The organism is Micromonospora sp. NPDC048898, from assembly GCF_043198035.1.
In the GTDB taxonomy this organism is placed as follows: domain Bacteria; phylum Actinomycetota; class Actinomycetes; order Mycobacteriales; family Micromonosporaceae; genus Micromonospora.
On record NZ_JBICUF010000005.1, the window covers coordinates 1 to 56,474 of the forward strand.

51 protein-coding genes and 1 pseudogene (1 of these 52 running past the window's edge) are annotated in these 56,474 nt (G+C 71.6%); 25 read left to right on the forward strand and 27 right to left on the reverse strand.

Annotation, left to right across the window (positions count from 1 at the left end; translation table 11 throughout):
* Positions 1-137: 137 nt before the first annotated feature.
* From ACGFIQ_RS15655 to ACGFIQ_RS15680, 6 genes are all read right to left on the reverse strand, one after another.
* Positions 138-1,700, reverse strand: a complete 1,563-nt coding sequence (locus ACGFIQ_RS15655; RefSeq protein WP_393244053.1) for a fused MFS/spermidine synthase — start codon at positions 1,698-1,700, stop codon at positions 138-140.
* 36 nt (positions 1,701-1,736) lie between these two features.
* Positions 1,737-2,753 (reverse strand): coiled-coil domain-containing protein, encoded by a 1,017-nt coding sequence (locus ACGFIQ_RS15660; RefSeq protein WP_393244055.1) that lies wholly within the window; start codon positions 2,751-2,753, stop codon positions 1,737-1,739.
* A gap of 216 nt (positions 2,754-2,969) precedes the next feature.
* Positions 2,970-3,779, reverse strand: a complete 810-nt coding sequence (locus ACGFIQ_RS15665) for an inositol monophosphatase family protein (RefSeq protein WP_393244057.1) — start codon at positions 3,777-3,779, stop codon at positions 2,970-2,972.
* Positions 3,772-4,224: a response regulator gene (locus tag ACGFIQ_RS15670; protein ID WP_007465485.1), complete on the reverse strand. Its 453-nt coding sequence runs from the start codon at positions 4,222-4,224 to the stop codon at positions 3,772-3,774. The genes ACGFIQ_RS15665 and ACGFIQ_RS15670 overlap by 8 nt, the downstream gene beginning before the upstream one ends.
* Positions 4,221-5,954, reverse strand: a complete 1,734-nt coding sequence (locus ACGFIQ_RS15675) for an ATP-binding protein (protein ID WP_393244059.1) — start codon at positions 5,952-5,954, stop codon at positions 4,221-4,223. The genes ACGFIQ_RS15670 and ACGFIQ_RS15675 overlap by 4 nt, the downstream gene beginning before the upstream one ends.
* Entirely contained in the window at positions 5,951-7,150 is a 1,200-nt protein-coding gene (locus ACGFIQ_RS15680) for a PP2C family protein-serine/threonine phosphatase (protein ID WP_393244061.1), read from the reverse strand. Before ACGFIQ_RS15680 ends, ACGFIQ_RS15675 begins: the two co-directional genes overlap by 4 nt.
* A gap of 270 nt (positions 7,151-7,420) precedes the next feature.
* On the opposite strand from ACGFIQ_RS15680, the gene ACGFIQ_RS15685 reads away from it, so the two are divergent.
* Entirely contained in the window at positions 7,421-9,841 is a 2,421-nt protein-coding gene (locus ACGFIQ_RS15685; RefSeq protein ID WP_393244063.1) for a M28 family peptidase, read from the forward strand.
* Between the two features lie 317 nt (positions 9,842-10,158).
* Here ACGFIQ_RS15685 and ACGFIQ_RS15690 read toward each other — a convergent pair whose 3' ends face one another.
* Together ACGFIQ_RS15690 and ACGFIQ_RS15695 are read right to left on the reverse strand one after the other, a co-directional pair.
* Positions 10,159-10,641: an SRPBCC family protein gene (locus ACGFIQ_RS15690; protein ID WP_393244065.1), complete on the reverse strand. Its 483-nt coding sequence runs from the start codon at positions 10,639-10,641 to the stop codon at positions 10,159-10,161.
* A complete protein-coding gene (locus tag ACGFIQ_RS15695) occupies positions 10,638-10,958 on the reverse strand; it encodes an ArsR/SmtB family transcription factor (protein WP_393244067.1) in 321 nt (106 codons plus the stop codon). Before ACGFIQ_RS15695 ends, ACGFIQ_RS15690 begins: the two co-directional genes overlap by 4 nt.
* Before the next feature lie 143 nt (positions 10,959-11,101).
* Between ACGFIQ_RS15695 and ACGFIQ_RS15700 the strand changes: the two genes are divergently transcribed.
* Entirely contained in the window at positions 11,102-11,593 is a 492-nt protein-coding gene (locus ACGFIQ_RS15700; protein ID WP_393244069.1) for a hypothetical protein, read from the forward strand.
* A gap of 70 nt (positions 11,594-11,663) precedes the next feature.
* On the opposite strand, the gene ACGFIQ_RS15705 is transcribed toward ACGFIQ_RS15700, so the two are convergent.
* Positions 11,664-13,112: an ATP-binding protein gene (locus ACGFIQ_RS15705; protein WP_393244071.1), complete on the reverse strand. Its 1,449-nt coding sequence runs from the start codon at positions 13,110-13,112 to the stop codon at positions 11,664-11,666.
* 83 nt (positions 13,113-13,195) lie between these two features.
* On the opposite strand from ACGFIQ_RS15705, the gene ACGFIQ_RS15710 reads away from it, so the two are divergent.
* Together ACGFIQ_RS15710 and ACGFIQ_RS15715 are read left to right on the forward strand one after the other, a co-directional pair.
* Positions 13,196-13,594 carry a hypothetical protein gene (locus ACGFIQ_RS15710; protein WP_393244073.1) on the forward strand — a complete coding sequence of 133 codons (399 nt, stop codon included), beginning with the start codon at positions 13,196-13,198 and terminating at the stop codon, positions 13,592-13,594.
* Positions 13,595-13,712: 118 nt separating this feature from the next.
* Positions 13,713-14,426 (forward strand): hypothetical protein, encoded by a 714-nt coding sequence (locus ACGFIQ_RS15715; RefSeq protein ID WP_393244075.1) that lies wholly within the window; start codon positions 13,713-13,715, stop codon positions 14,424-14,426.
* 428 nt (positions 14,427-14,854) lie between these two features.
* Here ACGFIQ_RS15715 and ACGFIQ_RS15720 read toward each other — a convergent pair whose 3' ends face one another.
* Positions 14,855-15,154 carry a flavin reductase gene (locus ACGFIQ_RS15720; RefSeq protein ID WP_393244077.1) on the reverse strand — a complete coding sequence of 100 codons (300 nt, stop codon included), beginning with the start codon at positions 15,152-15,154 and terminating at the stop codon, positions 14,855-14,857.
* Positions 15,154-15,450 (reverse strand): hypothetical protein, encoded by a 297-nt coding sequence (locus ACGFIQ_RS15725; protein WP_393244079.1) that lies wholly within the window; start codon positions 15,448-15,450, stop codon positions 15,154-15,156. Before ACGFIQ_RS15725 ends, ACGFIQ_RS15720 begins: the two co-directional genes overlap by 1 nt.
* Before the next feature lie 281 nt (positions 15,451-15,731).
* Between ACGFIQ_RS15725 and ACGFIQ_RS15730 the strand changes: the two genes are divergently transcribed.
* Both ACGFIQ_RS15730 and ACGFIQ_RS15735 read left to right on the forward strand, forming a co-directional pair.
* Positions 15,732-16,901, forward strand: a complete 1,170-nt coding sequence (locus tag ACGFIQ_RS15730; protein WP_393244081.1) for a multiprotein-bridging factor 1 family protein — start codon at positions 15,732-15,734, stop codon at positions 16,899-16,901.
* A gap of 23 nt (positions 16,902-16,924) precedes the next feature.
* Positions 16,925-17,167, forward strand: a pseudogene (locus ACGFIQ_RS15735) (XRE family transcriptional regulator); the annotation flags it as partial.
* On the opposite strand, the gene ACGFIQ_RS15740 reads toward ACGFIQ_RS15735, so the two are convergent.
* Complete coding sequence (locus ACGFIQ_RS15740) at positions 17,168-17,734, reverse strand: NUDIX hydrolase (RefSeq protein WP_393244083.1); 567 nt, start codon at positions 17,732-17,734, stop codon at positions 17,168-17,170.
* Positions 17,735-17,850: 116 nt separating this feature from the next.
* Here ACGFIQ_RS15740 and ACGFIQ_RS15745 point away from each other — a divergent pair, with 116 nt between their 5' ends.
* From ACGFIQ_RS15745 to ACGFIQ_RS15765, 5 genes are all read left to right on the forward strand, one after another.
* Entirely contained in the window at positions 17,851-18,276 is a 426-nt protein-coding gene (locus ACGFIQ_RS15745; RefSeq protein ID WP_393244085.1) for a MerR family transcriptional regulator, read from the forward strand.
* Between the two features lie 77 nt (positions 18,277-18,353).
* Positions 18,354-19,799, forward strand: coding sequence for an MFS transporter (locus ACGFIQ_RS15750; protein ID WP_393244087.1), 1,446 nt, complete (start codon positions 18,354-18,356; stop codon positions 19,797-19,799).
* 60 nt (positions 19,800-19,859) lie between these two features.
* On the forward strand, positions 19,860-20,777 hold the full coding sequence (locus ACGFIQ_RS15755) for a TIGR03619 family F420-dependent LLM class oxidoreductase (RefSeq protein WP_393244088.1): 918 nt from the start codon (positions 19,860-19,862) through the stop codon (positions 20,775-20,777).
* Positions 20,778-21,053: 276 nt separating this feature from the next.
* A complete protein-coding gene (locus tag ACGFIQ_RS15760; RefSeq protein WP_393244090.1) occupies positions 21,054-21,263 on the forward strand; it encodes a hypothetical protein in 210 nt (69 codons plus the stop codon).
* A gap of 916 nt (positions 21,264-22,179) precedes the next feature.
* Complete coding sequence (locus ACGFIQ_RS15765; RefSeq protein WP_393244092.1) at positions 22,180-22,629, forward strand: hypothetical protein; 450 nt, start codon at positions 22,180-22,182, stop codon at positions 22,627-22,629.
* Positions 22,630-22,857: 228 nt separating this feature from the next.
* Here ACGFIQ_RS15765 and ACGFIQ_RS15770 read toward each other — a convergent pair whose 3' ends face one another.
* From ACGFIQ_RS15770 to ACGFIQ_RS15780, 3 genes are all read right to left on the reverse strand, one after another.
* Positions 22,858-23,112: a Smr/MutS family protein gene (locus ACGFIQ_RS15770; protein ID WP_393244094.1), complete on the reverse strand. Its 255-nt coding sequence runs from the start codon at positions 23,110-23,112 to the stop codon at positions 22,858-22,860.
* Positions 23,113-23,245: 133 nt separating this feature from the next.
* Entirely contained in the window at positions 23,246-23,614 is a 369-nt protein-coding gene (locus tag ACGFIQ_RS15775; RefSeq protein WP_357068371.1) for a tetratricopeptide repeat protein, read from the reverse strand.
* Positions 23,615-23,713: 99 nt separating this feature from the next.
* A complete protein-coding gene (locus tag ACGFIQ_RS15780; RefSeq protein ID WP_393244096.1) occupies positions 23,714-24,484 on the reverse strand; it encodes an ROK family protein in 771 nt (256 codons plus the stop codon).
* A gap of 62 nt (positions 24,485-24,546) precedes the next feature.
* Between ACGFIQ_RS15780 and ACGFIQ_RS15785 the strand changes: the two genes are divergently transcribed.
* From ACGFIQ_RS15785 to ACGFIQ_RS15795, 3 genes are all read left to right on the forward strand, one after another.
* Positions 24,547-26,184 carry an ABC-F family ATP-binding cassette domain-containing protein gene (locus ACGFIQ_RS15785; protein ID WP_393244098.1) on the forward strand — a complete coding sequence of 546 codons (1,638 nt, stop codon included), beginning with the start codon at positions 24,547-24,549 and terminating at the stop codon, positions 26,182-26,184.
* A 38-nt stretch (positions 26,185-26,222) separates the two neighbouring features.
* Complete coding sequence (locus ACGFIQ_RS15790; protein WP_357068365.1) at positions 26,223-26,531, forward strand: hypothetical protein; 309 nt, start codon at positions 26,223-26,225, stop codon at positions 26,529-26,531.
* A 313-nt stretch (positions 26,532-26,844) separates the two neighbouring features.
* Entirely contained in the window at positions 26,845-27,570 is a 726-nt protein-coding gene (locus ACGFIQ_RS15795; protein ID WP_393244101.1) for a methyltransferase domain-containing protein, read from the forward strand.
* A gap of 112 nt (positions 27,571-27,682) precedes the next feature.
* Here ACGFIQ_RS15795 and ACGFIQ_RS15800 read toward each other — a convergent pair whose 3' ends face one another.
* The gene (locus ACGFIQ_RS15800) at positions 27,683-29,188 is read right to left on the reverse strand and encodes an amino acid permease (protein ID WP_393244102.1); all 1,506 of its coding nucleotides are present in this window, start codon (positions 29,186-29,188) and stop codon (positions 27,683-27,685) included.
* A gap of 200 nt (positions 29,189-29,388) precedes the next feature.
* Here ACGFIQ_RS15800 and ACGFIQ_RS15805 point away from each other — a divergent pair, with 200 nt between their 5' ends.
* Positions 29,389-31,044: a family 10 glycosylhydrolase gene (locus tag ACGFIQ_RS15805; RefSeq protein WP_393244104.1), complete on the forward strand. Its 1,656-nt coding sequence runs from the start codon at positions 29,389-29,391 to the stop codon at positions 31,042-31,044.
* Between the two features lie 181 nt (positions 31,045-31,225).
* Positions 31,226-31,762 (forward strand): phospholipase, encoded by a 537-nt coding sequence (locus ACGFIQ_RS15810; protein WP_393244106.1) that lies wholly within the window; start codon positions 31,226-31,228, stop codon positions 31,760-31,762.
* Between the two features lie 129 nt (positions 31,763-31,891).
* Here the strand turns inward: ACGFIQ_RS15810 and ACGFIQ_RS15815 are convergent, their stop codons facing one another.
* Both ACGFIQ_RS15815 and ACGFIQ_RS15820 read right to left on the reverse strand, forming a co-directional pair.
* A complete protein-coding gene (locus ACGFIQ_RS15815) occupies positions 31,892-34,732 on the reverse strand; it encodes an ATP-binding protein (RefSeq protein WP_393244108.1) in 2,841 nt (946 codons plus the stop codon).
* Positions 34,733-34,884: 152 nt separating this feature from the next.
* The gene (locus ACGFIQ_RS15820; RefSeq protein WP_357068353.1) at positions 34,885-35,097 is read right to left on the reverse strand and encodes a zinc ribbon domain-containing protein; all 213 of its coding nucleotides are present in this window, start codon (positions 35,095-35,097) and stop codon (positions 34,885-34,887) included.
* A 36-nt stretch (positions 35,098-35,133) separates the two neighbouring features.
* Between ACGFIQ_RS15820 and ACGFIQ_RS15825 the strand changes: the two genes are divergently transcribed.
* From ACGFIQ_RS15825 to ACGFIQ_RS15835, 3 genes are all read left to right on the forward strand, one after another.
* Positions 35,134-36,618, forward strand: a complete 1,485-nt coding sequence (locus ACGFIQ_RS15825; RefSeq protein ID WP_393244110.1) for a lytic murein transglycosylase — start codon at positions 35,134-35,136, stop codon at positions 36,616-36,618.
* 72 nt (positions 36,619-36,690) lie between these two features.
* Positions 36,691-37,707 carry a GNAT family N-acetyltransferase gene (locus ACGFIQ_RS15830; protein ID WP_393244706.1) on the forward strand — a complete coding sequence of 339 codons (1,017 nt, stop codon included), beginning with the start codon at positions 36,691-36,693 and terminating at the stop codon, positions 37,705-37,707.
* Between the two features lie 93 nt (positions 37,708-37,800).
* Entirely contained in the window at positions 37,801-41,079 is a 3,279-nt protein-coding gene (locus ACGFIQ_RS15835) for a lamin tail domain-containing protein (protein WP_393244112.1), read from the forward strand.
* Positions 41,080-41,147: 68 nt separating this feature from the next.
* On the opposite strand, the gene ACGFIQ_RS15840 is transcribed toward ACGFIQ_RS15835, so the two are convergent.
* Both ACGFIQ_RS15840 and ACGFIQ_RS15845 read right to left on the reverse strand, forming a co-directional pair.
* Positions 41,148-41,723: a helix-turn-helix transcriptional regulator gene (locus ACGFIQ_RS15840; protein ID WP_393244114.1), complete on the reverse strand. Its 576-nt coding sequence runs from the start codon at positions 41,721-41,723 to the stop codon at positions 41,148-41,150.
* Between the two features lie 486 nt (positions 41,724-42,209).
* The gene (locus ACGFIQ_RS15845; RefSeq protein ID WP_393244116.1) at positions 42,210-42,557 is read right to left on the reverse strand and encodes a MerR family transcriptional regulator; all 348 of its coding nucleotides are present in this window, start codon (positions 42,555-42,557) and stop codon (positions 42,210-42,212) included.
* Positions 42,558-42,614: 57 nt separating this feature from the next.
* Between ACGFIQ_RS15845 and ACGFIQ_RS15850 the strand changes: the two genes are divergently transcribed.
* A complete protein-coding gene (locus tag ACGFIQ_RS15850; protein WP_393244118.1) occupies positions 42,615-43,190 on the forward strand; it encodes an NADPH-dependent FMN reductase in 576 nt (191 codons plus the stop codon).
* An 8-nt stretch (positions 43,191-43,198) separates the two neighbouring features.
* Entirely contained in the window at positions 43,199-44,725 is a 1,527-nt protein-coding gene (locus ACGFIQ_RS15855) for a DHA2 family efflux MFS transporter permease subunit (protein ID WP_393244120.1), read from the forward strand.
* On the opposite strand, the gene hemB is transcribed toward ACGFIQ_RS15855, so the two are convergent.
* The 5 genes from hemB to ACGFIQ_RS15880 are packed head-to-tail and all read right to left on the reverse strand — an operon-like array spanning position 44,676 to position 50,388.
* Positions 44,676-45,659 carry a porphobilinogen synthase gene (gene hemB, locus ACGFIQ_RS15860; RefSeq protein ID WP_393244122.1) on the reverse strand — a complete coding sequence of 328 codons (984 nt, stop codon included), beginning with the start codon at positions 45,657-45,659 and terminating at the stop codon, positions 44,676-44,678. The two genes, ACGFIQ_RS15855 and hemB, sit on opposite strands and share 50 nt — an antisense overlap.
* Positions 45,660-45,681: 22 nt before the next feature.
* Complete coding sequence (locus ACGFIQ_RS15865; RefSeq protein ID WP_357068337.1) at positions 45,682-47,262, reverse strand: uroporphyrinogen-III synthase; 1,581 nt, start codon at positions 47,260-47,262, stop codon at positions 45,682-45,684.
* A complete protein-coding gene (hemC, locus tag ACGFIQ_RS15870) occupies positions 47,259-48,227 on the reverse strand; it encodes a hydroxymethylbilane synthase (RefSeq protein ID WP_393244124.1) in 969 nt (322 codons plus the stop codon). Before hemC ends, ACGFIQ_RS15865 begins: the two co-directional genes overlap by 4 nt.
* Complete coding sequence (locus ACGFIQ_RS15875; RefSeq protein ID WP_393244126.1) at positions 48,224-49,621, reverse strand: glutamyl-tRNA reductase; 1,398 nt, start codon at positions 49,619-49,621, stop codon at positions 48,224-48,226. The genes hemC and ACGFIQ_RS15875 overlap by 4 nt, the downstream gene beginning before the upstream one ends.
* Positions 49,618-50,388: a redox-sensing transcriptional repressor Rex gene (locus ACGFIQ_RS15880; RefSeq protein ID WP_393244128.1), complete on the reverse strand. Its 771-nt coding sequence runs from the start codon at positions 50,386-50,388 to the stop codon at positions 49,618-49,620. Before ACGFIQ_RS15880 ends, ACGFIQ_RS15875 begins: the two co-directional genes overlap by 4 nt.
* A gap of 370 nt (positions 50,389-50,758) precedes the next feature.
* Between ACGFIQ_RS15880 and ACGFIQ_RS15885 the strand changes: the two genes are divergently transcribed.
* Both ACGFIQ_RS15885 and ACGFIQ_RS15890 read left to right on the forward strand, forming a co-directional pair.
* Positions 50,759-52,060: a sensor histidine kinase gene (locus tag ACGFIQ_RS15885; RefSeq protein ID WP_393244130.1), complete on the forward strand. Its 1,302-nt coding sequence runs from the start codon at positions 50,759-50,761 to the stop codon at positions 52,058-52,060.
* Positions 52,061-52,118: 58 nt separating this feature from the next.
* Entirely contained in the window at positions 52,119-52,769 is a 651-nt protein-coding gene (locus tag ACGFIQ_RS15890; RefSeq protein WP_357558032.1) for a response regulator transcription factor, read from the forward strand.
* Here ACGFIQ_RS15890 and ACGFIQ_RS15895 read toward each other — a convergent pair.
* Both ACGFIQ_RS15895 and ACGFIQ_RS15900 read right to left on the reverse strand, forming a co-directional pair.
* Positions 52,750-53,412 (reverse strand): HAD family hydrolase, encoded by a 663-nt coding sequence (locus ACGFIQ_RS15895; protein ID WP_393244132.1) that lies wholly within the window; start codon positions 53,410-53,412, stop codon positions 52,750-52,752. The two genes, ACGFIQ_RS15890 and ACGFIQ_RS15895, sit on opposite strands and share 20 nt — an antisense overlap.
* Before the next feature lie 20 nt (positions 53,413-53,432).
* Positions 53,433-53,687 carry a glutaredoxin family protein gene (locus ACGFIQ_RS15900; RefSeq protein WP_357068457.1) on the reverse strand — a complete coding sequence of 85 codons (255 nt, stop codon included), beginning with the start codon at positions 53,685-53,687 and terminating at the stop codon, positions 53,433-53,435.
* A 717-nt stretch (positions 53,688-54,404) separates the two neighbouring features.
* Between ACGFIQ_RS15900 and ACGFIQ_RS15905 the strand changes: the two genes are divergently transcribed.
* Positions 54,405-55,361: an ECF subfamily RNA polymerase sigma factor, BldN family gene (locus ACGFIQ_RS15905; protein ID WP_393244134.1), complete on the forward strand. Its 957-nt coding sequence runs from the start codon at positions 54,405-54,407 to the stop codon at positions 55,359-55,361.
* A gap of 281 nt (positions 55,362-55,642) precedes the next feature.
* Positions 55,643-56,474: the 5' portion of a DUF5667 domain-containing protein gene (locus ACGFIQ_RS15910; protein WP_393244708.1), read on the forward strand. It continues 41 nt past the right edge of the window; 832 of the gene's 873 nt are visible here — the first part of the coding sequence; it begins with the start codon at positions 55,643-55,645; its stop codon lies off the right edge, out of view.

Here is a 56,474-nt window from a genome sequence, read left to right on the forward strand (position 1 = left end):
CCGCGCCCGGGCCGCGCGGGGGTGCCCGCCCCCCGCCGCCGCGGTGCGGCGACCCCGGTCACGTCCCAGCCCGCCCCCCCCCGCCCGGGGCCCCCCCCCCCCCCCCCCCCCCCCCCCCCCCCCCCCCCCACGCCCCCCTAGGCGGTGGCCAGCAGTTGGTCCACCGGGGCGTAGTCGTCGGTCAACACCAGCGCCCCGCCGACGAAGTCCGTCAGCTCGGTGCCGGAGAGCAGGCTGACCTTCGGGTCCACCTCGGCCAGTCGGGCCCGCACGGCCTCCAGCGGCAGCGGCGCTTCGGAGCCGACGATGAGGAAGTTGGCGCCCTGCTCCTCGGCGAGCGCCTCCGGCGGCGCGATCAACGCGACGTGCCGGAACTCGGCGGCCACCGTGGCCAGCTCGGCGCGGATGAACCGCAGCGGCGGGTAGTCGATGACGTTCTGCACGTACACGCCGCCGGGGCGGGTCACCCGCCGGATCTCGGCGACCATCTCCCGGGTCGCCAGGTGCCAGGGCACCACCAGGTGACCGAACGCGTCACCGACCACCAGGTCACGGCTGTCCGTCGGCTCGCCGGCGACGAGCAGCCGGGCGTCGCCCACCACCGCCCGCAGCTCCGGCCCGGTCCGTACGCCCAACTCCCGCTCACCCAGCTCGACCAGCCCGCCGTCGATCTCGAACACCAGGTTGTCGGTGCCCGGCCGGGTGGCGGTCAGGTAGCGCGGCACGGTGAATCCGCCGCCGCCCAGGTGCAGCGCGTCCAGCCGCTGACCGGCCGGCGCGGCGACGTCCGCGACGGCGCCGATCCACTTCGTGTACGCGTACTCCAGGTGTTTCGGGTCCGCGAGGTCCACGTACGAGTGGTGGGCCGAGTTGAGCAGCAGCGTCCGGCCGGTGGGCCGGTTCGGGTCGGTGGTGACCCGGGCGCAGTGGTACGCCGTCTCGATGTCGCACGGGTTCGGTGCCACGGTGGCGAGGCCCGCCCCGACCAGGCCGAGCACGGCCAGCGCGGCCCGGGTCCGGGCTGGACCGGGCAGCTCGGCGGGCTCCTGCCGGCGCAGATACCAGCCGAGGCCGATGCCGACCAGCCCGAGCGCGATCGCCAGGGTCAGCAGGATGACAGTGCTGCGCAGGGCGGCGACCAGCACGAAGCCGGTGAGCAGGGTCGCGGTGATGCCGCCCAGGGTGCCGATGCCGGAGAGTCGACCGACCACCTGGCCGGTGCGGCGCAGGTCGGCCAGTTGAAGCTTCACGACCAACGGGGTGACCGCGGCCAACAGCGCGGCCGGTACGAACACGGCAAGCGAGACCAGGAGCAGGATGCCGCTGGCCGCGCCACCGCGCAGCACCTCTCCGGCGTACCGGACGACGGGCAGGGTGACGGCGGTGGCGATGCCGGCCAGCACCAGCGCCGGGGCCAGCAGGCCGCGCGGGTTGCGCCGGTCGGCCAGCCAGCCGCCGGTCCACGCCCCGTAGGCGATCGCGGCCAGCGCGACACCGATCACCGAGCTGGTCACCTGGAGGGTCACCCCGACGTACGGGCCGACCAGGCGCAGCGCGACGGTCTCCAGCACCAGCACGGCACCGCTGGAGAAGAAGACCAGGAAGGCGGCCAGGCCGTTGGGCAGCGCCCGGCCGGTGACCGGCTCGGACGGGGCCGCGGCGGCCGGCGGGGCCGCGACGTCGGGCGTTGGGGAACTCATCGTCGCGATGGTACGCAGCGAAGCTGGCGTTCAGGGTCAGTACAGCGATAGATGAACGTGGTTCGTGTGCGACGCGGCGGGACTGCCGCTGCCGCTGTACGACCGCCACCCGGTGCCGGGATGCCAGATCTGCCGGTACCAGATCACGTAGAGCACGCCCAGTCGTTCGGCGTTGCGCACGTGCCAGGCGGCCAGGCTGTCGCCGTACGCCTTGTCGCCGCCTGTGGCGTTGCGATCCTCGAAGCCGTTCGTGGCGGCCGCGAAGTCGCAGGCACGCCCCTTCGGGTGCTCGCCGCCACCACCGCTGCGCTTGCAGGAGACGTGCCGCTTGTAGCCGGCCGCCTGGGTCTGCTTGAGCGCGTTGAGGGTGCGCGGGGTGATGCAGCCGGAGGTGGTCGGGTCCTTCACCGAGCACGACTCCGATGGCCAGGATCCGTCGGAGTTGCGCGGCGCCGGCTTCGCCGAGGCGGAGCTGCCACCGCTGAAACCGTTGCTGCTGCCCGAGCTGACCTCGGCGAGTGCCGCCTCGGCCTCCTTCTTCTTCTTCGCCATCACGGCGAGCTGCTTCTGCTGCTCGCGGACCTCCGCGTCGATGGCGACCTTCGCCTGTTGCGCCTGCTGCCGGGCGTCGACGAGGTCACGCAGCCGCTTGCTGTCCCGCTGGGCCATCAGGTCGAGGTCGCTTGCACGTTCCAGGAACGCCTGCGGCGTGGCGGTGTTGAGCAGCATCGACGCCGGGCCGAGCCGACCGATCCGGTAGGACTGTGCGGCCACCTCGCCGACCTGGGCGGTGAGCCCACCCATGCGGCCCTCGATCGCCGTCAACTCGCCGGTCAACGCCGTCTGGCGGCGCTTGGAGTTGTCGAGCTTGGCCTTGGCCTCGATGTGCCCCTTGGCGGTCAGCTCCAACGCGTCCTGCAGCTTCTTGCTGCCGCCCTCGCCGGGCTCGGCGTACGCCGGCACGGCGGCACCGCCGATCACCAGCGCGACGGCGGCGAGCAGGGCGAACAGAGCGCGGCGACCGAGCCGCGGGCGGAGCCTGGTCCTGGGCACGAAAGCGTCCTTCCGTCGACCGCCGGCCCCCGGTGAGCAACTGCACGGCGGCGTCCCCGCCGGCGCCGGTCGGCGGCCTGCTGGCGGAGACCGCCGGTCACGATACCGGACTGTGGGCCGCTGACCAGCCCCCTGACCGCCGGCATGCCCAGATGTCGACGGAGCGTCCCGGCACCGTCGCGCAGTGCGCGGATCAGCCCTCGCGCAGCGCGCGGATCAGGGGCCGAGGAGGGCGTCGCGCACCTCGGCCCAGACCTCCTCGTTGGCGGCGACGAGCAGACCACGGCCGTCGTCGGCGGGGTGGTAGTCGACGCCGTCGAACCGGCGGGCGACGCCACCGGCCGCGCGGACCAGCACGGTGCCCGGGGCATGGTCCCACGGCAGGGTGCGCCAGAAGAGGACGAACTGCTGCTCACCGGTGAGGATGTCCAGATACTCCCGGCCGGCGCAGTGCTGGCCGGGCAACAGCTCACCGAGCTGTCGACCGCCGGCGCGGACCCGGTCGCGGGTCTCCGGCGGCAGGAACTGGGTCATCGCCGCGCCACGCAGCTCGCCGCGCGGCGGCACCGAGATGGTGCCGTCCACCGGCTGGCCGTCGAGCAGGGTGCCGTCGTCCGCCCAGCCGGCCGCGAGGGTGTCGGCGAGCGGGTCGAGGATCCAGCCGGCCGTCGGCCGACCATCGGTCAGCAGCGACACCATCAGGGCGAACGGCCGACGACCGGCGGCGAAGTTGGCGGTGCCGTCGACCGGGTCGACCAGCCAGACGTCACCGGCGTCGCGCAGGTGCCGCAACAATCCCGGATCGTCGGCGACGCCCTCCTCACCGACCACCGTCGAACCCGGCCGCAGCCGGCGCAACCCCGCCGACAGCAACTCCTCGGCCCGGCGGTCGGCGACGGTGACCACCTCACCGGGTGCCTTCTCCGACACGTCGGCGTCGTCGAGCTTGCGGAACAGTGGCACGACGACCTGGTCGGCGGCCTCCCGCAGCAGGTCGCCAACGTCGTCGAGCAGGGTGTCAGCCACGCGGCGGCAGCTTGACCACGCTGACGAAGAACTCGTCGATCTGGCGGACCACCGAGATGAAGCGCTCGAAGTCCACCGGCTTGGTCACGTAGGCGTTGGCGTGCAGCTGGTAGCTGCGCAGGATGTCCTCGTCTGCCTGCGAGGTGGTGAGCACCACCACCGGGATCCGACGCAGTTCCGGATCGTTCTTGATCTCTTCCAGCACCTCCCGGCCGTCGCGCCGGGGCAGGTTGAGGTCGAGCAGGATCAGGTCGGGTGCGACGGCGTCCGCGTACTGGCCCTCCCGCCGCAGGTAGGCGAGCGCCTCGGCGCCGTCGGAGACGACTGTCAGCCGGTTACGCAGCTTGTGCTCCTCGAACGCCTCCTGGGTCATCAGCACGTCACCCGGGTCGTCCTCGACGAGCAGGACCTCGATCGGGCTCTTGCCATCCGCCGGCGCGGTCATCCCACCGTCTCCCTCATGTCACCCGTTCTACCGCCTTCCGGCGACCCGTCGGCCCGGTCCGGCCGGTCCGACCCGTCGGACTGCTCGGTCGGCGCTGCCGGAGCCTCGTTCGAGGGCGTGGCGTCGCCCGCCGGCAGGGCCTCCGGCTGCTCCGGGGAGTCGGCGGCGGCAGCCGCCTCCAGGTCCGCCGGAAGCGCCGGCAGCGTGAACCGGATCGCGGTGCCCTCCGGCACGTCGGTGTCCACCCAGACCCGGCCGCCGTGATATTCGACGATCTTCTTGACGATGGCCAACCCGATGCCGGTGCCCGGGTACGCGTCCTTCGAGTGCAGCCGCTGGAAGATCACGAAGATCTTGTCGGCGAACTCCGGCTCGATCCCGATGCCGTTGTCCTGACAGGTGATCTCCCACTCGGCGTCCACCAGCCGGGCCGAGACGTGCACCTTGGGCGGCACGTCCGCCCGGCGGAACTTGATCGAGTTGCTGACCAGGTTGGCCAGCAGGTTGGTGAGCAGCGGTTCCTCACCCGAGATCACCGGCAGGTCGGTCCAGGTCAGCTCGGCGTCGGCGTACTGCCGGGCGGCCTCGGTCTGGCCGGCCACGTCACCCATCACCTTGTTGAGGTCGACCTCGACGAAGCCGGTGGTGAGCCGACCGATCCGGGAGAACGCGAGCAGGTCGTTGATCAGGCGCTGCATCCGCTGCGCGCCGTCCACCGCGAAGGCGATGTACTGGTCGGCCCGCTCGTCGAGCTGCCCGGCGTAGCGGCGCTGGAGCAACTGGCAGAAGCTGGCCACCTTGCGCAGCGGCTCCTGCAGGTCGTGCGAGGCCACGTACGCGAACTGCTCCAGGTCGCGGTTGGACCGGGTCAACTCCTCGGCCTGCTTCTGTAGCTGGCTGTTGACCCACTCGATCCGCTCGCGGGCGGCCCGCACCTCGGCCAGGTCGGCGGCGATCTTCTGGCGCATCGCGTCCACGTCGTCGCCGAGCTGGATGAACTCCGGCGGGCCGGTGGTGGCGATGCGGTGCTGGTAGTCGCCCTCGGCGACCTCCCGTACCTGCGTGGCCAGGCCGGTCAGTGGCCGGACCACCATCCGGTCCAGTGAGAGCAGCAGCACCCCGCCGGCCACGACCACCACCAGGGCGGCCACGATCAGCAGGACGACAAGCACGTTACTGCTGGTACGCACGTCGTCGGCGGCCCGCTCCCGGGCGGCCAGGATCTCCTGCTGAAGGTCGTTCACCGCCGACCGCACCTGGTCGAACTGCTGCCGGGCCCGCTCGGTGACCAACGCCTGCCCCGCGCTGGTGCCACCCTGCTCGGTGGTGGCGATGACCGGCTCCGCCACCGACTGCCGCCACTGCCCGGTGCGCTCCTCGACGGCCTGCAACTCCTGGCCGATCTGCGGATAGTCGCGCAGCAGCGCCCGCATCGCGGCGATGACGCTCTTTTCCTGCGCGAGCCCCTCCTTGTAGGGGCCCAGGTCGGCTGGATCACCGCTGACCGCGTACCCACGGATCGCCGTCTCCTGGTCGAGCAGCGCGTTGAGCAGCTCCTGCGACTGCACCCGCAGTGGGCCGGTCTCGTTGAGCACGGCGTCGATCTGGGTGCGGTTGCGGGCGGCCATGGTCGCCTCAGCGGCGGCCAGGGCGATCAGCAGCAGCCCCACGACGGTGAGCAGCGTGATGACCCGGCGGCGCAGGCTCCAGCCGCCGATCACCGGCCTCACCGGCCACCACCCCGGCTCACCAGCAACATGGCCACGTCGTCGGCGAGCGGGCCACCGTTGATCTGCTCGGCCCGGCCGACCAGCCAGGCCGGCAGGGCCGGCAGCGACACCTCGCGGTTGGCCGGCTCGTCCAGCAGCCCGCTCAGGCCCGGCACGTCGAGTCGCTCGTTACCGGCGCCCACCCTCCCCTCGATGAGCCCGTCGGTGTACATCAGCAGGGACCAGTCATCGGTGTCGAACTCCAGGTCGTAGGCGATCGGCCGGCGGGGTCGTACGCCCAGCAGCAGGCCGCCGGGCGCGGGCACCGGGACGACCCGGCCGCCGGAGAGCAGCAGCGGCGGCGGGTGCCCGGCGAGTCGGACTGTGGCACGGTTGGCGTCCAGGTCCAGCCTGGTCGTGGCCACCGTCGCGAAGATCTCCTGAAGGCGGCGCTCACTCATCAGCACCTGCTCCAGCGCGGGCAGCACCTCGTCGTCCGGCACACCGGCGAGCACCAGGGCCCGCCAGGCCACCCGCAGCTCGACGCCGAGCGCGGCCTCGTCCACCCCGTGCCCACAGACGTCGCCGACGATCAGGTCGAGACGGTCCGGACGGGTCTGCACCACGTCGTAGAAGTCCCCGCCGATCAGCGCGGCGTGCCGGCCCGGCCGGTAGAAGGTGTGCACCGCCACCTGGTCGGTCGTCATCAGCGGCTGGGGCAGCAGGCCACGTTCGAGTCGGGCCGACTCGGCCTGGCGCAGCTCGACCTCGCGCAGCCGGCGGGCGTTCTCGTCGGCGCGCTTGCGCTCCACGGCGTAGCGCAGCGCCCGGGTCAGCAGCACCCCGTCGACCTGGCCCTTGACCAGGTAGTCCTGTGCGCCCTCGGCGACCGCCACGACGCCCAGGTGCTCGTCCGAGCGGCCGGTCAGCACGCAGACCGCGGCACCGCTGGACATCTCCAGCACCTGGCGCAGCCCGTCCAGCCCCTGTGCGTCGGGCAGGCCCAGGTCGAGCAGGACGCAGTCGACGTCGGCGATCCGCTGCCGGGCCTCGCGCAGGCTGGTGGCGACCAACAGGTCGATCATCGAGTTGGTCTCGGCGAGGAGCTCTCCGACCAGGAAGGCGTCGCCCTCGTCGTCCTCCACCAGCAGCACCCGCAACCGCTCGCCGGGCGGCAGGTCGGCGTGCCGCGCCAGGCCACCGTGCGGGTACGGCACAACTGGGGACCCGGTCAAGCCGGACCCCCGGTGCGGCCGGGTCACCGCCGCGAGACGCGGGAGTTCGCTGGTGATGTCGGGCTCCTTCCGAGTGCCCTGCTGATCCTGTATTAGACAACGGTCGCACACAACACGATGCCCACGGCACGGGCGGGGATGGGGCGGATCACTGCCCGCCCAGGGACAGGCAGCCGATCGGCCGTCCCGCCCCGGGCCCCCGAAAGGCAGGATGGTGCCACCCCCAGGCCCCACCACCCCCGAGGAGTTTCCGTGGGCGCACCTCCCACCCCGGCCACGACGGGCACGCCGGCCCGCGCGAGTCGGGGCGTACCCCCGGCGGACCGTGCACTGACCCGGCCGCACCGGCGGCTCGTGGCCGCCGCGGCGGCGCTCGTGGCGCTGGCCGCCGTCGGCGCCGGCAGCCTGCTCGACCTGCGCACGCCGACGCCGAAGCCGGCGGACGCCCCGGCGGGTGAGTTCAGCGCCGGCCGAGCGTACGAGCACGTCCAGGTGATCGCCGCCCGGCCGCACGCCGCCGGCAGCCCGGCCAACGACCAGGTCCGCGCGCACCTCGAACAGCAGTTGCGCGGGTTGGGCCTGGAGACCGAGGTGCAGGACACCGTGGCTCCGGAGGCCGGTCAACTCAGCGGGGCGGCGGGCGGGGCGACCCTGGCCCGGGTCCGCAACGTGGTGGCCCGGCTGCCCGGTACCCAGTCGACCGGCCGGGTCTTCCTGGTCGCCCACTACGACTCGGTGCAGACCGGGCCGGGCGGCAACGACGACGCGGCCGGCACCTCGGCAATCCTGGAGGTGGCCCGCGCGCTGACCACCGGCCCGCAGCCCCGCAACGACATCGTCTTCGTGTTGACCGACGCCGAGGAGGCGTGCCTCTGCGGGGCGTCCGCGTTCGCCGCCAGCCACCCGCTGGCCGCCGACGGCGGGGTGGTGCTCAACCTGGAGGCGCGCGGCTCCACCGGGCCGGTGATCATGTTCGAGACGTCCCGGAACAACGCGAAACTCGTGGACGTCTTCGGCCGGGCCGCCCCGCACCCGGTCGGCACCTCGTTCGCGGTGGAGATCTACCGGGCGCTGCCCAACGACACCGACTTCACCGCGTTCCTGGACCAGAGGTTCGTCGGGCTGAACTCGGCGTACATCGACGGCGGCGCGATCTACCACACCCCGTTGGACACACCGGCGGCCATGGACCGGGGCAGCCTCCAACAGCACGGGGACAACGCGCTGGGGCTGGCCCGGGAGTTCGGCCGGACCGACCTGGCCGACCTGCGCTCCGGGCACGACGCGACCTACTTCCCGGTCCCCGGTGGGCTGGTCCGCTACCCGGGCTGGCTCATCCTGCCGCTGGCCCTGCTCGCGGTGGCGGCGGTGGCCGCGCTGGGCTGGCTGACCCGCCGCAGCGGCCGGGCCGGCACCGGCCGGCTGGTCGCCGGCTTCGCGCTGGCCCTGGTGCCGATCGTCGCCGCGCCGGCCGCCGCCCAACTGCTCTGGCTGGCGATCACCACGATCCGACCGGGGTACGCGGAACTGCTCGACCCGTACCGTCCGATCTGGTACCGGTTGGCCGTCCTGGCGCTCGCCGCCGCAATCGTGTTCGCCTGGTACGCGCTGCTGCGCCGCCGGATCGGCCCGGCCGCGCTGGCCGTGGGCGGGCTGGCCTGGCTGGCCCTGCTCGGGGTGCTGCTCGCCGTGGCGGTGCCCGGCGGGGCGTACCTCACCACCCTGCCGGCGCTGGCCGGCGCCCTCGGTGGGCTGGTCGCGCTGCGGACCCGGCAGACCGGTCCGTGGCCGGTGGTGGCGGTGACCGCCGCCGCGGCGGTCGGCGTGGTCATCCTGTTGCCCACTGTGGTGCTGCTCTTCCCCGCGCTGGGGATGGCGATGGGCGGGGTGGCCGCGCTTGTCGCGGTGCTGCTCGGCCTGACGGCCCTGCCGGTGGTCGATCTGCTGCACCCGCAGGCTGGGGGCCAGCGCGGCCTGCGGGCGTTGCGGGCCCGCCGGCTCGGCCTGCTGCCGGCCGGGGCCGCCGCAGTGGCGGCGGTGGTGCTCGCCGGGGTCGGGCTGGGCGTCGACCGGTTCGACGCCGACCATCCCGCGCCCACCCACCTGATGTACGCGATGGACGCCGGCACCGGCCAGGCCCGCTGGCTCAGCCACGAGAGTGACCCGCAGTCGTGGACGGACGGTTACGTGGACGGAAAAGCCGACGTCGGCGACGACTTCCCCGGGCTCGGCGACGGTGAGCTGCGGGCCGGGCCGGCGCAGCCGGCGAACCTGCCGGCGCCGAAGCTGGACGTGGTGGCCGACACCACGTCCGGTGGAGAACGCACCCTGCGGCTGCGGCTCACCCCACAGCGGGCCCCCCGGATCGCCACCCTGCACGTCGACACGTCGACGGCCACCGTGCTGCGGGCCGAGGTGGCCGGGCGGCCGGTGCCGGTGGAGCCCCGCGCGGGCAGGTGGGGCTTCGGGCTGGTGTTCCACGCCCCGCCCACCGAGGGCATCGAGGTCACGTTGACCCTGCGGCCGATCGCCGGGCAGGTGTCGTTGCGGGCCATGGACGCCAGCGACGGGTTGGACGCGCTGCCCGGCTTCCGCCCCCGGCCGCCGGGCGTCGGCGTGGTCGGGTCACACAGCTCCGAGATGCTGGCGGTCGCCCGCACGTACCCCTTCTGACGGGTCGGCCGGCTGCGCTCGGCCGGCCGGCCCACCCAAGATCGTGCTCGATCCAGGAAAGAGGGCCCTCGACCACGAGCGAGGGGACTACAACCAGGATCGAGCACGATCACGCGAAAGGATGGGTCATTGACGACAGCGGATTCGTCGGCCGGACCACCGGCTATCCGACCCATCCGTCTGGATACCGCCACATCGGCGAAGTGGAGTGGATCAAGCGATGGTCGGCGGGCCGAGCCACATCCCTGCCGACTCGGCCCGCTTCCGTTGCTTGCTGCATTTCCCTGCCACACTCCTGCGGCGGCTGGGTCGCACCGTTAGCTTTCGCCACCGAAGAGGGAGTGGTAGCGGCTGAGGTAGAGGGGCCATCCGGTATCGCTGTCGACCCCGTCTCGGACCGACTCCCAGCCGGGGCCGTGCCGGTCGAGGTGGCGGTGCTCCAGCTCGATCCGGGTCTGGGCTGAAGTCTCGGCGACGAAGACGACTTCGACCTCGCTGGTGAGGTCCGGGTCGGTCTCGACCTGCCAGGTCGGTCCGATGTCCCAACTGAAGAGGACCCGGGTCGGCGGCTCGTACGCCAGGATGCGCGCCCATCGGCATTCGCTGCCGTCGGCACCCTGGTCGTAGATGTGCCCGCCGACCCTGGGCTCGAACACGGTCCCGACGATCGGGGCCTGGAGCAGGTTGTGCTCGCGCGGCTTGAAGTCGCCGAACCGCTCGGTGAACACGGTGAAGGCCCGCTCGATCGGCGCGTTGACGACGATCTGTCGGCGGACCACCGCCGTGGCTGCTTGCGTCATGAACTCTCCTCGGTCGATTCAACGACGTCCTGATAACCGTCCAACGCCCGGCGCCAGAAGGTGTCGAGCTGGTCCCGTAGGGCAGTCAGCCCAACTGGGCTGAGCCGGTAGACCCGGCGGGTCCCCACCGACTGGTCGACGACCAGGCCGGCGCTCTTGAGCACCTTGAGGTGCTGCGACACGGCAGGCCGGCTGATCGGCAGCTCGTCTGCCAGTTCCCCGACGGCGCGCGGACGCTCAGCCAGCCGCTGAACGATCGCGAGCCGGCTGGGGTCGCCCAGCGCCTCCCAGCCCGGATGCACTCCGTAAGTGGCCACGAACGTAAGCTACGACTTACCGATGCCGTCGTCAAGGCGAATCGTTGGACGGCTTTCCCTCAGGCCGGTGGCGCCTCAGCCATCTCGTCAACGGATGCACTCGCCGTCCACAGCCAAGGGTCACGCCTGCCACGATCAAGCCCATGCTGCGATCTGTCGAAGTAACAGCGGTCCTGACCCTCGCTGGCGCCCCCTTCCACAACCTGCACTGGAAGAGCAACGTGGAACTCAGCCTGGACTGCTTCATCTGCCAGAGAACCGGCCGCACCACCGGCTTGAAGCACGGCGCAGAACACGGCACCTGCTCCGGTGACAGCAAGACCGGCCGGCACCCGGCGGCCGCACGGATCTCCGCGTTCGACAGCACCTCCGAACGGGAACGGACGATCCTGCGGGCAGTGGTGGACTATTGGTGGGCGCCATTCCACGACGCCAAACGGGACCGGCCCTCGCTCGCACTGACCGGCGACCCCTGGGTCCGACTACACCTGGGCTATCTCTGCCCGGACCAGGTCCAGTCAGGCACCTTCTCCACCCAGACCAACCTGGTCCGCCCGCAGACCCACACCTGCGCGCACTGCGCGGCGCCCATCGCACACAGCCACGACGCGCCTCGCATCCAGCTCCTCACCTAGGGCGCCGGTTTCGGCCCCCCAGGCTCCGCGGTGACGTCGCGGCGGCCGGTCCCGTCCGCTTGGGGCGGCATCAGACCGACCACGCCCGCACGATGTCGTCGGGCCCCCAGACAAGGTCCACGGCCCCAGCCGGAAGGTTGACCCCAGAGCGACTGACGACGACCAGCCCGCTGGCCCCGGGCTGAAAACCCGGAATCATCGGGGCGTGGCGGCGCAGGTCGTCGAGATGGTGCCGGTCGAAGGGGCCGTCCTGCCACTTGATCGAGCCAGCGAACGCGATGCGGGAGGCGATCGGGGCGCGGTCGGCTCCGACAAGGTCGATCTCCGGGTTGGACTGCCGGTTCCACCAGCCGCCGACCTCCCAGGTGTCGGTCCAGGGCAACTCGCCGGCGCCAGCGGAGATGGCCAGCGCATCGCGGATGATCGGCTCGACGGCGGTGCCCCGCCAGGCGGACCACCGACTGTCGAGGGTGGCGCGAGCGGCAGCTGTCCGATCACGCAGAACCAGTTGCTGCACATCTCGCAAAATGGCCAGGTACAGGCGCAGGTTGCTGTCGGCGATTCGATACTGGGCCAGTTTGCTGGGCTTTGTGGAGAGCGGCTTGTCGACAGCCAGGATCCGTTTCTCCTCGACGAGCCGGTGCAGCAGCGGCGACAGGGTGCCGGAGCTGACCGGGCCACCCCGGTCCCCGGCGGCGGCGGCGATGTTGCTGAACGTGCGGCTACCTGTCCCGCCGACCGCTTCCAAGATGCGCCGGGCAGTGTCCGGAGCGGGAAACTCCGACGCCAGGGACTGTTCAGGGACGGTGAACAAGGCTGACGTCTTGTTGGCGATTTCCTGATTCAGGAAATCGGCGGGTGGCGTTCCCGGCAGCCATTCCAGGACGATACCGGGTAGCCCACCGGTGATCAGGTACGCATCGATCGCGTCCGCGCCGCCCAACCCGGTCACGGCGGCGGTTTCGGCAGGATTGAACGGGCCGAGGACCATGTTCGTGGCCCTTCCGTAGAACGGCCGGTCGTACTCGGTGAATCGCCGCATCATGTGCAGATCACTGCCGAGCAGCAGCAGGAGCACTGGCTTGCTGGAGATGAGCCGGTCCCAGGCGACCTGAAGGTGCCCGTCGAACGTCGCGTCCTGCTCGGAGATCCAGGGCAGTTCGTCCAGGACGACCACACTCGGCGTATCGGGTAGGACACCCGCCAGGACCCGCAGCATGTCTCCCCAGCCACCGGCCGGCGGCTGGGACGGCAGAAGATCACGACCGCCAGCGGTGAGCAGCGACGAGTCGCGCAGGGCACCGAGAAAATAGCCGACCGCTTCGATGCTCGACGCGCCCTTGACCGCGGTGTAGAAGCAGTACGGCAGGTCGACCCGGTCGCACAACTCCTGCACCAGCCGCGACTTGCCCACCTGCCGTCGGCCACGGACGGCGACAGATCGCCCCTCGCCGGTGCGCTTCACTTGATCAAGCTGCCGGCCGAGCAGGTCGAGTTCCGCACGACGCCCGACGAACATCGGCGCTCCCGAAGCTAGATTGAATCTTACTTCGAAGCAGTCTACCTAGATTCGGCGTCGCCCAGAGGCGCTAACTTCCTGCGGTGAGCTACGACATGGTCGTTCAGCGGTTCGAACAGGGCGATGCCGTCCCAATGCCGGGTGTTGCCTTCCTGGCCGCCTTCGCGCCCAGGGCCGACCATCGGGAGCCGCAGTACAACTACTGGCACATCGACGCCGACGACGGCGGCACTGCGGACGTCTACGCCGCCCTTGCCGACGACACGCTACGCAGCCTGATGATCAGCCGGTTCTCTGGCGGCGCCATTCTCGACATGCTCGTTACGTTCGTCGGCCTCGCCGATGCCGTTGTGCTTCCACCTGGCTGCCCCGCTCTGCTCGCACACGAAGGTCAGCGGGGCCACCTACCCGAGGATCTTCGCGCCGACGCCGTGGTCGTTCAGTCCGGGGCGGACGTGGAGCGCGTCCTTCGGAACTGCTAGGCGATGTGCAGCGCACAGGACTGGACACGAGACGTGCTGCCCTCGCATCCCACCATGTCCTTCACAAGATCCGTTAGGCCGGTTGATGACGGAGTGGGCCGGCGGAGACGATGCCGATATGGACGCATGGGCAGACGGCGACCTGGATGGCGAGTTCGAGCGGCAGCTTGACGACCTCCTGGCCGAGCTGAACTCAGACTGGGTGGAGCCCGAACTGCCGCCGAGGTTCGCGAGTAACGAGGCTTTCCGTCGATACCACCGGAGGGGCGGCAAACGCTGGCAGCTTGCCTGCGTCCTTCGAGAACGCCCTGACCTGGCGGCCACCCTGGCCGACCGAGTCCTGGCCACCGTGGTCTGCGACGAAGACGTGGCCGCCAATCGCCAACTCATCGAGCCGATGTTGGCGGCGGTGGGCCGCCGCAGGGTCCAGGAGTACCTCATCTCGATCGTCACCTCTGGATCACTGCTGCAACGCGTCTGCGCGGTCCGCGCCTGGTATTGGTCGCAGGCCGTGCTCGTGTACGAGTCACCTGAGGCCGTGACCAGCGGGCAGCCCACGACGAGTAGCCAAGCCCAGGATGATGAGGTTGCCGACCTGCGCGCGTGGTACCGCGCAGCCTGCCTCACCGCCTTCGTCGACTGCGACCACAACCCCACACGCGAATGGCTCGCCCGAGGCTTCATCCTGGACGAGTCCTTCTATCCGTCGAATCTGCACCGCCGGGTGGCTGCGGCCCGCGCTATCGCCGAAACCGACCCGACCCGGTTCAAGGAACTCATCGCCGCGACCACGGACGGAACGAACCTCGCTGCCAGCCATTCGGCCCGCTGATGGTCGCTGAACTCGGCGTCACTCTACGTCCTGAAACAACCACGCCTGCCGTAACCCGACTGCCAGCCCGGAAGCCGCCGTCCCGGTTGCAGCCCGGTTAGTCGCCCTACTCGACCGACGTCGGCCTTCCCTCGCTGCGTCGCCCAGAGCGCCCGAGCGCCCCGCCGGAGGCAGGCCATGGTCGTCGCTCGCACCAGCGAAGCTCCGGGTCTGCCACCACTCCTGGCGGCCCGGGACTTCTTCGTATGTCGCGCCGCCGGCGGGCCTGCAACCGCTCGGGGTCGGCCCGTGCGCTTGCGCTAAGGACACGGAGTCCCCGAGCGGCGACCAATTCGGATCGGATTGGCCCTGGTCGGCGGAGCGGGCGGCCCCGCCCTCCTCGGGGGCGGGGCCGATTGCTGTCGCATCGTGAGTGGCCGTGGTGGCGGTCACCGGGTCCAGGACACGAACCGCTCGTGCAGCTCCGCGGCCGGGGTGTCCGGCATCTCGACGAGGGCGGCGTCCAGCAGCGACGCCAGGTACATGGACAGGCTGACCCGGTTCTCGCCGTACGTCTCGGCGAGACGAACGCGCGCGGGGTCGCAGGGCCACGGGGTCTCGCAGGTCCGGCAGTCCCACGTCGGCCGGCTGGGCAGATGCTCACCCTCCAGGCGGTCGGCGAGCGCTCTGGCCGACCGCTGCGCCAGGTCGGCGCGGGCCGCCCGGACCGTCGTGGGTTCCTCGCCCATCACTGGGCCGCTCCAACGTAGCGGGCGTAGATGGTGATCCGACCGTCGACGGTGCGGGCTCCCACCTCGAACGCGCCGGCCGGCCGCCACGCCAGCACGGCACCCTCGCGGATGCGCGTGCAGTGCGCGCGGGCGTTGGCGCCCTCGGCGACGACACCCCACTCACCGGGCCGGGCACGCAGCTCGTCGGCCATCCGCCGGACCCGCTCCACCGGGCTCATCCCGTCGCGGGTGGCCGGTCGACGAGTCACCGGCGGCGGAGTCTCCCACCGAATGATGGCCTGGCTCTGGCTCACCGCATGTCCCCGCAGGTGCGAGGGGCCGCGCCCGGCGGCAGCGTGGGCGGGTCGGCCCACTCAGGTTCGGGGTGGGTGCCACCGGGCTCGCCCTGGTCGAGCTGCACTGGCCGGCGGCGCCAGCGGAACGGTCGGATCATCACGACAACCTCCACGCGGCATCCTCGTTACTGCTCGTATCCGTGCGTTCTACCCTGCGGCGGTACCCTCAGTGGAGTCGATGGGTTGCGGGTTGTCGGGGAGCATCAGCAACCCGGCAACCCCCGGCGGAAGGCAGAGACATGCCATCGTTCGGCGCTCAGATGCGAGCAGCACGGGAGGCCCGAGGCCTCAGCCTGGCCGGCCTCGCCGAGCTGCTTCCCGCCGACAAGGGTCACCTGTCCCGGATCGAGAATGGCCACCGTCGGCCCGGTGAAGACCTGGCCCGTCGAGTCGACGAAGTCCTTGGCACCCGCGGCGAGCTGATCACGTGCGCTGCCCTGGACGTGTCCGCCGCCTTGGATGCCCGACCTTGGGAAACCGCCGAGCTACTGCACCGGATGCGCGCCAACGACACCTCTCCCGCCACCATTGAAACCTTGCAGGCGACCGTCACAGAGCTGTGCTGCCAGTACGGGTGGCGAGATGCCCGGGAACTCCGCGCCGAAGGCCAGGGCTGGATCCGCGAGGTTGTCCGGCTGCTACACCGCCCGACCGGGCTACGGCAGCACCAAGAGCTACTGGTCTGCGCCGGATGGCTGGCGCTTCTGGTCGGCTGCGTCGAGTACGACCTCGGGATGCGGGCCGGCGCGGAAGCCACTCGCACGGCCGCCCGTCAGCTCGGCGACGAAGCCGGCCACACCGGCATCACCGGCTGGTCGTGGGAGATGGCCGCATGGTTTGCCCTCACCCAGTCACGCCACGGCGCGGTGCTGGCCGCCTCCCGTGCCGGACAACGGGCCGCCGGACGGCAAGGGGTGACGGTGCAACTGATCGCCCAGGAAGCTAAAGCGCTGGCTCGACTCGGTGACGCTCCCGCAGTACGCGAGGCGCTAGACCGTGGCCTCCAGTTACTCGACGCCCTGCCGGCACCGGACCGGCCCGACAACCACTTCGAAGTCGATCCCGACAAGTGGCTGTTCTACGCCATGGACGCCTACCGGCTCGCCGGCGACGACGCCCTGGCAGAGCACTACGCCACTGAAGTCATCCGCACCGGCACCAGTCCCAACGGCGTCGAGCGGTCACCGATGCGGGTAGCCGAGGCCCGCCTCACCCTCGCCGCCACCGCCGTGCGTTCCGGCGACCTGGAACGCGCGGTCGACTCGGGACTGGCGGCATTCACTGCGGCTCGGCGGTCCCTGCCATCCCTGCTGCTTGTCGCCGGTGAGGTCGACGCCGAGTTGCACCGCCGGTATCCACGGGAACACGCCACCCAAGACTTCCGGGAAGCGTTGAACGCGCTCAGGTAGGACTCTCCCCGTAGGACGCGAGACGGCCCGCCAGGGTGCGATCCTTCAACCTCACTCTCCTCGCCTCCATCCACGCCCACTGCGGCGAGCCCGATCGCGCCAGCGCCATCGGGGTCAAAGCGCTCACGCTGACCTCTCAGCTGCGGTCGGCCCGAGCCGTTCGGTACCTACGCGACCTGCAAACCGACCTCACCGCGCACCGCCGCAGGCCAGCCGTCCGACACTTCATCAACCGCGTCGACGTGACCCTCAGTCAACGCCGCTGACTACAGCTCACCCCCGGCTTTGCGCGCGACCAACTCCAACACCGCGATCACTGTGCCGGATCCCACGATCTCACCGCGGGACACGAGGTCCCGAGCTTCCGCAAGCGGCATCCAGGCCACCCGCTCGGCCTCGTTGATGTCCACCGGCGAACCAACATGTACCGCGTCGCGCGCAAGGAACAGCAGATTCTCCGCGTCCGCGGTCGCCACCCACGGCTGGAACGACAGCATCGGTTCCACCGCACCTGGACGCCATCCGGTCTCCTCCTCAACCTCCCGGACCGCGCATCTCGCCGGCTGCTCACCGTCGTCGACGTAACCCCCAGGCAGCTCCCACACCCACCTGTCGAACACGAACCGGTGCCGCCGCATCAGCAGCAGGCGCTCCTGCTCGTCAAGCACCGCAACCATGGCTGACCGGGGTGCCCGGATCACGTACTGCTCGAAACGGACCCCATCCGGCAGTTCCACGTCGGCAATGCTCAACCGCGCCCGCCGGCTGCCGTCCACCACCCGCTCACCGTGAATCGTCCATCGCGTCGACTCGGTAACCTGCTCCTCCGTCACATGCCCATTATCCGACCGCTGGCGAGGAGCCACGATCGTGAACACCGGCGCAATGATTGACCTTGACGCCAGTGTCAATGTTCTAGCATCGCCTTGGGCATGAGGGGATGATCGAGATGCGCATCGGAGAGCTGGCCGACAGTTGCGGCGTCAGCACCAGGTCCGTGCGGTACTACGAGCAACAGGGCCTGATTGCTCCACGTCGTGCCTCCAACGGATATCGGGAGTACGACGAATTGGCGGTGGTCAGAGTCCGAAACATTCGTGAGCTTCTTGAATCCGGCCTGACCGTCGAGGACATCCGGCTCTCGATCGAGAAGGGCTGCCTCGACCAGCCATTGAGCACCCTGCCCAGGTGTCCCGACGCCGTCAGGATCGCCGCCGACCGGCTCGGAGCCCTCGACCGGCGGATCGCCACGTTGCAGGACCTGCGCAGGCGGCTCGCCAGGCAGATCCTGGAGACCGAGACGGCGATGGCCTGCGACGGGACCCTCGTGGCCGACGAGCGGGTTCTCGCCAGCGCCACCTCCAACAGCCACTGAATCCCTGTACGACGGGCGGACCGGCGATCCGGACCGCCCGCTCGACGCTGCCCGGAACACCCCGTCAGGAGCCTGTCTTGACCATCGAACACGACGTTGAGACCGAGAACGATGCGGGCCTGTCGTCCCGGCACTGGCTGACTCTGACGGTCCTCGCTGGAGCGCTCGCGCTCGACATCGGCAGCATGAACGTCATCAACGCCGCGTTGCCGGGCATGCAGCGGCAGTTCGCGCTCGACAGCTCCGTCCTGCAATGGATCCTGACCGCGTACGCCGTCACGTTCGCCGGGTTCCTGCTGCTCGGCGGTCGCCTCGCCGACGTGTTCGGCCGCCGTCTGGTGTTCGGTCTCGGGGTCGCGCTGTTCACGGCGGCGGCGCTGGCTGGCGCCCTGGCCCCCAACGTCGAGGTGCTCATCGTCGGTCGCGCATTGCAGGGGCTGGGAGCGGCTCTGTCCGGCCCCGCCGCCATCGCGCTGCTGTCCGATGTCTTCCCTGTGGGGCCGGCCCGCAACCGGGCCTTCAGCATGTACGCGGCGGTCGGTGCCGCCAGCGGCAGCGGTGGTTTCGTGCTCGGCGGCGTGCTGACCGACCTGTTCGGCTGGCGGGCGGTGTTCGCGTTCTCCGTTGTCCTCGGCCTCCTGGTGCTGCTGCCCCTGCGGGCGGCCCTGCCGGCTACGCCCCGCAACCCGCATCCCCTCGACGTGCCGGGTGCGGTCCTGGTCACGGCGGGCCTGCTGTTGGCGGTCTTCGGTGTCAGCCGGGGCGGCTCGGCTGGCTGGGACGACGCCGGGGCGGCCGGCTCGGTCGCCTGCGCCGTCCTGCTGCTGGTCGGCTTCGTCGTCTGGGAGCGGCGTACGGCCGACCCGCTGCTGCCGCTGTCCGTGCTCCGGCCCGCTCCCGTGCGGTCTGCGACTCTCTCGGCGTTCCTGCTCTACACCGCAGCGCTGGGTCTGCAGTTCTTCGCCCCGCTCTACCTGCAGCAGATGCTGGGATACTCGCCGTTCCAGTCGGGTATCGCGGTGATGCCGTTCTCGCTGAGCGTCTTCCTCGTGGCCAACTTCTTCACCGGTCGCCTGCTGTCCCGCTTCGGCCAGAAGATCATGCTCGCCAGCGGGCTGGTGTTGATCGGTCTGGGCATCCTGGCCTGGGCGTGGACCCCATTGGACGGCAACTACTGGCGGCACATGCTGCCCGGCCTGATCGTCATCGGGATCGGCGTCGGCTCGGTGTTCCCCACCATGACCGCCGCGTCCCTGACCGGAGTCCCGGCGGAGCGGCACGGCGTGGCGGGCGCTGTGAACGTCACCGCCCAGCAGGTCGGCGCCAGCGTCGGTGTGGCGGCCCTGGTCGTCGTCGCAGCGACGACCACGGTCAGCGCCGACGGGCAGGCCGGTGTCCTGCATGGCTACCACGTCGCCTACGTGGTGGCGGCGGTCGCCTGTGTGCTCGGTGCCGTGCTGGTGAGCCTGGTCCCGTCCTGGGAGCGGGGCGCCTCGGCCGATGCCGAGTCCACAGCGGTCTGACCGGGCGGCGGACCGCGGTACCGCTGCTTCCTATGTCGCCATCATCCTCAGGAGACGGGTATGAGATTCGGACTCTCCCTCGAGCCGCAGGCGTGGCCGCGTGCCGGGGGTGACGCCATGCTCCGGGCAGCGCGTGATGCCGAGCGGATCGGTCTGGATTATGTCCTCATGTCCAACCACGTGCTGGAGAACCCGCACGGTGCTGGCCACGATCCGGTGGTCCTTCTGGCGGCGATCGCCGGCGCGACGACCCACATCGGTATCGCGACGAGTGTGCTGGTCCTGCCCTACTACCGGCCCGTGGTGCTGGCCAACCAGATCGCGACGCTGGACGTCATGTCGGCGGGTCGCCTGGTGGTCGCCGTCGGCACCGGATGGAATCCGCAGGAGTTCGACGCACTCGGGGTGCCGATCCGGCTCCGGGGCCAGCGGACCGACGAGTGCCTCGAAATCATGAAGGCCCTCTGGTCCGGCACCACCGGGGACCTGGATGACAGGTTCGCCGGCCTCCGCGAAGCGATCATCGGCGTCCCACCGCACCGACCCGGCGGGCCGCCGATCTGGGTGGGCGGACACAGCGACGCGGCGATCCGGCGTGCGCTGCGGTTCGGCGACGGCTGGCACGGCTCCGGCATCAACCACGAGGACGCACGCCTCTTCCGGCGCCGGATCGAGGAGCTTGCCGACGGTACGGGGCGCGATCCGGCGACGATCGAGATCAACACGGTCGGGTTCCTGGTGCCGCGGGGAATTCCGGCGGTCCGGCCAGTGCCGGGCCGGCTGCTCGGCGGCACCGACGCCACCACCGAAGCGATCGTCGAGGACCTGCGCCAGCTCGCCGACGCGGGTGTGACGATGTGCTCGTTGTGGATGCCCATTGACGGCGGCCTGGTGGGCGAGGCGTTGGAGTGGCTGGCCAGCGAGGTTCTTCCCCATGTGGAGCCGACGAGCTGGTCCGGTCCACGCCACCGAGCATGAAAGGCCGACGCCCGCGTGGGACGCCTGACCTCACGGCGAGGCCCCTACTTCCAGCGGTATTGATCTAGCCTAGGGGCGTAGGCAACCAAACCGGGCAACCGAGCGTCTGAGCTGCTGCTAGACCTGACATGGATGGTCAACGATGGTCACTGGTGGCTCTCCTTGGACGGCCCGGAAACGGCATGATCTTGGCGCGATTCGCGTCGGGCAGGGACGGACCCGAGCCTACGAGTTCGGGGCAACCTGGGGCTCGATCCCCTCGCTATGGTGAGCGACATGCATCTCCGGTACACCCGTAGCGGATCAGCCCGAGTCGGCGGCAACGTAGCGCTCGGAGCCGGTCTGCTGATCGCCCTGCTCATGGTCAGTCCGGAGAGCCCTCAAACCGGCGGCTACGTCCTGGCCAGCCTGCTCGTGCTGACGGGTGTGGGATTACGAGTCGAAGCAGCCCTCATCGCCTTGCACGAACAGCGCGGCGACCGATGATCCAGGGGATTTGAACCCCTGACCCCCTCTTACCGAACGTTACCGCCACGGATTTGTCATTGATCATCGGAAGTAGCCACTGACCTGCATAAACCTGGTCTGGGACTTGTCAATGCCTGTCACCCGTGGTCACCACTTTGCAGGGCTTTTCGGGGGGTGGACGGGGGCCATCCCAGCGTCCGGGTCTTCCGGCGGCGGGCAGCTATCGGAAGTTGGTGACCCGCAGGGGGGCACTCGGCGACCGATCCGCACCGAAGTGATCATGGTTGCGAGCGTCCGTACCGGCGCCGCTCACGCCGCCCGACTTCCTCCGCGGCCCCTGTGGCTCGTCGAAGGCGGCCCGGGGCAAGAGCGCCACGGGCGGCATATGCGCGTTGCAGTCCCATCCGACTACATCGCTGCCGGACTCGATACACCTCGGGCGGCTCTGAACCCGCAAGCGGCCCGCCCGCCGCAGGACGGTCACCAAGAGTGACGATCCTGCACGCAGCCGGAGTACCTCGCGGCAGATGAGCATGTCTCGCGTGCTTGTCAACGTCATTACTCCGGAAGGTGACCTGCCGACATCTCCCAGGCTGGTCCCGGTCGATTTTCGGGTTACCCGCTTCACCGTGGCGGCAAGCTCAGCCCGTTGCCGGCCCGGCCCGCCGGGCTGCCGGCGAGCCGGTCGCTCAGCCGACCATCGAGCAGGACCCGGAGCCCAGGACGTCGCGACGTCGACGCCGGCATGTTGCCCCGTACGAGCCGGCGACGCCCGGTAATCCAGCCGCACACCTCGGCCGTTCTTGCGTCGGATGGGGGCACGGCATTGCCTGCATTTCGGATAGGAGCCGCGCGGCCCTTCTGCCCTTTAAGAGACGTACGTCGAAAGATAGACTCAGGCGGATATGTTGGTTGCTGCACCGGAGGAGGTTTCGTGCGCGCGAGAACACTTTTCACCGCCGTGGTCGTCGCCGCGGCGCTGGCCGTCACCCCGGCGTCGGCCAGCTCGGCGACTCCCGCCGACCCGCTGGCACCGACCGGCTGCGTGCCTACCGATGCGACCGGTCGGCCGATCCAGCTCGGGCAGGCCGACAACGGGCGCACCATCTGCCTGCAACGGTGGCAACGGCTGTACGTCACACTCGCCGTAGACCCGGTGCGATACCCCAACCCGTACAACTGGTGGACCCCAGTCCAAGCCAGCGGCGACGTCTTGGTCGCCCTGCCGCTGCCGGCGCCTCCGCCGCCCGGCACGACCGCTGCCGCATACCGGGCTGTCCAGCCCGGCCGCGGCGGCCTGGCCTCGTACCGGGACGTCTGCCCGCCGGAGATACCGTGCGGCGCACCGATGCTGCCATGGCGGGTGACTGTAGACGTGAACTGATCCCGGGACGGCCCGCCCTGCGGGTCATCACTGGGATGATGTCGGAAAGGATCGGCCCCACCTACTGCCGGCCAGCGAGGATCGCACCCGCCGGGCCATCGACAAGGCACTCGGTGAGGACCAGGGCGGCAACGATGCTCCGCCAGCCTGGACGGCCTGGACACGGCATGATCATGGCTCAACGGCCCTCGCAGCGGCCTGCTACGCAGGTCAGGAGCAACGCCGCCGCTATTTCCAGCGGAAGTGGACGAAGAGGCGGCCGAAGTTCTTCGAGTCCTTTTCCACCCGGTGGTAGAGCTGCTTGACGTCCTTCTGGTCGAGGAACCGCAGCACCCGCTTCTTGAGCTGGCCCGACCCCTTGCCGGGGATGATCTCGACGAGGGTGGCCTTCTTCGCCGCCGCCTCGTCCATGATCCCGCGCAACGCGCGGTCGATGTCCTGCCCCTTGTTGAAGATCTCGTGCAGGTCCAGCTTGAGCTTCATGCCGCGGCCCCCGCCCGGTCAGGTCCCATGCCCGCCATCCTAGGGCCCGGCGGCCCACCCGCCAGACGAGGAAGAGCCCGCAGACCGGACGACGAAGGGGCGGCCCCGAAGGACCGCCCCCGCACGTCCACGCTCAGCGTGTGCCGCCCACCCGGGTTTCCACCCGCTCCAGCGCGATCCGGTAGTCGTCGTTCGTCGCGTACATCGCGGCGGCGATCCGCAGGTGCCGCAGCGCGTCGGTGTGTCGGTTCAGCCGTTCCAGCGTCCGACCGAGCACGTGGTGCGCGTAGTGGTCGCTCGGATCCCGGTCGACCAACTCGCGCAGGTGCTCCTCGGCCCGGTTGAGCTGGGCCGACTGGAAGTACGCCCGGGCCAGCAACTGCCGGACCGCCGCGTTGCCGGGTTCGGCGGCGACGATCGGCTCCAGCAGTCGGGCCGCTCCGCTCGGGTCACCGGTTTCGAAGAACATGGTCGCCCGCCGGTAGTCCGCCAGAAGATCCATCTGCCCACCTCCTCGGGTCGCACCGTCACCTGTTCCGACGCTGGCACAACACCGGAGTTTTGGCGACTGTTCCCGGGGTCGAGATCCGGCGAGATCAGGTCAGGTGCGGGCGTCCCGGCGTCCGGCGAAAAGCTCCCAGGCACGGACACCGCCGACAATCCCGGCCGTGTTCGGCACCACCACCACGTCGTCGCCCATCCGGGCCAACTGCTCGGGCCGGATCAGCCGGGAGTTGCCCCCGCCCAGATAGAGCCGGTCCCAGCGGAACACCGGGCGGAGCCCGTCCACCACCTGCCGGATCCGCCGGGACCAGAACGCGTCGCCGAGCCGCCGCCGTTCCGGCTCACCCACGTACGTGTCGTAGGTGGTGCCCCAGCGCACCGGCGCGTGCGACAGCTCCAGGTGCGGCGCGAGCACCCCACCGTCGTAGAGCGCGCTGCCCAGCCCCGTCCCCAGGGTCAGCACCAGCTCGCAGCCGGTGCCGGCGACCACCCCGGCGCCGTGCACCTCGGCGTCGTTGAGCACCAGCGCCGGCACCCCGAACGCGTCGGCAAGCGCGCCGCGCGCATCCCAGCCGGACCACTCGGCGAGCAACTCCGGGTCGACCCGGGTGCGCGGGCCGCTGCGGGTCACGTAGTGCGGTGTGGCCACCACCACCCCGTGCCGGATCATCCCCGGTACGCCGACTGTCAGCCGGTCCGCCGTCGGCAGGCGCCCGCCCAGATTCAGCAGGGTCCGCACGAAGAGCGCAGGCGGCAACGGGTACGGGGTCGGCACCCGCAACGGTCGGGCCCGCATCGTCCCCGCCTCGTCGAGCACGGACGCCTTGATGCCCCCGCCGCCACAGTCGATCGCCAGTGTGGTCACCACGCCGTTGAGTCTGCCCGCTGCCGTCGGCTCGTATGCCAGCAGCCGGATAGGCTGCCGTCCTGATGAGCGCCACGATGATCGTCAAGGACCTGGCCGCCGGGCACGGCGACCGCCCACTCTTCTCCGGGCTGGACCTGGTGGTCGCCCCCGGTGACGTGATCGGCCTGGTCGGGCCGAACGGGGCCGGCAAGTCGACGCTGCTGCGTACCCTCGCCGGGTTGTTGCCGGTCGAGGCCGGCAGCGTGCGACTCAGCCCACCCACCGCGAGCGTCGGGCACCTGCCGCAGGAGCCGGAACGGCGGCCGGGCGAGACCGTGCGGGACTTCCTGGCCCGCCGGACCGGGGTGACCGCCGCGCAGGCGGCGTTGGACGCGGCGACCGAGGCGCTGACCGCCGGGGCGGTGGGCGCCGACGACGCGTACGCCGACGCGCTGGAGCGCTGGCTCGCCCTCGGTGGCGCGGACCTGGACGAACGCGCCGAGCAGGTGAGCGCGGACCTGGGGCTCGCGGTCGACCTGGACCACCCGACGACCGGTTTGTCCGGCGGTCAGGCGGCCCGTGGCGGGCTGGCCTCGCTGCTGCTCAGCCGCTACGACGTGTTCCTGCTCGACGAGCCGACGAACGACCTGGACCTGGCCGGTCTGGAGCGGTTGGAGGAGTTCGTGACCGGGTTGCGGGCCGGCACGGTGCTGGTCAGCCACGACCGGGAGTTCCTCCTGCGCACGGTGACCCGGGTGGTGGAGCTGGACCTGCCCCAGCAGCAGGTGCACCACTACGGCGGCGGCTACGCGGCCTATCTGGAGGAGCGCGAGGTCGCGCGCCGGCACGCCCGGGCGGACTTCGAGGAGTACGCCGACACCAAGGCCGGGCTGGAGGCACGCGCCCGCACCCAGCGCGGGTGGATGGAGAAGGGCGTGAAGAACGCCCGCCGCAAGGCCACCGACAACGACAAGATCGGCCGGAAGTTCCGCAGCGAGGCGAGCGAGAAGCAGGCCGCCAAGGCCAAGCAGACCGAACGGCTGATCGAGCGCCTCGACGTCGTCGAGGAGCCCCGCAAGGAGTGGGAGCTGCGGATGGAGATCGCCGCCGCGCCCCGCGCCGGCGCCGTCGTGGCCACGCTGCGCTCCGCGGTGGTACGCCGAGGCGGGTTCACCCTCGGCCCGATCGACCTTCAGATCGACTGGGCGGACCGGGTCGCGGTGACCGGGGCGAACGGCTCGGGCAAGTCCACCCTGCTGGCCGCGCTGCTCGGGCGGCTCCCGCTGGACGCCGGCACCGCCTCGCTCGGGCCCGGGGTGGTGGTCGGCGAGGTGGACCAGGCCCGAGGGCTGTTCCTCGGCGACGCGCCGCTGATCGACGCGTTCCACGCGGCCGTACCCCACCTGTCGCCGGCGGACGCGCGGACCCTGCTGGCCAAGTTCGGGCTGCGGGCGGCGCACGTGCCGCGCCCGGCAGCCACCCTGTCTCCCGGTGAGCGGACCCGGGCGGCGCTGGCGCTGCTCCAGGGCCGCGGGGTCAACCTGCTGGTGCTCGACGAGCCCACCAACCACCTGGACCTGCCCGCCATCGAGCAGCTCGAATCGGCACTGGCCAGCTACCCCGGAACGCTGCTGCTCGTCACCCACGACCGACGGATGCTGGCCGCCATCGAGACCAACCGCCGACTGCGGGTCGACGGCGGACGGATCGCCGAAGATTGATCCGTGCCAGCGGGGCGGCCCGGGGTGAGAATGACCTCATGCTCAAGTGGGAGTACGCCCTGCTGGTCCGCCGCCGCCAGGCCGCGACCAACGACCTCGGCTGGGAGGTCGTCTTCGTCTGGTACGGCCCGGACGGCTCGATGGTCGACGTGACACCGTATGGCGACACCTCGCTGGCCCACCTGAACCGGGCTGGTGACCAGGGCTGGGAGTTGGTCGCGATGAGCGAGGACCCGTCCCTGCCCGGCCACCACGAGTTGCACCGCTATCACCTGAAGCGGCCGAAGGCCGCCGCCCCGCAACCCCGCCAGCGGATGCGCGGCAGCCGCCGTACCCTCTCGGGCTGACCCGGCGCGGTCCGGCGCCCGACGCGGTCCGGCGCCCGACGCGGCCCCGGTGCCCGACGCGGCCCGGTGCCCGACGCGGCCCGGTGCCCGACGCGGCCCGGTGCCCGACGCGGCCCGGCTCGTGACGGCGGTGTCTCCTTCGAGCGTGATGCCCCTGAGTCATCTTGATGCCTGTGTGGCATCAAGATGATTGCCGTCCTGCCCCGCATCCTGCGACACGCCCATGAGCCGCCGCGCCGGAGCAGGCGACGACGCGGACGAGCGGGGCATACCGGGCGCGATTGCGGGTAACGCGCGGCGGGAGGTGGCCCGAATGGTCGCTTTGGCACAGACTCCACCCTCGGCCGACCGGCTGCGGGCGATCGACGAATCCCTCACCCAGGCATGGGCGGACCAGGCTCGGCACGACGACCGGCTGCGGGGCCTGGCGGTCGAGGTGCGGTTCGACCGGGGGGTGGCCCATCTCAGCGGAGACGTGGCCGAGCCGGCCGAGCTGCGGTTGGTGCGTGACCTGGTGGGCCGGCTGGCCGGCGTCTACGGCGTCTGGTGCCGGGTCGGCATCGGCGGGCGGGCACCGGTGGTCGTGGACCTCGGGTGTGGTCCGACCAAGCAGTGGTCGGGCAACCTGGGGCTGGACATCTATCCGGCGCCCGGGGTGAACGCGGTCGCGGACCTGTCCGGCTCGCTGCCGCTGGCCGACAACTCGGTGGACGTCCTCTTCGCGGTGCACATCCTGGAGCACCTGATCGACTTCCTGCCGCTGGTGGACGAGTGCCACCGCGTACTCCGTCCGGGTGGCGTGCTGCACGTGATGAGCCCCTGGTGGGGGCACGTGAACGCGGTGGCCGACCCGACGCACGTCCGGCTGATGGACGTGCAGACGTTCAAGGGGATCTGCCAGCTCCGGCCGCCGGGCGCCCCGCGGTGGTACCCACTGCACGCCGGCTGCGACGGCGCCTCGATCTTCGCCGACCTGACCCCCCTCCCCCCAGACGCCGACCCAGCCCCCCAGTCCCACCTAGCCCGCTTCTTCGACTAACCCCCCACCCCCACCCAACCCCGCGTTGATCATGGGGTTATTGCGGCGACACGCCGACATCCATGGCAATAACTTCATGATCAACGTGGGATGGGGGGTGGGTGGGGGAGGGTCAGCTGTCGGTGGTTGGCGCAGGGCGGGGGGTTGGGGTGGTCGCTGGTTCGTGTTGGGCCAGGCGGTTGCGGCGGTAGCCGTAGCCGAAGTAGATGATCGCGCCGAGCAGCATCCAGGCCAGGAACCGCAGCCAGGTCTCCACCGACAGGTTGAGCATCAGGTAGAAGCAGGCCAGCGCCGAGACGATCGGCAGCACCGGGGAGAACGGCACCCGGAACGGGCGCTCCAGGTCGGGGCGCTTGCGGCGCAGGATCGGCACCGCGATCGACACCAGCACGAACGCGCAGAGCGCGCCGATGCTGACCAGGTCGGCGAGCGCGGACAGCGGCAGGAAGCCGGCCAGCAACGCGACCGCCACCGTCATGATCGCCGAGATCCGGTACGGGGTGCCCCAGCGCGGGTGCACCGCCGCGATCGACGGTGGGATCAGCCCGTCCCGGGCGATGGCGAAGCCGATCCGGCCCATCGCCACCAGGTCGACCAGGATGACGCTGGTCAGGCCGGCGACTGCGGCGATGGACACCAGCACCGCCGCCCAGCCCGCGCCGACCGCCTCGAACGCCGACGCGATCGGGGCACCCCTGTCGATCTCGGTGTACGGCACCATCCCGACCACCACCAGCGAGACGCCGACGTAGAGCAGGGTGGAGATCAGCAACGTGCCGAGCAGACCCAGGGTGAGGTCCCGCTTGGGCTTCTTCGTCTCCTCACCCAGGTTCGCGACGGCCTCGAAGCCGGTGTACGCGAAGAACACCACAGCGGCGGCGCTGAGCACCCCGACGAAGCCGAAGACCGACGGTTCCAGCCCGAAGAGCGCCTGCGTGACAGGTTGCTTGATGCCGTCGTCGCCGCCGCCCGCGGGCTCGGCCGCCGGGATGAACGGGCTGAGGTTGGTGGCCTTGACGAAGAACAGACCGGCCACCACCACGAACACGCAGATGGCGACCTTGACCAGCACCAGCAGGTTGGTGATCCGGGAGGATTCCCGGATGCCGACGATCCCCACGGCGCCGAGGATCAGCACGATGGCGAGGGCACCGATGTTGACGGTGCTGCCCTCCTCGCCGAACCAGCGGGTCGGCAGGTCGAGCAGTTCGGCCAGGTAGCCGGACCAGCCTCGGGCCACCACGGCAGCGCCGAGCGCGAACTCCAACAGCAGGTCCCAGCCGATGATCCAGGCGACGATCTCGCCCATCGTCGCGTACGCGTAGGTGTAGGCACTGCCGGCCGTCGGCACGCTGGAGGCCAACTCGGCGTAGCAGAGCGCGGCGAGCAGGGCGACCACGCCGGCGATGGCGAAGGAGATCACCACGCCCGGTCCGGCACTGTCCCGGGCCTCGATGCCGGTGAGCGTGAAGATGCCGGTGCCGATCACGATGCCGATGCCGAACCCGGTGAGGTCGACCGCGCCAAGCCGTCTCTTCAGCCCGAGCGTGCCGTCACTGCCGTCCGCCTCACCCTGGGCCATCACGTCCTTGATTGGTTTTGTGCGCAGCACGGACACCCGGTCACCTCTCCCGCCGTGCGACCACCTCCGTGGCGGTCGGTGACCGCCGTTGCTACCCAGCGGCGCGATTGGTCAACCACGAACCCTTGCGGCGCTGGCCAGATTGTGAAAATTTCCTACCAGCAACGCGGACATCCAAGGCGATTCTTGCCGCGCGCCGCGAACCATCCGGGAGCCCCAACGAAGGGACACACCGCATGAGAGCCACCCGACTCGGAGTCGCTGGGCTGGTCGCAGCCCTGCTCGGCACGTCTGTCACCGCCACCCCCGCGAGCGCCGCGACAGATGCCGCCGCTCCCACCACCACCTGCGTCACCGACCCGGCCACGCCGAAGCGGCAGTTCCGGGCCATGTGGATCTCGTCGGTGGTCAACATCGACTGGCCCAGTAAGGCGTCCCAGAGCAGCCCGGACCAGGTCGCCACGCAGCAGGCCGAATATCGGGAGCTGCTCGACCTCGCCGAGCGGCTGCACCACAACGCCGTCGTGGTGCAGATTCGACCCACCGCCGACGCGCTCTGGCCCTCACCGCACGAGCCCTGGTCGGAGTACCTGACCGGCGTGCGTGGCCAGGACCCCGGCTGGGACCCCCTGGCCTTCCTCGTCACCGAGTCGCACAGGCGCAACCTCGAGTTCCACGCCTGGTTCAACCCGTACCGCGTCTCCATGCCGGCGCCCGGCGGTGCCGGCGCCGACCCGACCCAGCTCGCCCCCGGCCACCCGGCCCGGCAGCACCCCGACTGGACCTTCGCCTACCCGCCGGCCGGCGTGGCCGGCAGCCGGCTCTACTACAACCCGGGCATTCCCGAGGTCCGCGAGTTCGTCCAGACCGCGATGATGGACGCGGTCAGGCGGTACGACATCGACGGTGTGCACTTCGACGACTACTTCTACCCGTATCCCAGCGGCACCTACCAGGTGCCCGACGATGCCACCTTCGCCGCGTACGACCGGGGCTTCACCGACCGGGCCGACTGGCGGCGGGACAACATCAACCTGCTGATCCAGGAGATGAGCGCGAAGATCAAGGCGGCGAAGCCGTGGGTGAAGTTCGGCGTCAGCCCGTTCGGCATCTGGCGCAACAAGACCGCCGACCCGCTCGGCTCGGACACCACCGGCAGCCAGTCGTACGACATCATCTCCGCGGACACCCGCAAGTGGGTCAAGCAGGAGTGGATCGACTACGTGGTGCCGCAGCTCTACTGGTACATCGGCCAGTACCCGGCCGCCGACTACGCGCGCCTGGTGCCGTGGTGGGCCGAGACGGTGCGCGGCACCCGCGTACAGCTCTACATCGGTCAGGCCGACTACAAGAGCGGCGACCCGGCGTACGGGCCGTACTGGCAGAACCCGCGGGAGTTGTCCGACCACCTGACGCTCAACCGGTCGTACCCGGAGGTGCAGGGCAACGTGCACTTCTCGGCCGTCCAGGTGCGGGCCAACCGGCTCGGTGCCACCGACATCTACGCGGCCGAGCACTACTCGCGCCCGGCTCTGGTGCCGGCCATGCCGCACCTGCCGGCCAGGCCGCTGCTCTTCCCGGTGGTCACCGGGGCGGCCCGACAGGCTGACGGGGTACGCCTCACCTGGCGCCAGCCCGCCGACGGCATCGGCCCACTCGGCACCGCCACCTCGTACGCGATCTACCGGTTCGACGGCACCACGCTGCCCGGCCGGTGCGCCACGGTCGACGCCGCGCACCTGGTCGACACCGTCCGGGCCACGCCCGGCGGCACCCAGTCCTGGGTGGACACCTCGGCCGAGCCCGGCCAGCGCTACACCTACCAGCTGACCGCCCTGGACCGGTCGGCCAACGAGAGCCCGGCCAGCCCACCGGCGTTCGTCAGGCACTGACCCGCTCTCGTCGAATGCCCCGGGTGCCCCTGGCAACCGGGGCATTCGTCTGTTTCGACGCATGTCACCAATAGTTTGCGAGGCGCATTCCCGCTGGTCGATCCCTTGATCGAAACTTGTCGACATCCGGTGACCCGCCGGTAACTTCCGTCCCACCCGCTCACCCCCGCGGAGGTAACCCGTGCCCCGACGTCTCGCCACCCTGCTCGCCTCGGGCGCGCTGGCGCTGCTCGCCACCCTCGCCATCGCCTCCCCCGCCACCGCCGCCGTCACCCCCGCCCAACGGCTCTCCGTGCTGTCCAGTTGGACGCAGACAAGCGCGTCCAGCTACAACTCGTGGAACAGCGCCCGGGTCAACCGGGCACCCTGGGCCGAGTACAACTTCACCTGGTCCACCGACTACTGCTCGTCCAGCCCGGACAACCCGCTCGGCTTCACCTTCAACCTGGGCTGCTACCGGCACGACTTCGGCTACCGCAACTACAAGGCGGTCGGCCAGTTCTCCGCCAACAAGTCCCGCCTCGACAGCGCCTTCTACGAGGACCTGAAGCGCGTCTGCGCCACGTACAACTCGGTCGTCCGGCCGGCCTGCTACAGCCTGGCCTGGACCTACTACCAGGCCGTCAGCATCTTCGGTTCGGTAGCGGCCGTCCAGCAGGCCGACATCGACCGCGCCGCCCGAATGAAGGCCCAAGCCGAAGCCCAAGCCCGCACCTAACTCCCTCTCCCCCTCCCCTCGCCCCCTCCCCTCGCCCGTTGATCATGGGGTTATTGCCCGTCCACCGGCGTGTCGCAGCTATAACCTCATGATCAACCCGCGATGGGGGTGGGGTGGGGTGGGGGTGGGTTAGGCGCGTTCGGTGCGGGTTGCCGGGTGGCGGTCGGGGTCCACCGGGCGGCGGGGGGTGGGCTGGGACAGGCCGGTGCTGAAGCGTGTCGAATCCGCTGCCAGGTCGGGATGTTCCACGTCCAGTGCCAGCGCCGCCGCCTCGTCCAACCCCAACTCGGCACCCTCGCCGTACGCGTCGTCGAAGACCGTGTCGCCCAGCGCCGCGCGCAGCTCCGCCTGCTGTTCGGCCCAGTAGCCGCCGAAGATGCCCGGGGTCGCGCGCATGCTCGCCCGGGTTGCCTGCGCCGCTCCGAACAGGCGCGCCGCGATCAGCTGGTCCCCGCCGATCGCACAGCGCACCGCGACCGCGTTCAACGTGTCGCAGGCGCGGCCGTGGTAACCGTGACCCATCCGCGAACGCAGCGCCACCAGCAGGTGCTCGTGTGCCGCGATCACGTCGCCCCGGGCCAGCGCGACCATGCCGAGCAGCATGTCCACCGACCGCCGACCCCGTTCCACCGGGCGGGCCGCCTCCACCGGACGCACCGCACCCAGCAGGTCGGCCGCCTCCTCCAGGGCACCGCGCCGCCAGAGCAGCTCGGCCAGACTGAACACCGCCAACAGCGCCTCGCCGACCACGTCTTGCCCGTGCGCCCAGTCGATGACCTCCCGGCACACCCGCTCGGCCTCGACGAACTGCCCCATGTCCACGAGCGGCGCGGCCCTGCCGGCGAGCACCCGGGCCAGCAGCCCGGCATCACCGGCCTGTCGGGCGGCGGCCTCGGCCCGCTGGGAGTAGCGCAGCTCCTCGGCGAACTCACCGTCCGCGCCGGCATGCAGCGAGTGCATGTGGTAGACCGCCGCCAGCTCCGCCTCCGGGATCCGTTCACCCGTCTCGGCGATCCGCCCGTACAGCCGGAACAGCCACAGCCGCCCCTCCCGGGCCAGGCCCCGCTCAAGCCACCACTGGTCCAGGCCGCCGGCCAGACCAAGACCGGCACGGGCGCTGCCGCCGGTGGCGCACCACCGCAACGCGGCGCGGACCTCCCCGGCCAGTGGGTCGAGGGCGTACAGCGACAGGGTCACCGGACGGCCGTCCTGGCCCAGGTGTGCCCGGTCCACCGCATGAGCCGACCAGGCCACGTGCCGGTCCCGGGCGGCCTGCGCCTCACCCGCCTCGGCCAGCCGCCGCGCCGCGTACGCCCGGATGGGGTCGAGCATCCGGTAGGTGCTGCCGGTGGCTCGCGGCTCGGCCAACACCATCGACTTGTCCACGAGCACCGAGAGCGGATCCAGCGGGTCGTCACCCAGCAGCCACTCCACAGTCGCCAGGTCCACCGGCCCGGCGAAGACCGACAGCCACCGCAGCAGGCGGGCGGCCCGGGGCCCCAGCGTCCGGTACGACCAGGTGACGGTGGCCTGCATGGTCAGGTGCCGCTCGGTGGCCGAGCGCTGCACCGCCCTGCTCGCCGGAGTGGGCGGCGACGCCCCGGACGCCGCGGCGACCAGGTCCACGGTGTCCTGCTGGTTGCCGGACCAACCGCGCTCCACCGGCGGCGGATCCGGGTCCTGGCGACCGGCGTCCAAGGTGCCGAGGACGTCGTCCAGGCGCTCCGCGAGCTGGCCGACGGAGAGCACCCGCAGCCGGGCGGCGGCCAACTCGATGGCGAGCGGCAACCCGTCCAGCCGCTGCACCACCCGGCGAAGGTCGGCCGACTCGGCTGGGTCCGGTCGTCGGCCGCCGCGCGCCGCCGCCGTACGGTCCAGCAGCAGCGCCACCGCGTCGCTCTCCGTGCCGTCCGCCCGTGGGTCGACCGAGAGCGGCGGGATCCGCCACACCACCTCGCCCGGCAGGCTGAACGACTCACGGCTGGTCGCCAGCACCCGCACGCCACTCCCGCCGGACAGCAACCGCGCGATCACCTCCGCGCAGGCGGCCGGCTGGGTGTCACAGGTGTCCAGGACGACAAGCATGCGGCGGGCCGCCGCGTACTCGACGAGGGTGTCCAGCATCGGCCGGCCCGGCTCGGGTCGCAGGCCGAGCACCGCGGCGATCGCGAACGCCACCAGACCCGGGTCGGTCACCGCGGCGATGTCGACGAACCAAACCCCATCCGGGTACGCCTCGACGACCCCGCTGGCCAACTCCACCGCGAGCCGGGTCTTGCCCGCCCCGCCCGCGCCCAGCACCGTGATCAGGCGATGCTGCTTGACCAGCAGGCCCAACTCGACGCGCTCGGCCTGCCGGCCGACGAACGACGTCACCTGGGTCGGCAGGTTGTGCGCCACCGCGTCCGCGGTGCGGGGCCGGGGGAACTGCCGCTCCAGGCCCGGCGCGACCAGTTGGAAGAGTCGTTCCCGGTCGTCGAAGCCACGCAACCGGTGCAGGCCCAGGTCGAGCAGGGTCGCTCCGGGCGGCAACGGCTCGGCCCGACGCGCGGTGGACGCCGAGCAGAGCACCTGCCCGCCGTGTGCGGCGGCGGCCACCCGGGCGGCCCGATGCACCTCCGGGCTGGCGTAGTCGCCGTCGCGCGGCTCGGCGTAACCGGTGTGCAGGCCCATGCGTACCCGGGGTGCGGCTTCGGCGGTGGGCCAGTCGTGGTTGGACAGCGCCCGCTGGGCGGTCAGGCAGGCGGTCAGCGCCGAGGCCGCGTCCTCGAAGGCGAGGAAGAACGAGTCGCCCTCGGTCAGCAACTCCGCGCCACCCGTGCTGGCCAGCGTCCGGCGCAGCAGCCGTCGGTGCTCGGCGAGCACCGGCCGGTAGTCCGGGCCGAGCAACTGGGCCAGCCGGGTCGAGCCCTCGATATCGGTGAACACGAAGGTCACCCAACCGCTCGGGAGCTGGATCCGTGGCGACATGCGTGGAACCTCCGCCCGTAACGTCGGGTTCATGCTGCCTGAGTCCGAGCGGTAACGCATCGTGAGAACGGCCGGGCAGATGCCGCCTCAAAGTGCCACTCGAACCCGCTCACGGCAAGACCAGCCCACCAGGTGGCGGAGAATGGGTCCGATCAGCAGCCGCAGGCGCCGCCGCAACACCCGCCACCGGCGGACGTCGGGGCGCTGCCGGCCCCACCCCGGCCGGTGACCGCGACCGCGGAGAGCAGCTTGACCGTGTCGGCGTGTCCCTCTGGGCAGGTGGCCGGGTCAGCGGCCGCCGCCATCGAACGGTTGACCTCGAAAGTGTCGCCGCAGGCGCGGCAGCGGAACTCGTACCGGGGCATGTACCCAGGGTACGTGGATCTGACGTTCGGCGGAGGATGGGTGATACTCGAAGGGTGGTGGACGGCGAGGACGACACGCGTGTGCAACCGTTACGACCGGCCGCGCCGCTGGAGGGGCCACTTGAGGGCTCCGGGGCCGCGCCCGACCCGGTGCGCGCGGTGCCCCGCCCCCGCCGGCCGTGGCTGAGCGGCCGGATCGGGGGTACGCCGACCACACCCCCCACCAAGGCCAGCCCCGCCGACCCCACCGAGTCCAACCCGACCGCGAGCGCCACCGGGTCCAACCCGAACGCGACCGTCACCGGGTCCAACCCGAACGTGAGCGTCACCGCTCCGGGCGCGAAGCCGTCGGCCGCTTCCGATCCGGTCGCCGACGGCAAGGCCGACACACAGGTGGAGCCCCCCAAGTCCGAAGGCGCGAAACCCGACGCGCCAACCGACGGCGCAAAGACCGAGGTGCCGGCCGACGGCGCGAAAACCGTCGCCGTGGTTGGCGCCGGGGATCCGGCGAAGACCAGTGTGGACGAGTTGCCCGTGGTGGCGGTGCCCGGCCCTGTCCGGCGACGGCGGGTGCCGTTCGCGCACGCGGTACGGCTGCCACCGCGCCAGGCGGCGGCCTCCGCCGCCCGTGCGACCCGAGCCTGGGCTCGCCGGCCGAGTGGTCGGCTCACGCTGCCCGGTCTCTTCCTGCTGGCGCTCGTGGGCGCGACCGCCGCGGCGGGCGCCCTGCTCGTGCCGGCCACGATCCGCGCACCCCGTCCGGTCGCGGCCGACGCTTCCGGCACGCCCACCGTGCCGCCGGGGGCGCCGTCCGGCCTGCCCACCGGGCTGGTCCCGACCGGCCCCGGCCTGCCCGGAGGCGGGTTGCCCAGCGGCGGACTACCGAGTGGCGGGCTGCCCAGCGGCGGGTTGCCCAGCGGGCCCGCCATCGGGCCGGGGGTCGGCGGGCGTCCGTCGGACGCCCTGGCCGGCTGGGCGCAGCAGATCGCCGGCAAGGTGGGCATTCCGGCCGTCGCCATGCAGGCGTACGGCTACGCCGAGCTGATGCTCGCCCAGACCAACCGCAGCTGCGCGCTGAGCTGGACCACGCTGGCCGCGATCGGTCAGGTCGAGTCGGGGCACGGCTCGGCCAACGGTGCCCGGCTGGGGCAGGACGGCAAGGCGTTGCCGAAGATCATCGGGTTGCCGTTGGACGGTAACGGCGGCCGGATGCGGATCATCGACACCGACCGTGGGGTGCTCGACGGGGACCTGACCCTCGACCGGGCGATCGGTCCGATGCAGTTCATCCCGACCACCTGGCAGGAGATCGGCGCGGACGCCGACAACGACGGGGTCAAGGATCCGCACGACCTGGACGACGCCGCGCTGGCGGCGGGCAACTACCTCTGCAAGGGAGGTCGCAACCTGAGCATCCCCGGCGACTGGTGGAACGCGATCCTCTCCTACAACGACGTACGGCGGTACGCCCAGGACGTCTACGACACCGCCAACCGGTACGGACGGGCCAGTCGCCTGTGAAGTGATCGTCTCGATACGTTGGAGAACTGGACACTTCCCCCCGGCCTCTGTTAGCGGCAAGCTAGACAGGTGATGGTGCGCGAGTGGGACCCCAGGACCGCGTCGTCCGCCGAGATCGCGTCGCTGCTGGTCACGCTGAACGCGGTGCTGGCGGCCGATCTTCCGCAGGACCCGCCGTGGCGGGAGACCTCACTGCGGGAATACCTCGCCGAGGTGATGCCCGGCGAACGGCGGATCTCGTGGATCGCCCAGGCCGAGCCGACCGGCCCCGGTGACCCGGGCGCGGTACTCGGCCAGGTCCACGTGCTGCTCCTCGGTGACATCGGTGTGCTCGAGGTGGTGGTGCACCCGTCGGTGCGACGCGGCGGCCTCGGTCGTGACCTGGTGTTGCGTGCCGCCCGCCGGGTCTACCAGGAGGGTTTCCAGTCGATCGGGGTCGAGGTGGTCGGCGACACCCCCGCGGTCGGGTTCTTCGAGTCGCTCGGCTTCAGCCGGGAGTACGTGGAGACGCGCAGCGTGCTCGACCTGACCGCTGTCGACTGGGCCGAGCTGGCCGAGATGGCCACCGGCGTCGCTGCGGGCTACCACCTGGAGTTCTTCCCCGGCGGGCCACCGGACGACCTGATCGAGGCGTACGCGCGGGCGAAGGCCGAGGTCCGCGACGTCGACGATGGTGAGCTGCGCCCCAGCTCCTACGATCCGGAGCGGCTGCGCGACAGCATCGACACCCTGCACCGGCGAGGCATGAAACCGTACATCGTGCTCGCTCGGCACGAGCAGAGCGGCGAGGTGGCCGGTCTGACCGAGGTGGTGGTCCCCGCACAGCACCCGACCCGTGCCGACCAGTACGACACGATCGTCGCGCAGGACCACCGGGGCTACGGCATCGACCGGGCGATCAAGGCCCGGATGCTGCTGGAGCTGCGCTCCGCCGAGCCGGAGCTGATCGAGGTGCAGACCTGGAACGCGCAGGCCAACGAGTCGATGCTGAAGGTCAACGCGGAGTTGGGCTACCGTCCCGACCGGGACTGGTGCGAATACAGCGTCGACGTCGCCGAGCTGGTGCACCGACTCGATCCGCCGCGCTGAGGGAATTCACGCAACTGTCCACTAGGGGATGGACGGTGGACAGTCGGGCACCTTAACGTGCGTTGACTCTCATCCACCCATCGTGGAGGCCCTATGCGCCCGCGCCGCTCAATCGCCGCGCTCGCGACCGCCACCGCCGCCGTGACGGCGGCGGCGCTCGGCGTCGCACCCATCGCGGCCAGCGCCGCGCCCACCGACCTGTTCATCTCGGAGTACGTCGAGGGCTCGTCGAACAACAAGGCGATCGAGCTGTTCAACGGCACCGGTGCCCCGGTCGACCTCACCGCCGGCGGTTACCAGCTCCAGCTCTTTTTCAACGGCTCCACCACGGCCACCACGATCGCGCTGGCCGGGACGGTGGCCGCCGGAGACGCGTTCGTGTTCGCCAGCGCCTCGGCCGGGGCCGCCATCCTCGCCCAGGCCGACCAGACCACCGGGGCCAGCCTCTTCAACGGCGACGACGCGATCGTGTTGCGCCGGGGCACCGCCGTGCTCGACTCGATCGGGCAGGTGGGCGTCGATCCGGGCACCGAGTGGGGTGCCGGTGCCACAGGCACCGCGGACAACACCCTGCGCCGGTTGTCGACGGTCACCACCGGCGACACCGATCCGACCGACGCGTTCGACCCCGCCACGCAGTGGGCCGGTTTCCCGGTCGACACCTTCGACGGCCTCGGCACGCACACGGTCGACGGCGGCGGCCCGGTCGACGTCCCAGCCACGCTGACCTGTGGCGCCCCGCTGGTCACCAGCGCGGGCACGGCGGCGAGCCGGGAGGTCACCGCCACCGACCCCGATGACACGATCGTCGACCTGGCGGTGACCTCGGTCAGCCCGACGCCGTCCGCCGGTTCGATCACCCGCACCGCGTTCACTCCGGCCGAGGGCCTGGGCGGCACCGCCCGCGCCACGATCGGCGCGAGCGCCGACCTCGCCGCCGGGGCGTACACCGTCGTGGTGACCGCGACCGACGCGGGCGGTGGCACCGCCACCTGCGCGCTTGTCGTGCAGGTGACCCGGGAGTTGACCGTCGGCGAGGTGCAGGGCCCGACCACCGACGCCGAGTCCGGCCCCGCCGACCGGTCACCGCTCGCACCGGCGAGCGGCAACGGCACGAGCAGCACGTTGTACGACGTGCGCGGCGTGATCACCCAGTTGACCCTGGCGCGGACCTCGGCCGGCGCGCAGCAGCACGGGTTCTTCCTGCAGAGCCGTGTCGGGGACACCGACGGTGATCCGACCAGCTCCGACGGCATCTTCGTGTTCATGGGCGCGTTCACGTCACTGATCGGCGGCTACGTGCCGACGGTCGGCGACGAGGTCGTGCTGCGGGCCCGGGTGTCGGAGTACTACAGCCTCACCCAGCTCTCCGGTGCCTCGCTGGTGCGTCGGATCGCCGGTGGCCTGGCCGTGGACAGCGCGGTCGCGGTGACCGACGCGGTGCCACCGGCCGAGCTGACCGACGCGCAGCGCTTCTGGGAGCGGCACGAGGGGTCCCGGATGCGGGTACGCGCCGGCAGTGGCGCGGTGAGCGGCCGGGACGTCTTCTCCTCCACGGCCGACGCCGAACTGTGGGTGGTCGACCGCGACGACCCGCTGCTGGACCGTGCCGACCCGTACTCCCGGCGGGTCTTCCGCGACTCGCACCCGCTGGACAACGACCCGACCCGCCGCTTCGACGACGGCAACGGCCAACGGACACTGCTCGGCAGCATGGGCGTGAAGGCGACCGCCGGGGACAGCGCCGCGCTGCTCCCGCCGGCACACACCTTCGACACGCTGCGCGCCGACGCGGTGGGCGGGGTCTACTACTCGTTCGAGAAGTACGGCGTCCAGGTCGAGCGGGCGGAGTTCGACGCCGGGGCCGACCCGTCGAAGAACAACCCGCCCAAGCCGGCCGACCGGTCGCAGGAGGTGGCCGTGGCCACCTACAACGTGGAGAACCTGTACGACTACCGCGACGACCCGTTCGACGGCTGCGACTTCACCGGTAACACCGGCTGCCCGGGTGTCGACCCGCCGTTCGACTATGTGCCGACCAGCGAGGCCGACTACCGCGAGCAGTTGGCCGCGCTCGCCGACCAGATCGTGAAGGATCTGCACGCACCGGACCTGATCCTGGTGCAGGAGGCCGAGGACCAGGACATCTGCGCGGTCTCCGGTGCCGCGCTGAGCTGCGGTGACACCAACAACGCCGATGGTGCTCCGGACAGCATCCAGGAGTTGGCGCTCACCGTGGCGGCAGCGGGCGGGCCCACGTACGCCGCCGCCTATGACCGGACCGGCGCGGACGCCCGCGGCATCACCGCGGCGTTCCTGTACCGCACGGACCGGTTGTCGCTGGCTGCCGCGACGGCTAACGACCCACTGCTCGGCTCGGCACCGACCGTCCAGTACCGGGCTGCCGGGCTGCCGGCCAACGCCGACGTGCAGAACCCGAAGGCGCTCAACGCGGTGCTGCCGCCGGATGTGGACACCTCGACCGGTCGGGACGGCACCAACGTCTTCACCCGTGCTCCGCAACTGGGCAAGTTCAGCGTGGCCGCGTCACCCGGCGCGTCCGAGCGGTTCACCCTGTACGCGCTCAGCAACCACTACTCCTCCGGCCCGGACAGCCGGGTCGGGCAGCGGCGGGAGCAGGCGCGGTACGGTGCGGCCATCGTCACCGCGATCGAGGCGGCCGACCGGAGCGCCCGGGTGGTCTACGGCGGGGACCTGAACGTGTTCCCCCGCCCGGACGATCCTCTCGCCACCGCCGACCAGCCCACGCCGTCGGACCAGCTCGCGCCGCTCTACGAGGCTGGTCTGCACAACCTGTGGGACAACCTGGTCGCGGACGTGCCGGCCTCCGCCTACTCGTACAGCTTCGAGGGGCACGCGCAGACACTCGACCACCTGTTCGTCAACGACGCGCTCTACGGCGATCTGGTGCAGGTGCGGGCGGCGCACATCAACGCCGACTGGCCGGCCGAGTTCACCGGCGACGGGTCGCGCGGTTCCAGCGACCACGACCCGCAGGTGGCGAGGTTCCGGTCCCGGGCGTCGCTGACCGTGGCCGACACGACGGTTGTCGAGGGCAACCAGGGCACCCGTCAGCTCACCTTCACCGCCACGGTGTCCCGGCCGCTGTCCCAGCCGGTGCTGCTCTGCGCCGCCACCGTGGGCCTCACCGCGCAGGCCGGCTCGGACTTCGACACGTACGCCGGCTGTCGGGTGCTGGCCGCCGGGCAGACGTCTGTGGCGTTCCCGGTGACCGTTCGGGGTGACCGCAGGCGGGAGGCGGACGAGAAGCTGACGCTGCTGGTGGCCGGTGTGCCCGGCCTGCGGCTGGCCGACCCGCTCGCAGTCGGCACGATCACCGACGACGACTGATCCCGGAGTCTGGTCGACGACGGCCCGCCGCCCCGAGTGGGGTCGGCGGGCCGTCGTCGATCCACGCGTCAGCGGTACCGCCAGAGCTGTGGCGGCGGCGGATCGCCCCGGTGCTGGGCTACCCGCACCTCCCACTGACTGCGCCGACGCATCGCGTCCCGAACCTCCCGGTTGCGGTAGAACGTCTCGGGCGGGCGGGCCAGCCCGTAGATGTCCGCCCACCACTCCCCCGGCTCAGGGTCGAGGATGGTGTCCAGGTGCGACGGATAGCGGCGCCCCGCACCGTCGCGCGTGTCGTCCCAGTCCCGCATCGGTCTGAGCACCCGGCCGAACTCGTCGACGACGGCCAGTCGACACCCGACGACCCCGATGATCCGGCAGAGCAGGTCGATGCTCGGAACAGTCCGACCGGCCTCGATGCGGCCGATGGTCGCATGGTGCACCCCCGCCCGTCGGGCCAGCTCACGCTGGCTCAGGTCGGCGTGCCGACGGATCGCCCGGACAATGCCAACGACCGGCCATGGGGTGTCGGAGCGCTCGCTGAGGATGGCTTTCCGCTGCGCGGTGCTGGGGCTCGTGCCGTTGGGAATCCCGCTGTCGGCGCTGGCTGCTCCCGCATCCGGGGGTATCGATGAGTCGTCCATGCCGCCACCGTCCCGGCTCGCTCCGATTCTCGCAGCCCCGTCTGCCGACCCTGTGGACAACGAAAGGACCTGTGGATAACCGGGCGCCCATTGCGGAACGGAGGTGGCTCCCGCCCGGCCGGCGAACCCGGGCCTTGGACGGCACGTCATCCCCCGCCAAGGAGCAGGGAGGGTGGTAGCCCAACCCTTCCCGCCTTTGCTCTGCACCCCAATATGCGCCAGTCGCGGACCGTCGCCGTCGCATCCGCGGGTGCAGAGCAAAGGCAGGGGTCGTGAGCCGCACCAGCTCCCGGGCGGAGCCGGCGTAGCCGTCGCATCCGCGGGTGCAGAGCAAAGGCAGGTATGGAGGCGTCGGGGACAGGGATCCGCCAGACGAAACCCGGAGCCAGCCGTCGAGGCCACATCCTGTGCACACTCCACGAAGCGCGCCGCGATCGATGCGCGTCATCGCGGCCGGACACCGCCGGGCGGCTCGACTGGGCGGCGTCAGAGGTCGCAGAGGCGGCGACCGGAGCCGATGTCGTCAAGCGCCGCGTGCAGGTCGCGGATGCGCCGCTCGGCCTCGGCGGTCAGCCGATCGTGCAGACCCTGCCAGTCGGCCGGCTCGGGGTCGGGTGGCAGGGACGCGAGCAGGTCCCGGATGTCCCTGACGGTCAGGCCGACACGCTGGGCCACTCGCGCCACCCTGATCCGGCAGGCCGCGTCGGAGTCGAAGCGCCGCTGGTTGCCGCCGGTGCGGGCCGCCGCGATCAGGCCCTGCCGCTCGTAGAAGCGCACGGCGGAACCGCTGACCCCGCTCTCCCGGGCCACGTCGCCGACCGTCAACGTGCCCATCGCCACTCCCCCGCCGCCATTGACTTCATCATTACTTCAAGTCCTAGCGTCCGAGGCATGACTACGCAAGAGGACACCGCTCCGCCGACCGTCGCCGTGCTCGTCGGGAGCGTCCGTCAACCTCGGGTGGGCCGCTCGATCGCCGACTGGTTCGTCGCCCACGCGGACCGCCGCGCGGACCTCGGCCTGGACCTCGTCGACCTCGCCGAGGTGCCGCTGCCCTTCGCCGACACCCCGCCCGGGGGCAATGCGGCCAGCCCGATCAGTGCCCGGTTGGCCGCCGCCGACGCGTTCGTGGTGGTGACACCCGAGTACAACCACAGCTTCCCGGCCGCGCTGAAGAATGCCATCGACTGGCACTACCGGGAGTGGGCCCGCAAGCCGGTGGCCTTCGTGTCGTACGGCGCCGGTTCCGGCGGCATCCGCGCGGTCGAGCAGCTCCGGCTGGTCTTCGCCGAGGTGCAGGCCGCCACGATCCGCTCCGGGGTGGTGCTCCGGGCACCCTGGGAACGGCTCGACGACACCGGTCGGCTGGTCGACGACGAGCCGCTGCGGCAGGCCGCCGACGCCACGCTGAGCGAGCTGGCCTGGTGGGCCGAGGCGCTGCGCGCCGCCCGCCGGGCCCGGCCCTGAGCCGCGACATGGACGCGTCCGCGCGGCGGCTCGGCTGGTATCTGACCCTGGGTGGTCTGCTCGCGGTGATCGACACCACGGTCACCGTGGTGGCCCTGCCGAAGCTGGTCGACGACCTCGACACCAACCTCACCACGATCGGCTGGGTCACCAGCGGCTACGCGCTCGCCCTGGTCGCGGTGATGCCCACCGCCGCCTGGGCGATCGGCCGCTTCGGTGCCCGTCGCACCTACCTGACCGCGCTGCTGCTGTTCACCGCCGGCTCCGTGCTGGCCGGGGCCGCCTGGAGCGTCGGGTCACTCATCGCGTTCCGGGTGCTCCAGGGGCTGGGTGGCGGGCTGCTCAACCCGGTCGGGATGGCCGTCGCGCTCGCCGCGGTGCCATCGGGGCGGCGCGGACGGATGATGAGTCTGCTCGGCCTTCCGGTGCTGGTCGGGCCGCTGATCGGGCCGGTGCTGGGCGGGCTGCTGCTCGATCACGCGTCCTGGCGATGGATCTTCTGGATCAACCTGCCGGTGGGGTTGTTGGCGGTGTGGCTCGGCCGGTCGGTGCTGCCCGCCGCCGACCCGCGACGGCCACCGGTCCGGCTGGACGTCGTCGGGCTGCTGCTGCTCTGCCCCGGCCTGGCGCTGGCGGTCTACGGACTCAGCGTCACCGGCGAGCGGGGCGGAGTCGGCACCGCAGCCGTCCTGCTGCCGCTCGCGCTCGGCGCCGTTCTGGTGGTCACCTTCGCGTGGCGGTCCGGTCGGATCCGGCAGCCACTGCTGAACCTGGCCGTGCTGCGCGCGCCGGGAATGGCTCCAGGCGCCGCGACTGTGGCGTTCTTCGCCGCCGGATACTTCGGCTCGTTCCTGATCATCCCGGCCTACGTGCAGGTGGTACGCGGTGACTCGGCCACCCTGGCCGGGGTGATCGGCATCCCGCAGGCACTGACCACCGGGCTGATGCTCCAGGTCGCGACCCGGCTCGTCGACCACGTCTCGGCGCGGCGGGTCGTCGGGCTCGGCATCGCCACCGCGGTGGCCGGCACGGTGGCCCGGGTACTGGTGCTCGACGCCGACACGTCGTACCCGCTGCTGGCCGCGCTGGGTGCGGTCATCGGCCTGGGCATGGGCGCGACGCTGATGCCGACGATGACCGCGGCCAGCCGGTCGCTCCCGCCCGACGACCTGCCCGCCGGCTCCACGCTGCTCACCACGGTGTCGCACACCTCGGTCGCGGCCGGCACCGCGCTGATCGCCGCCGCCCTGTCCTGGCTGGCGGACCGGCTCGCCCCGAGCCTGGGCGGCGGGGGCATCACGGCCGCCAACCGGCTCGACCCGCCGAGCCGGCTGGACCTCGCGCCGGAACTGGCGCAGGCCACCCGGCTCGCGCTGGCGGTGTCGGCCGTGCTGTTGGCGCTCGCCTGGCTGACCAGCCGGCGACTTCCGGCCGCCGCCGCGGGTGCCGACGAGGTGGCCACCCCGGCGGAGCCCGGGGAGTCGGTCAGTAGCGCTGGCGCAGCAGCCCGGCGGCCTCGACCGCCCAGTAGGTGAGGATGACCTGCGCGCCGGCCCGCTTGATCGAGGTGAGCGTCTCCAGCATCACGCGCTCCCGGTCGATCCAGCCGTTCGCGGCAGCGGCCTCGACCATCGCGTACTCACCGGAGACCTGGTAGGCGGCGACCGGGACGTCCACCGCGGCCCGCACCGCCGACACCACGTCGAGGTAGGGCAGCGCCGGCTTGACCATCACCAGGTCGGCACCCTCGGCAACATCGAGCGCCACCTCGCGCAGCGACTCCCGCAGGTTCGCCGGGTCCTGCTGGTAGGTGCGCCGGTCCCCCTCCAGCGCCGACTCCACCGCGTCGCGGAACGGGCCGAAGAACGCCGAAGCGTACTTCACGGCGTACGCCAGCACGGCCACGTCCTGGTGCCCGGCGGCGTCGAGGGCCCTGCGTACCACGCCGACCTGGCCGTCCATCATCCCGGACGGCCCGACCATCCCGACCCCGGCGGCGGCCTGGGCCACCGCCATCTCGGCGTACGCGGCCAGGGTGGCGTCGTTGTCGACCTCGCCGTCTCCGGTGAGCAGCCCGCAGTGCCCGTGCGAGGTGAACTCGTCCAGGCACAGGTCGCTCATCACCACCGTGGCGTCGCCCACCTCGGCGACCACGTCGCGGATGGCGACGTTCAGGATGCCGTTCGGGTCGATGCCGGCGGAGCCGGTCGGGTCCCGCTGTTCCGGCACACCGAAGAGCATGATCCCGCCGACCCCGGCCTGGACCGCCTCGGCGGCGGCCTTGCGCAGCGAGTCCCGGGAGTGCTGGAGCACCCCCGGCATCGACGCGATGGCGCGCGGCTCGGTCAGCCCCTCCTTGACGAACATCGGCACGACCAGCTCGGCCGGGTCGACGCGGGTCTCGGAGACCAGCCGCCGCACGGCCGCGTTACGGCGCAGCCGGCGGGGCCGGATCTCGGGGTACGACATGAGGGGGCCTCCTCGGAGACGACTACCGGAAGCGGAGGGCGGTCGGCCCCTGCACCTTCGAGCCACGGCGCTGCTTGGCCGGCATGGCGGCCAGCTTCTCGCGCAGCTCGACGGCGTAGGCGGCGAGCGCCTCCACCAGGTCGGGCACCGAGGCGTGCGGTGGCTGCACGTCGACCCGCAGGCCGAACTCCGTCGCGGTCTCCGCCGTCTTGGGCCCGATGACGGCAACAACGGTACGCGCGTGCGGCTTCCCGGCGATACCGACCAGGTTCCGGACGGTGGAGGATGACGTGAACAGGACAGCGTCGAACCCGCCCGACTTGATCGCGTCCCGGATCTCGGCGGGCGGCGGCGCGGCCCGCACCGTCCGGTACGCGGTCACGTCGTCGACCTCCCAGCCGCGCTCGGTGAGCCCGGCGGCGAGCGTCTCGGTGGCGATGTCGGCGCGCGGCAGCAGCACCCGGCCCACCGGGTCGAGGATCTCGTCGTGCGGGGAGAACTCGGCCAGCAGACCCTCGGACGACTGCTCCCCGGCGGGGATCAGCTCCGGCTGGATGCCGAACGCGCGGACCGCGTCCGCCGTCGCCTCACCGATGCAGGCGATCTTGACGCCGCCGAAGTGCCGGGCGTCGAGGCCGTGCTCGGCGAACTTCTCCCACACCGCGCGGACCGCGTTGACCGACGTGAAGATCACCCAGGCGTACCGGCCGTCGACCAGACCCTTGACGGCCCGCTCCATCTGCGCCGGAGTACGCGGCGGCTCGACCGCGATCGTCGGCACCTCGCACGGGATCGCCCCGTACGCGCGCAGCCGCGCGCTCATCGCGCCGGCCTGCTCCTTGGTGCGGGGTACGAGCACCTTCCAGCCGTACAGCGGGCGGTTCTCCCACCAGCTCAGCTTGTCGCGCTGGCCCACCCCGACGCCGACGGTGAGCACCACCCGGCCGGTGAAACCGAGCGCGGCGGCCACGAAGCTGTCCACGGTCGACGTGGTCGTGTACTGGGTCTCGCCGGTGCCGTCGCCTGTCACACCGACGCCGGTGGTGCCGTCGACCCCGGCGGCGAGCAGCCCGTCCCGGACGGCGGCGAGGTCACCGGCGTCCACGGCGAGCGCGAGCGAACCCCGGCCGACGGCCGCGGCCAACGCCTCGAAGTCCAGGGCGCTGACGTCCTCGACGTCAGCGGCGGTACGCACGCCCGGCAGCGGAACACCCGCGTAGGTGGCCACACCCTCGGCCTGGCCGACACCGGGCACGACCTCGAAGTGCGCGGCGGTACGGGCCACCGCCTGCACCTCCTTCACCACCGAGTCGTGGCCGAACGGGTCGCCGGCGACCAGGTGCACCGCGTTCAGCCCGGAGCGGGCCGCGGAGATCAGCACCTTCGCCACGTCCCCGGGCGCGCCTTCGGCGGGGGTGAACTCGGCATCGTCGGAGGCCTCGGCGCGTACGACGGCGAGCAACGACTCCGGGACTCCCCGGTCGTAGATCACCTGGTCGGCGTCGACCAGGGCGTCGTGGGCCCGACGGGTCAGCAGGCCCGGGTCACCGGGGCCAGCCCCGACGAACGCGATACGGCCGACGGGCTTACGGGTGCGGGTCATTCTGTGCTCCCAAATTGCTGGGTCCCCGGGCCGGTGTGTCCTTCGTGGCCGAGGATCGAGTCGGCGCCGAGGTCGAGGAGTTCGGCGGCGAGTGCCTTACCGATCTCCGCCGCGTCGGCGGGCGTTCCGGTGCGGGACAGCCGGAGGTCACGAGTGCCGTCCGGGCTGATCACCGCCCCGCGCAGGTAGATCTCATCGCCGTCGTCGCCTTCGGCGAGTTCGGCATAGGCGGCGACGGGTGCGCTGCACCCGGCCTCCAGGGTTGCCAGCAACGCGCGTTCCGCGGTGACCGCGGCGCGCGACGGTGCGTGGTCCAGCGCCGTGAGCAGCTCGACCAGGTCCTGGTCGTCGACCCGGCACTCCACGGCCAGCGCACCCTGAGCGGGCGCGGGCAGCATCAGCATCGGGTCCAGTGCCTCGGTGACGACGTCGAGCCGGCCGAGCCGGGCCAGCCCGGCCCGGGCGACGACGACGGCGTCGAGGTCGGCGTCGGGGCCGAGCACCCGCGCCAGGCGGGTGTCCACGTTGCCGCGGATCGGGGTGACCTCCAACTGCAGGCCGAGGGCGTGCAGTTGGGCGATACGGCGCAGCGCGCCGGTGCCCACTGTGGCACCGGGCGGCAGCTCGGCGAGCGTCCGGCCACCTCGGGCGATCAGCGCGTCGCGCGGGTCCTGCCGGGGCGGCACCGCCGCGATGTGCAGCCCGCCGGCGGCAGCCGTGGGCAGGTCCTTGTAGGAGTGCACCGCGAAGTCGATCGTCCCGGCGGTCAGCGCGTCGCGCAGCGCGGAGACGAACACCCCGACGCCGAGCCGGTGCACGGGCGCGTTGGAGCGGTCACCAGCGGTGACCACCTCGACCAACTCGACCGGGCGGCCGGTGGCGGCGGTCAGCGCCTCGGCGATCTGGCCGGACTGGGCCATCGCCAGGGCGCTGCCCCGGGTGCCGAGACGCAGGGGGGCGGTCATCGCGCTCCTCCAGAGGGTGGGGTCGGCTCGGCGGTGTCGGCCCCGGGCACCGGGTCGATGCCGGGGAACGCCATGCCGAGGTCGGGGGCCAGCACCTCCGGGACGGTGTCCACCGGAGAGGTCTGCGGCACCTCGAGGTCGAACAGTTCGCGCAGCAGCGCCGCGTACTGGTCGCCGCCCGGCTCCGCGGCCAACTGGCGGACCTTGACGGTGGGCTGGTGCAGCAGCCGCTGCACGACCCGGTGCACCGTACGGGCCACCTCGGCACGCAGGTCGTCGCCGAGGTCGGGGCGACGCTGAGCCAGCCGGCGCAGCTCGGCGGTGACCACGTCGTCGGCCCGGCCGCGCAGCGCGGCCACGGTGGGTGCCACGTCGGCGCCGCGCAGCCAGGTGAGGAAGCCCTCCACCTCGCCCAGCACGATCCGTTCGACGGCGGCGGCGTCCGCGGCGGCCGGACCGTCGGCGAGCAGCGCCGCCATCCGGTCGATGTCGATCACCTCGACGCCGGGAAGCTCGGCGACGCCGTCCTCGACGTCGCGCGGGACGGCCAGGTCGAGCAGGACCAGCGGGCCCCGGACCGGGTCGCGGTCGGCCAGGGCCGCGCCGACCACCGCCCGGGTGAGGACCGGTTCGGTGGACGCGGTGGCGGCCACTACGATGTCCACTGTGGAGAGGGTGTCGGCCAGCTCGGTCATCGGCGCGGCACTCGCCCCGTACGACTCGGCCAGCCGGACGGCCCGGTCGGCGCCCCGGTTGCTGACGGTGAGCGGGCCGGCGCCCAGTCGGGACAGCGTGGCCACCCCGAGCGAGCCCATCGCGCCGGCGCCGACCACCAGGGCCGGGTGGCCGGCGAGGTCGCCGTCGAGGTGCCCGGCGGCCAACTCCAGCGCGGCGGTGACGACGCTCTGGCCGGCCCGGTCGATGCCGGTCTCGGCGTGGGCCCGCTTGCCGACCCGCAGCGCCTGCTGCATCAGCTCGTGCAGCAGCCGGCCGGCGGAGTCGGCGCCGGTGGCCCAGTGGTACGCGTCGCGCAACTGGCCGAGGATCTGCGCCTCGCCGACCACCATCGAGTCCAGACCCGTGGCGACCCGGAACACGTGGTCCACGGCGGCTGTGTCGTAGTGCACGTACAGGTGGCTGGCGAGCGCCGCCGGCGAGCTGCCGGCCTGCTCGGCCAGGACGGCGCAGACGTCACCGAGCCCACCGTGGAAACCGGACACGGCGGCGTAGACCTCCACCCGGTTGCAGGTGGAGACGATCACTGCCTCGGCCACGTACGGCTGGGCGACCAGGCGGTCCAGGGTGCGGGTCAGGTCGGCGGGAGGGACGGCCAGTTGCTCCAGCGTGGCGACCGGGGCGGTCCGATAGGACGCGCCGACGACGAGCAGTTTCACGTGCCTATCGCCTCCTGGGTGTCGGTGGCCGCGAACCCGCCGGGCAGGGCGGTGAGAGCGGACCCGCCGGTGGCGGGCAGCGCGGTCAGCGACGCCTTGCGGTGCTCGTGGAAGGACAGAATCTGCAGCTCGATGGCGAGATCGACCTTGCGCACGTCGACCCCCTCCGGAACCGAGAGTACGCACGGCGCAAAGTTGAGGATGCTCGTCACGCCGACGGCGACCAGTTGGTCGGCGACCTGCTGGGCGGCGGCGGCCGGGGTGGCGATCACGCCGATCGCGAGGGATTCCTCCGCGGCGACCGTGGGGAGATCGTCGACATGCCTGACCACCAGGCCGTTGATCTCTTCGCCGACCCGGGAGGGATCGGCGTCGAGTAGTGCGGCGATCCGGAAGCCCCGACCGGCGAAGCCGTCGTAGCCGGCCAGAGCGTGACCGAGATTACCCACGCCGACCAGGGCGACCGCCCGGCGCTGGGTGAGCCCGAGCACATTCTCGATCTGCTCGATCAGCAGCGTGACGTCGTAGCCGACACCCCGGGTGCCGTACGAGCCGAGGTGGGACAGGTCCTTGCGGAGCTTGGCGGAGTTGACGCCGGCGGCGGCGGAGAGGCCCTCGCTGGACACCGTCTCGTGCCCGGTGTCGGCGAGGTTGTGCAGCGCGCGCAGATATTCCGGGAGCCGAGCGACGGTGGCCTCGGGCAGATCCGGGAGCGCTGGTACGGCACCGGCGCGGCCGGGCGCGCCTGGGTGACGGTGCTGACTCATGAGACTCCGTGCGGTGCGATCCTCGGCCAACTCCGCTGGTGGGCCGCTTATGGACTCCCGCTGGCGACCGAGGTTGGCGGCTGTGCTAGCAGGGCGCGTCGGAGTCACAGAGTAGGCGCTTGTGAAGACGTGCACAAATCGCGATCTTGTCGCTGCGCGCCGCGACTCCACAGGCACCTCCATTCCACAAGATCGATTTAGCGGCGCTTTACCCACACCGCCCGGGCGATTATTGCTCAATCCCGACTTCTCTGACCAATCCCGCGCCGAGCCTGGTGGGGGTGGTCGGGCAGGTGGTAGGGACAGCACTACGGGGGAGAGGCGGGGCTTCGGGATGGGGACACCGGGCCCGGTTGCCTAGCCTTTTCCCATGACCGCCGTTGCCGCCACCAGCGACCAACCGATGCTGGCACCGAGCATCCCCCGCCAACTCTTCGTCGACTCCGGGTACGTGCTGCTCGGGCTGCCCCTGGCGGTGGCCAGCTTCGTCGTCCTCGTGGCCGGTTTCACGGTCGGCATCGGTCTGGTGGTCACGGTGATCGGCCTGCCGATCCTCAGCGGCACCCTGTACGCCGCCCGAGGGCTGGCCGACATCGAGCGGCTGCGGCTGCCGGCCGTGCTCCGGCAGCCCCGGATCCGACCGCACTACCGGCTGCCCGAGCCGGGCGCGAACGCCTGGCGGCGGATCTTCGTGCCGATGCGGGACGCCCAGTCCTGGCTCGATCTGGCGCACGGCATCCTGCGGCTGATCGCGGCGGCGGGCACCTTCCTGGTGACCGTGATCTGGTGGGCCGCCGCGATCGCCGGCTCGCTCTACTGGGTGTACGACTGGGCGCTGCCCCGACCGACCGGCGAGGACCAGGACCTGGCGCAGTTGCTCGGCCTGGGCGACTCGACCACCGCCCGGATCGGCCTGAACACCGCACTCGGGGTGTTCTTCCTGATCACACTGCCGATCGTGGTGCGCGGTTGCGCGCTGCTCCAGGCCAGCTTCGCCAAGGCCATGCTGACCGGGGTGGCCGAGATGCGCGATCGGATCACGATGCTGGAGGAGCAGAAGCGGGCCGCCGTCTCCGCCGAGGCGTCCGCACTACGCCGGCTGGAACGCGACATCCACGACGGCCCCCAGCAGCGCCTGGTTCGCCTGGCGATGGACCTCAGCCGGGCCCGGATACAGCTCGCCTCCGACCCGGAGGCCGCCGGCCAGACCATCGACGAGGCGGTCGCCCAGACCCGGGACACGCTCGCCGAACTGCGGGCACTGTCCCGGGGGATCGCCCCGCCGATCCTTGTCGACCGGGGCCTGCCCAGCGCTCTGGCCGCGATCGCCGGACGCGGGCTGATCCCGATCGAACTCCAGGTGGACCCGCAGCTGGGCACCCCGGCGGGGCGGCTCGACCCGGCGGTGGAGAACACCGCGTACTTCGTGGTGTCCGAAGCGCTGACGAACGTCGCCAAGCACAGCCGGGCGACCGAGGCCGTGGTGACGGTGACCCGGCAGGGCACCCACCTTCAGGTGGGGGTGGGCGACGACGGGCAGGGCGGCGCGCACCTGGCCAAGGGCCACGGGCTGGCCGGCATCGCCGACCGGGTGCGGGCCGCCGGCGGTGAGCTGATGGTGGTCAGCCCGGCCGGTGGCCCCACCGAGATCCGCGCGGAGCTACCGCTGTGAGCGCTCCGGCACCGCGCGGCGCCCCCGAGGCGGCCCGGACGTGGTAGACAACACAGCCATGCGGATCGTGATCGCCGATGACGCCGTCCTGCTCCGGGAGGGGCTGGTCCGGCTGCTGACCGAGAGTGGGCACCAGGTGGTGGCCGCCGTCGGGGACGGCGACGCGCTCGTCAAGGCGGTGGTGGAGCACCAGCCGGACGTGTCGATCGTCGACGTCCGGATGCCCCCGTCGCACACCGACGAGGGGCTGCGGGCGGCGGTGGAGGCGCGGCGACTGGTGCCGCGTACCCCGATCCTGGTGCTCTCCCAGTACGTCGAGGTCTCGTACGCCGATGATCTGCTGGCCACCGGCGGTGCCGGCGGCGGCATCGGCTACCTGCTCAAGGACCGGGTGGCCGCGATCGACGAGTTCCTGGACGCGCTGCGCCGGGTGGCGGCCGGTGGCACGGTGCTCGACCCGGAGGTGGTGGGTCAGCTCTTCGCCCGACGCCGCCGCGACGACCCGCTGCGTGAGCTGACCCCGCGCGAGCGCGAGGTGCTCGCGCTGATGGCCGAGGGACGCTCGAACACCGCCATCGCCCGTGCCCTGGTGGTCAGCGACGGCGCGGTGGAGAAGCACGTGCGCAACATCTTCACCAAGCTCACCCTGCCGCCGGACACCGAGCAGCACCGGCGGGTGCTGGCCGTCCTCACCTATCTGCGGAACTGACCTCCCGGGCCAGGTTGACCGCGTCGAGGAGGGTGTCGGCCACCGGGTGACCGGAGGCGCGCAGCCGGCCCGGGTCGGTGAACCCGCCGGTGTAGAGCACGGCACGGCCGCCCACGGCGAGCGCCGCGTCCGCGTCGTCGATGGAGTCGCCGATCAACACCACCGAGGCGCCGTCCACGCCGAGTTCGGCCAGGTGCAGTTTGAGCGACTCGGCCTTGCGGTCGCCGCCGACCGTGGCCCGCAGCCCGTCGACCCGGGTGAAGTGGCCGGTCAGGCCGTACGTCCGCACGGTCGGCACCAACTCCTCGTGGAACCACATGGAGAGCAGACTCTGGTTGCCCGGCCAGGCCGCCATCGCGGCGCGTGCGTCGGCGGCCAGCTCACAGGTGGTCAACCCGGTGCGGTACGCCTCGTGGAAGATCCGGTCCAGTCGGCCGAACTCGTCGTCGTCCACGGCCTGCCCGAGCACCTCGGCGTAGTACTCGGCGATCGGCCGGCGGAACCGCACCCGGTGCTCGTCGAGGGTGACCGTCGGCCCACCGAGGCTGGTGAACACGACGTTGGTGGCGGACACCACCAGGCTGAGGTCGTTGAGCAGGGTGCCGTTCCAGTCCCAGACGAGGTGGGGGTGTGCAGTCTCCATCACCGCACCCTAGGCACCGCTCAGAGCTGCGGCGTGGTCAGGTCCCGCAGCAGCCGGTCCTCCTCGACCCGCCAGTAGCCGTGCTCCTTGCCGTCGAGCAGCACCACCGGCAGCCGGTCTCCGTACTCCCGCTCCAGACCCTCGTCGCCGGTGACGTCCCACTCGACCCACTTGTCACCGGTGACCGCCACCACCCGGTCGAGTGCCGTCTTGGCGTCGTCGCAGAGGTGGCAGCCGGGTCGGGTGATCAGGGCGAGCCGGGCGTCAGTGGACATCGGTACCTCCGTCAGGGTGTCGGCGATCGCCGGCAGCGTCACCTGTCGCACCGGCGCCGCCGTCGCGTACGCCCGCACAGTCTCGTCGGTTCGCGGGTGCCGCACACCCGGTACCGCCGACTCGGCCGGCACGGTGATCGAGTCTGGCACGGCGGGCGACGACCGGCCACGACCGACGGTGCGAACCCGTGCTCCGGCGGCGCAACGGGACAGTCCCGTACACGGGACGGTCCGATGTGCCATCGACGAGCCGATCAAGTCCCGCCGATGGGATGGGCGGCGCCGTCCGCGGGCGTTTCAGCCACGACCGCGCGGCCAGTCGAGGGGGTAGGGTCAACCGAACGGGCCAGGGCCCCGACCTGGGCATCCATTCAGGAACAGCCGGTCAACGGAAAGTCAAACGCACACGACGGACAACCGGTCCGCCGCTGGTGCGACGGAGCGGGAAATACTTCCGCCTTGTGTAACGGACTTGCCACGCGCGGGTGACGTTGGCCCTATCATCACTCGGGTCGGCTCACCCCATTTGCCGTGAGTCGACACCCCTCAGCCCGAGGAGGCCCCCGTGCCTGTTAGCGCATTGGACCAGCACCTCCAGGGGATTTGCCGCCCATCGGCAAGCCCCGCGACCGTCCTGCCCGACCGGTTGCCCGGTCGGTCCGCCCCGACACGACACAGACCGGCCCGTCCGGCGACCCACGGGACGGGGGCAACCCGGTGACCACCTTCGGTTACGCGGAACGCCCGGCAGGCCGGACCGGTCAACCGGCACGCTCGCACGTCAACGAGCGACCGACGGCCCGCCCCCCAATGGACGAACCGCCCGGCGCCGCGGCGCGCGGCGACGGCGCGGCGCAACGGATCCGCAGCCGGCCACATCACAACGAGCCACCACCGCGGCCCGCGGTGCCCGGCGGGAACGCGCGACCAGCCGGCGGCCGGGTCGCCGTTCCGGCCCGACCGACAATGCCCGCGCAGGGTCGCCGGGTCAGCGAGACGCCGACGGTGACCACCGACCCGGCGGCGGGCGAGACGGCGGTGATCCCGGCGGTGCCGGCCAGCACCGCCACCACCCCGACCGGCTTTCCGAGCCGCCCGGACCCGTCCGACCCGGCCACCGAGGTCTGGACGCTGATCGAGCGCGCCCAGGCCGGTGAGTCCGAGGCGTTCGGTCTGATCTACGACCGGTACGTGGACACCGTGTTCCGGTTCATCTACTTCCGGGTCGGCAACCGCCAACTCGCCGAGGACCTCACCTCGGACACCTTCCTGCGCGCGCTCAAGCGGATCGGCAGCTTCACCTGGCAGGGCCGTGACCTGGGCGCCTGGCTGGTGACGATCGCCCGCAACCTGGTCGCGGACCACTTCAAGTCGGGCCGGTACCGGCTGGAGGTCACCACCGGTGACGTGCTCGACGCCGATCGGGAGGACCGGGGCCCGGAGGGCAGCCCGGAGGCTGCCGTGGTGGAGCACATCACCAACGTCGCGCTGCTCACCGCCGTGAAACAGCTCAACCCGGAGCAGCAGGAGTGCATCGTGCTCCGCTTCCTCCAGGGCTTCTCGGTCGCCGAGACGGCCCGTGCGATGGGCAAGAACGAGGGTGCCATCAAGGCCCTCCAGTACCGGGCCGTTCGCGCCCTGGCCCGGCTTCTGCCCGACGGCTTCCAGCCGTAGTTCGCGGCGGCGGGACCGATGGACGTCGATCGACGTCCGTGCAGCTCAGAGTCGGTCCCGCCCGGTGACGACGATCACTTTCTGTAATTTCCGCTCCCCCCGGCCCGTAACCCGTGCCAGGTCCGCCGCGTTTCTCCGGGTGCGACCGGTGGTTGTCCCGGCAGGGCCGGGTCACCGAGGTCCGACCGGCAGGCCGGCGGCACCTCACCTCCGTGGTGTCACACTGCCGCCCGGTCGTCGGCAACGACGGCGGCCGACCGGCCGTGACCAGCGAGAGAGAGGTGCCTGCGGTGGACGACATCCTCTTCTCCCGCCGGCGCGCCGAGCGCTTCGCGCAGCTTCTCGACGAGGCCAACGGCGCTCGGCGACACCACGTGCGATCCCGGATGGACGCGCAACTCGCGCCCGTCGTCGCGGTGGGCCAAGGACTCAGCACCGACCCCCCGACCGTCGAGGTGAACCAGGACTTCCGCACCGGCCTGCGGGCGATGCTGCTCGCCACCGCCGAACGGGAGGGGCTGGGCACCACACCGGCGGCCACCGAACCGGCCACGACCGCCCGTGGGTGGCTGCTGCCGACGGTCACCGCCCGGCGGGCCCGAGCCCGGGGCGCGATCCTGATCGGCATCGCCGCCGGTGCCATCGCCGTCTCCGGCATCTCCACCGCCAGCGAGAACGCGGTGCCCGGCGACGCGCTGTACGGCATGAAGCGCTCGACCGAACGGGCGCAACTCGCCCTGGCCAGCTCCGACATCAGCCGCGGTCAGCTCTTCCTGGACTTCGCCCGGACCAGACTGGGCGAGGCCGCCGAGCTGCGCGGCGACCGGATCGGCTACAGCGCCGTCCTCGACGACATGGACGCCGACACCCGGCAGGGTGTCCGCCTGCTGACCACCGCCGCGGCCGAACGGGCAGAGCCGGGCAGCCTGGACACGCTCAACACGTTCGTCACCGGCCAACGTCGGGCGGTGAGCGGTCTGCTCGACGGGAGCAGCCGCGTCGACCGGGAACGCACCCAGCGGTCCCTGCGCCTGCTGGACAACATCCGGGAACGCTCGGACGCGCTGCGCGCGGCGATCGCCTGTGGCCTGCCGGCCCCGACCGCCAGTGACA

What these genes read in the sequence shown, in the direction of transcription:
- ACGFIQ_RS15670 (WP_007465485.1), bottom strand. Translation starts at nt 4,224, where the DNA reads ATGACCGCGCCGGCGGATGGCAAGAGCCCGATCGAGGTCCTGCTCGTC.
- ACGFIQ_RS15900 (WP_357068457.1), bottom strand. Translation starts at nt 53,687, where the DNA reads ATGTCCACTGACGCCCGGCTCGCCCTGATCACCCGACCCGGCTGCCAC.
- ACGFIQ_RS15815 (WP_393244108.1), bottom strand. Translation starts at nt 34,732, where the DNA reads ATGTCGCCACGGATCCAGCTCCCGAGCGGTTGGGTGACCTTCGTGTTC.
- ACGFIQ_RS15825 (WP_393244110.1), top strand. Translation starts at nt 35,134, where the DNA reads ATGGGTGATACTCGAAGGGTGGTGGACGGCGAGGACGACACGCGTGTG.
- ACGFIQ_RS15835 (WP_393244112.1), top strand. Translation starts at nt 37,801, where the DNA reads ATGCGCCCGCGCCGCTCAATCGCCGCGCTCGCGACCGCCACCGCCGCC.
- ACGFIQ_RS15655 (WP_393244053.1), bottom strand. Translation starts at nt 1,700, where the DNA reads ATGAGTTCCCCAACGCCCGACGTCGCGGCCCCGCCGGCCGCCGCGGCC.
- ACGFIQ_RS15720 (WP_393244077.1), bottom strand. Translation starts at nt 15,154, where the DNA reads ATGGGCGAGGAACCCACGACGGTCCGGGCGGCCCGCGCCGACCTGGCG.
- ACGFIQ_RS15795 (WP_393244101.1), top strand. Translation starts at nt 26,845, where the DNA reads ATGGTCGCTTTGGCACAGACTCCACCCTCGGCCGACCGGCTGCGGGCG.
- ACGFIQ_RS15855 (WP_393244120.1), top strand. Translation starts at nt 43,199, where the DNA reads ATGGACGCGTCCGCGCGGCGGCTCGGCTGGTATCTGACCCTGGGTGGT.
- ACGFIQ_RS15890 (WP_357558032.1), top strand. Translation starts at nt 52,119, where the DNA reads ATGCGGATCGTGATCGCCGATGACGCCGTCCTGCTCCGGGAGGGGCTG.
- ACGFIQ_RS15895 (WP_393244132.1), bottom strand. Translation starts at nt 53,412, where the DNA reads ATGGAGACTGCACACCCCCACCTCGTCTGGGACTGGAACGGCACCCTG.
- ACGFIQ_RS15850 (WP_393244118.1), top strand. Translation starts at nt 42,615, where the DNA reads ATGACTACGCAAGAGGACACCGCTCCGCCGACCGTCGCCGTGCTCGTC.
- ACGFIQ_RS15865 (WP_357068337.1), bottom strand. Translation starts at nt 47,262, where the DNA reads ATGACCCGCACCCGTAAGCCCGTCGGCCGTATCGCGTTCGTCGGGGCT.
- ACGFIQ_RS15770 (WP_393244094.1), bottom strand. Translation starts at nt 23,112, where the DNA reads ATGAAGCTCAAGCTGGACCTGCACGAGATCTTCAACAAGGGGCAGGAC.
- ACGFIQ_RS15790 (WP_357068365.1), top strand. Translation starts at nt 26,223, where the DNA reads ATGCTCAAGTGGGAGTACGCCCTGCTGGTCCGCCGCCGCCAGGCCGCG.
- ACGFIQ_RS15715 (WP_393244075.1), top strand. Translation starts at nt 13,713, where the DNA reads ATGGACGCATGGGCAGACGGCGACCTGGATGGCGAGTTCGAGCGGCAG.
- ACGFIQ_RS15830 (WP_393244706.1), top strand. Translation starts at nt 36,691, where the DNA reads ATGGTGCGCGAGTGGGACCCCAGGACCGCGTCGTCCGCCGAGATCGCG.
- ACGFIQ_RS15820 (WP_357068353.1), bottom strand. Translation starts at nt 35,097, where the DNA reads ATGCCCCGGTACGAGTTCCGCTGCCGCGCCTGCGGCGACACTTTCGAG.
- ACGFIQ_RS15845 (WP_393244116.1), bottom strand. Translation starts at nt 42,557, where the DNA reads ATGGGCACGTTGACGGTCGGCGACGTGGCCCGGGAGAGCGGGGTCAGC.
- ACGFIQ_RS15700 (WP_393244069.1), top strand. Translation starts at nt 11,102, where the DNA reads ATGCTGCGATCTGTCGAAGTAACAGCGGTCCTGACCCTCGCTGGCGCC.
- ACGFIQ_RS15775 (WP_357068371.1), bottom strand. Translation starts at nt 23,614, where the DNA reads ATGGATCTTCTGGCGGACTACCGGCGGGCGACCATGTTCTTCGAAACC.
- ACGFIQ_RS15840 (WP_393244114.1), bottom strand. Translation starts at nt 41,723, where the DNA reads ATGGACGACTCATCGATACCCCCGGATGCGGGAGCAGCCAGCGCCGAC.
- ACGFIQ_RS15885 (WP_393244130.1), top strand. Translation starts at nt 50,759, where the DNA reads ATGACCGCCGTTGCCGCCACCAGCGACCAACCGATGCTGGCACCGAGC.
- ACGFIQ_RS15705 (WP_393244071.1), bottom strand. Translation starts at nt 13,112, where the DNA reads ATGTTCGTCGGGCGTCGTGCGGAACTCGACCTGCTCGGCCGGCAGCTT.
- ACGFIQ_RS15785 (WP_393244098.1), top strand. Translation starts at nt 24,547, where the DNA reads ATGAGCGCCACGATGATCGTCAAGGACCTGGCCGCCGGGCACGGCGAC.
- ACGFIQ_RS15745 (WP_393244085.1), top strand. Translation starts at nt 17,851, where the DNA reads ATGCGCATCGGAGAGCTGGCCGACAGTTGCGGCGTCAGCACCAGGTCC.
- ACGFIQ_RS15760 (WP_393244090.1), top strand. Translation starts at nt 21,054, where the DNA reads ATGCATCTCCGGTACACCCGTAGCGGATCAGCCCGAGTCGGCGGCAAC.
- ACGFIQ_RS15755 (WP_393244088.1), top strand. Translation starts at nt 19,860, where the DNA reads ATGAGATTCGGACTCTCCCTCGAGCCGCAGGCGTGGCCGCGTGCCGGG.
- hemB (WP_393244122.1), bottom strand. Translation starts at nt 45,659, where the DNA reads ATGTCGTACCCCGAGATCCGGCCCCGCCGGCTGCGCCGTAACGCGGCC.
- ACGFIQ_RS15690 (WP_393244065.1), bottom strand. Translation starts at nt 10,641, where the DNA reads ATGACGCAAGCAGCCACGGCGGTGGTCCGCCGACAGATCGTCGTCAAC.
- ACGFIQ_RS15730 (WP_393244081.1), top strand. Translation starts at nt 15,732, where the DNA reads ATGCCATCGTTCGGCGCTCAGATGCGAGCAGCACGGGAGGCCCGAGGC.
- hemC (WP_393244124.1), bottom strand. Translation starts at nt 48,227, where the DNA reads ATGACCGCCCCCCTGCGTCTCGGCACCCGGGGCAGCGCCCTGGCGATG.
- ACGFIQ_RS15880 (WP_393244128.1), bottom strand. Translation starts at nt 50,388, where the DNA reads ATGAGTCAGCACCGTCACCCAGGCGCGCCCGGCCGCGCCGGTGCCGTA.
- ACGFIQ_RS15805 (WP_393244104.1), top strand. Translation starts at nt 29,389, where the DNA reads ATGAGAGCCACCCGACTCGGAGTCGCTGGGCTGGTCGCAGCCCTGCTC.